This is a genomic window from Alteromonas sp. 5E99-2 (assembly GCF_017368475.1).
Classification (GTDB): Bacteria; Pseudomonadota; Gammaproteobacteria; order Enterobacterales; family Alteromonadaceae; genus Alteromonas_F.
Genome location: NZ_JAFNJE010000002.1, coordinates 230,687 through 288,357, shown reverse-complemented (window position 1 = coordinate 288,357; position 57,671 = coordinate 230,687). Strand labels below are relative to the sequence as shown.

57 protein-coding genes (2 of these 57 running past the window's edge) are annotated in these 57,671 nt (G+C 39.8%); 32 read left to right on the top strand and 25 right to left on the bottom strand.

Going from position 1 to position 57,671, the window contains the following annotated elements:
* Positions 1–2,100, top strand: the 3' portion of a protein-coding gene (locus J3L16_RS03410) for an alginate lyase family protein (RefSeq protein ID WP_242698646.1). Its footprint begins 87 nt before the window's first position; the window shows 2,100 of its 2,187 coding nt (coding positions 88–2,187); its start codon lies beyond the left edge, outside the window; the stop codon is at positions 2,098–2,100.
* Between the two features lie 75 nt (positions 2,101–2,175).
* Here the strand turns inward: J3L16_RS03410 and J3L16_RS03405 are convergent, their stop codons facing one another.
* A complete protein-coding gene (locus J3L16_RS03405) occupies positions 2,176–4,143 on the bottom strand; it encodes a prolyl oligopeptidase family serine peptidase (protein WP_207611478.1) in 1,968 nt (655 codons plus the stop codon).
* 132 nt (positions 4,144–4,275) lie between these two features.
* Entirely contained in the window at positions 4,276–4,827 is a 552-nt protein-coding gene (locus J3L16_RS03400; RefSeq protein WP_207611477.1) for a peptide deformylase, read from the bottom strand.
* 213 nt (positions 4,828–5,040) lie between these two features.
* Here J3L16_RS03400 and J3L16_RS03395 point away from each other — a divergent pair, with 213 nt between their 5' ends.
* Positions 5,041–5,418, top strand: a complete 378-nt coding sequence (locus J3L16_RS03395; RefSeq protein ID WP_207611476.1) for a BlaI/MecI/CopY family transcriptional regulator — start codon at positions 5,041–5,043, stop codon at positions 5,416–5,418.
* A 1-nt stretch (position 5,419) separates the two neighbouring features.
* Positions 5,420–6,634: a TonB family protein gene (locus tag J3L16_RS03390; RefSeq protein WP_207611475.1), complete on the top strand. Its 1,215-nt coding sequence runs from the start codon at positions 5,420–5,422 to the stop codon at positions 6,632–6,634.
* Positions 6,635–6,706: 72 nt separating this feature from the next.
* Here J3L16_RS03390 and J3L16_RS03385 read toward each other — a convergent pair whose 3' ends face one another.
* Both J3L16_RS03385 and J3L16_RS03380 read right to left on the bottom strand, forming a co-directional pair.
* Positions 6,707–6,994 (bottom strand): hypothetical protein, encoded by a 288-nt coding sequence (locus J3L16_RS03385; protein WP_207611474.1) that lies wholly within the window; start codon positions 6,992–6,994, stop codon positions 6,707–6,709.
* 2 nt (positions 6,995–6,996) lie between these two features.
* Complete coding sequence (locus J3L16_RS03380) at positions 6,997–7,995, bottom strand: YHYH protein (RefSeq protein ID WP_207611473.1); 999 nt, start codon at positions 7,993–7,995, stop codon at positions 6,997–6,999.
* A 413-nt stretch (positions 7,996–8,408) separates the two neighbouring features.
* Here J3L16_RS03380 and J3L16_RS03375 point away from each other — a divergent pair, with 413 nt between their 5' ends.
* The 3 genes from J3L16_RS03375 (at position 8,409) to J3L16_RS03365 (ending at position 11,074) form a co-directional block, all read left to right on the top strand.
* Positions 8,409–9,161 (top strand): SDR family oxidoreductase, encoded by a 753-nt coding sequence (locus tag J3L16_RS03375; RefSeq protein ID WP_207611472.1) that lies wholly within the window; start codon positions 8,409–8,411, stop codon positions 9,159–9,161.
* Positions 9,162–9,391: 230 nt separating this feature from the next.
* Positions 9,392–10,144, top strand: coding sequence for a hypothetical protein (locus J3L16_RS03370; protein WP_207611471.1), 753 nt, complete (start codon positions 9,392–9,394; stop codon positions 10,142–10,144).
* Positions 10,145–10,366: 222 nt separating this feature from the next.
* Positions 10,367–11,074, top strand: coding sequence for a transporter substrate-binding domain-containing protein (locus tag J3L16_RS03365; protein ID WP_207611470.1), 708 nt, complete (start codon positions 10,367–10,369; stop codon positions 11,072–11,074).
* 21 nt (positions 11,075–11,095) lie between these two features.
* Here the strand turns inward: J3L16_RS03365 and J3L16_RS03360 are convergent, their stop codons facing one another.
* Positions 11,096–12,457 (bottom strand): DUF3179 domain-containing protein, encoded by a 1,362-nt coding sequence (locus J3L16_RS03360; RefSeq protein WP_207611469.1) that lies wholly within the window; start codon positions 12,455–12,457, stop codon positions 11,096–11,098.
* 228 nt (positions 12,458–12,685) lie between these two features.
* On the opposite strand from J3L16_RS03360, the gene J3L16_RS03355 reads away from it, so the two are divergent.
* Positions 12,686–13,054 carry a hypothetical protein gene (locus J3L16_RS03355; RefSeq protein ID WP_207611468.1) on the top strand — a complete coding sequence of 123 codons (369 nt, stop codon included), beginning with the start codon at positions 12,686–12,688 and terminating at the stop codon, positions 13,052–13,054.
* Between the two features lie 12 nt (positions 13,055–13,066).
* On the opposite strand, the gene J3L16_RS03350 is transcribed toward J3L16_RS03355, so the two are convergent.
* Positions 13,067–13,540 carry an NYN domain-containing protein gene (locus J3L16_RS03350; RefSeq protein ID WP_207611467.1) on the bottom strand — a complete coding sequence of 158 codons (474 nt, stop codon included), beginning with the start codon at positions 13,538–13,540 and terminating at the stop codon, positions 13,067–13,069.
* 185 nt (positions 13,541–13,725) lie between these two features.
* On the opposite strand from J3L16_RS03350, the gene J3L16_RS03345 reads away from it, so the two are divergent.
* The gene (locus J3L16_RS03345; protein ID WP_207611466.1) at positions 13,726–14,529 is read left to right on the top strand and encodes a hypothetical protein; all 804 of its coding nucleotides are present in this window, start codon (positions 13,726–13,728) and stop codon (positions 14,527–14,529) included.
* Positions 14,530–14,601: 72 nt separating this feature from the next.
* Here J3L16_RS03345 and J3L16_RS03340 read toward each other — a convergent pair whose 3' ends face one another.
* The 8 genes from J3L16_RS03340 to J3L16_RS03305 form a co-directional block, all read right to left on the bottom strand.
* Positions 14,602–15,591: a glycosyltransferase family A protein gene (locus tag J3L16_RS03340; protein WP_207611465.1), complete on the bottom strand. Its 990-nt coding sequence runs from the start codon at positions 15,589–15,591 to the stop codon at positions 14,602–14,604.
* Positions 15,592–15,710: 119 nt separating this feature from the next.
* Positions 15,711–15,902: a hypothetical protein gene (locus tag J3L16_RS03335; protein WP_207611580.1), complete on the bottom strand. Its 192-nt coding sequence runs from the start codon at positions 15,900–15,902 to the stop codon at positions 15,711–15,713.
* A gap of 28 nt (positions 15,903–15,930) precedes the next feature.
* Positions 15,931–16,785: an SPFH domain-containing protein gene (locus J3L16_RS03330; RefSeq protein ID WP_207611464.1), complete on the bottom strand. Its 855-nt coding sequence runs from the start codon at positions 16,783–16,785 to the stop codon at positions 15,931–15,933.
* A gap of 129 nt (positions 16,786–16,914) precedes the next feature.
* A complete protein-coding gene (locus J3L16_RS03325; protein WP_207611463.1) occupies positions 16,915–17,073 on the bottom strand; it encodes a hypothetical protein in 159 nt (52 codons plus the stop codon).
* Between the two features lie 157 nt (positions 17,074–17,230).
* Positions 17,231–18,481, bottom strand: coding sequence for an alginate lyase family protein (locus J3L16_RS03320; RefSeq protein ID WP_207611462.1), 1,251 nt, complete (start codon positions 18,479–18,481; stop codon positions 17,231–17,233).
* An 86-nt stretch (positions 18,482–18,567) separates the two neighbouring features.
* Positions 18,568–20,709, bottom strand: coding sequence for a phosphate acetyltransferase (pta, locus tag J3L16_RS03315; protein WP_207611461.1), 2,142 nt, complete (start codon positions 20,707–20,709; stop codon positions 18,568–18,570).
* 3 nt (positions 20,710–20,712) lie between these two features.
* Positions 20,713–21,903 (bottom strand): acetate kinase, encoded by a 1,191-nt coding sequence (locus J3L16_RS03310; protein WP_207611460.1) that lies wholly within the window; start codon positions 21,901–21,903, stop codon positions 20,713–20,715.
* A 146-nt stretch (positions 21,904–22,049) separates the two neighbouring features.
* A complete protein-coding gene (locus tag J3L16_RS03305) occupies positions 22,050–23,357 on the bottom strand; it encodes a hypothetical protein (protein ID WP_207611459.1) in 1,308 nt (435 codons plus the stop codon).
* A gap of 143 nt (positions 23,358–23,500) precedes the next feature.
* On the opposite strand from J3L16_RS03305, the gene azu reads away from it, so the two are divergent.
* Positions 23,501–23,950, top strand: a complete 450-nt coding sequence (gene azu, locus J3L16_RS03300; protein ID WP_207611458.1) for an azurin — start codon at positions 23,501–23,503, stop codon at positions 23,948–23,950.
* A 113-nt stretch (positions 23,951–24,063) separates the two neighbouring features.
* Positions 24,064–25,488: a M20/M25/M40 family metallo-hydrolase gene (locus tag J3L16_RS03295; RefSeq protein WP_207611457.1), complete on the top strand. Its 1,425-nt coding sequence runs from the start codon at positions 24,064–24,066 to the stop codon at positions 25,486–25,488.
* On the opposite strand, the gene J3L16_RS03290 is transcribed toward J3L16_RS03295, so the two are convergent.
* Positions 25,472–25,915, bottom strand: a complete 444-nt coding sequence (locus J3L16_RS03290; protein WP_207611456.1) for a hypothetical protein — start codon at positions 25,913–25,915, stop codon at positions 25,472–25,474. The two genes, J3L16_RS03295 and J3L16_RS03290, sit on opposite strands and share 17 nt — an antisense overlap.
* A 138-nt stretch (positions 25,916–26,053) precedes the next feature.
* Here J3L16_RS03290 and uxuA point away from each other — a divergent pair, with 138 nt between their 5' ends.
* The 6 genes from uxuA to J3L16_RS03260 all read left to right on the top strand — a co-directional run bounded on the left by uxuA (position 26,054) and on the right by J3L16_RS03260 (position 32,485).
* Complete coding sequence (gene uxuA / locus J3L16_RS03285) at positions 26,054–27,229, top strand: mannonate dehydratase (RefSeq protein WP_207611455.1); 1,176 nt, start codon at positions 26,054–26,056, stop codon at positions 27,227–27,229.
* A 62-nt stretch (positions 27,230–27,291) separates the two neighbouring features.
* Complete coding sequence (locus J3L16_RS03280; protein ID WP_207611454.1) at positions 27,292–27,747, top strand: DUF302 domain-containing protein; 456 nt, start codon at positions 27,292–27,294, stop codon at positions 27,745–27,747.
* Positions 27,748–27,903: 156 nt separating this feature from the next.
* Positions 27,904–28,371, top strand: coding sequence for a DUF3718 domain-containing protein (locus J3L16_RS03275; protein ID WP_207611453.1), 468 nt, complete (start codon positions 27,904–27,906; stop codon positions 28,369–28,371).
* A 134-nt stretch (positions 28,372–28,505) separates the two neighbouring features.
* On the top strand, positions 28,506–30,389 hold the full coding sequence (locus tag J3L16_RS03270; RefSeq protein ID WP_207611452.1) for a DUF885 domain-containing protein: 1,884 nt from the start codon (positions 28,506–28,508) through the stop codon (positions 30,387–30,389).
* A gap of 154 nt (positions 30,390–30,543) precedes the next feature.
* Positions 30,544–30,969, top strand: coding sequence for a hypothetical protein (locus J3L16_RS03265; RefSeq protein WP_207611451.1), 426 nt, complete (start codon positions 30,544–30,546; stop codon positions 30,967–30,969).
* Positions 30,970–31,243: 274 nt separating this feature from the next.
* Positions 31,244–32,485 carry a 3-deoxy-D-manno-octulosonic acid transferase gene (locus tag J3L16_RS03260; protein WP_207611450.1) on the top strand — a complete coding sequence of 414 codons (1,242 nt, stop codon included), beginning with the start codon at positions 31,244–31,246 and terminating at the stop codon, positions 32,483–32,485.
* 251 nt (positions 32,486–32,736) lie between these two features.
* Here J3L16_RS03260 and J3L16_RS03255 read toward each other — a convergent pair whose 3' ends face one another.
* On the bottom strand, positions 32,737–34,539 hold the full coding sequence (locus J3L16_RS03255; RefSeq protein ID WP_207611449.1) for a sodium:proton antiporter: 1,803 nt from the start codon (positions 34,537–34,539) through the stop codon (positions 32,737–32,739).
* A gap of 103 nt (positions 34,540–34,642) precedes the next feature.
* Here J3L16_RS03255 and J3L16_RS03250 point away from each other — a divergent pair, with 103 nt between their 5' ends.
* Positions 34,643–35,482 (top strand): hypothetical protein, encoded by an 840-nt coding sequence (locus J3L16_RS03250; RefSeq protein ID WP_207611448.1) that lies wholly within the window; start codon positions 34,643–34,645, stop codon positions 35,480–35,482.
* Positions 35,483–35,489: 7 nt separating this feature from the next.
* Here J3L16_RS03250 and J3L16_RS03245 read toward each other — a convergent pair whose 3' ends face one another.
* Positions 35,490–35,738, bottom strand: a complete 249-nt coding sequence (locus J3L16_RS03245) for a hypothetical protein (protein WP_207611447.1) — start codon at positions 35,736–35,738, stop codon at positions 35,490–35,492.
* 159 nt (positions 35,739–35,897) lie between these two features.
* On the opposite strand from J3L16_RS03245, the gene J3L16_RS03240 reads away from it, so the two are divergent.
* Genes J3L16_RS03240 through J3L16_RS03230 form a run of 3 tightly spaced genes read left to right on the top strand, consistent with a single transcriptional unit; the run spans position 35,898 to position 38,317 of the window.
* On the top strand, positions 35,898–36,311 hold the full coding sequence (locus J3L16_RS03240) for a helix-turn-helix domain-containing protein (protein ID WP_207611446.1): 414 nt from the start codon (positions 35,898–35,900) through the stop codon (positions 36,309–36,311).
* A gap of 30 nt (positions 36,312–36,341) precedes the next feature.
* The gene (locus tag J3L16_RS03235) at positions 36,342–37,304 is read left to right on the top strand and encodes an alpha/beta hydrolase (protein ID WP_207611445.1); all 963 of its coding nucleotides are present in this window, start codon (positions 36,342–36,344) and stop codon (positions 37,302–37,304) included.
* Between the two features lie 26 nt (positions 37,305–37,330).
* Complete coding sequence (locus J3L16_RS03230) at positions 37,331–38,317, top strand: zinc-binding dehydrogenase (RefSeq protein ID WP_207611444.1); 987 nt, start codon at positions 37,331–37,333, stop codon at positions 38,315–38,317.
* 47 nt (positions 38,318–38,364) lie between these two features.
* Here J3L16_RS03230 and J3L16_RS03225 read toward each other — a convergent pair whose 3' ends face one another.
* On the bottom strand, positions 38,365–39,948 hold the full coding sequence (locus tag J3L16_RS03225) for an FMN-binding glutamate synthase family protein (RefSeq protein ID WP_207611443.1): 1,584 nt from the start codon (positions 39,946–39,948) through the stop codon (positions 38,365–38,367).
* Between the two features lie 243 nt (positions 39,949–40,191).
* Between J3L16_RS03225 and J3L16_RS03220 the strand changes: the two genes are divergently transcribed.
* From J3L16_RS03220 to J3L16_RS03200, 5 genes are all read left to right on the top strand, one after another.
* Positions 40,192–40,647, top strand: a complete 456-nt coding sequence (locus tag J3L16_RS03220; RefSeq protein WP_207611442.1) for a hypothetical protein — start codon at positions 40,192–40,194, stop codon at positions 40,645–40,647.
* Positions 40,648–40,809: 162 nt separating this feature from the next.
* The gene (locus J3L16_RS03215; RefSeq protein ID WP_207611441.1) at positions 40,810–41,160 is read left to right on the top strand and encodes a DUF2282 domain-containing protein; all 351 of its coding nucleotides are present in this window, start codon (positions 40,810–40,812) and stop codon (positions 41,158–41,160) included.
* Between the two features lie 14 nt (positions 41,161–41,174).
* Entirely contained in the window at positions 41,175–42,020 is an 846-nt protein-coding gene (locus tag J3L16_RS03210) for a DUF692 domain-containing protein (RefSeq protein ID WP_207611440.1), read from the top strand.
* Positions 42,013–42,759: a DNA-binding domain-containing protein gene (locus tag J3L16_RS03205; protein WP_207611439.1), complete on the top strand. Its 747-nt coding sequence runs from the start codon at positions 42,013–42,015 to the stop codon at positions 42,757–42,759. Before J3L16_RS03210 ends, J3L16_RS03205 begins: the two co-directional genes overlap by 8 nt.
* Positions 42,760–42,766: 7 nt before the next feature.
* A complete protein-coding gene (locus tag J3L16_RS03200; RefSeq protein WP_347564635.1) occupies positions 42,767–43,279 on the top strand; it encodes a DoxX family membrane protein in 513 nt (170 codons plus the stop codon).
* A gap of 120 nt (positions 43,280–43,399) precedes the next feature.
* On the opposite strand, the gene J3L16_RS03195 is transcribed toward J3L16_RS03200, so the two are convergent.
* The 4 genes from J3L16_RS03195 to J3L16_RS03180 form a co-directional block, all read right to left on the bottom strand.
* Complete coding sequence (locus J3L16_RS03195) at positions 43,400–44,086, bottom strand: class I SAM-dependent methyltransferase (protein ID WP_207611438.1); 687 nt, start codon at positions 44,084–44,086, stop codon at positions 43,400–43,402.
* A 130-nt stretch (positions 44,087–44,216) separates the two neighbouring features.
* The gene (locus tag J3L16_RS03190) at positions 44,217–45,443 is read right to left on the bottom strand and encodes a cation:proton antiporter (RefSeq protein WP_242698630.1); all 1,227 of its coding nucleotides are present in this window, start codon (positions 45,441–45,443) and stop codon (positions 44,217–44,219) included.
* Between the two features lie 341 nt (positions 45,444–45,784).
* Positions 45,785–46,117, bottom strand: coding sequence for a DUF3718 domain-containing protein (locus J3L16_RS03185; RefSeq protein ID WP_207611437.1), 333 nt, complete (start codon positions 46,115–46,117; stop codon positions 45,785–45,787).
* Positions 46,118–46,502: 385 nt separating this feature from the next.
* Entirely contained in the window at positions 46,503–48,005 is a 1,503-nt protein-coding gene (locus tag J3L16_RS03180) for a peptide MFS transporter (RefSeq protein ID WP_207611436.1), read from the bottom strand.
* A gap of 318 nt (positions 48,006–48,323) precedes the next feature.
* On the opposite strand from J3L16_RS03180, the gene J3L16_RS03175 reads away from it, so the two are divergent.
* Together J3L16_RS03175 and J3L16_RS03170 are read left to right on the top strand one after the other, a co-directional pair.
* Positions 48,324–49,295, top strand: a complete 972-nt coding sequence (locus J3L16_RS03175; protein ID WP_207611435.1) for a stomatin-like protein — start codon at positions 48,324–48,326, stop codon at positions 49,293–49,295.
* Between the two features lie 25 nt (positions 49,296–49,320).
* Positions 49,321–49,773, top strand: a complete 453-nt coding sequence (locus tag J3L16_RS03170) for an NfeD family protein (protein ID WP_207611434.1) — start codon at positions 49,321–49,323, stop codon at positions 49,771–49,773.
* 7 nt (positions 49,774–49,780) lie between these two features.
* On the opposite strand, the gene J3L16_RS03165 is transcribed toward J3L16_RS03170, so the two are convergent.
* Positions 49,781–50,398 carry a LysE family transporter gene (locus tag J3L16_RS03165; RefSeq protein WP_242698629.1) on the bottom strand — a complete coding sequence of 206 codons (618 nt, stop codon included), beginning with the start codon at positions 50,396–50,398 and terminating at the stop codon, positions 49,781–49,783.
* An 81-nt stretch (positions 50,399–50,479) separates the two neighbouring features.
* Here J3L16_RS03165 and J3L16_RS03160 point away from each other — a divergent pair, with 81 nt between their 5' ends.
* From J3L16_RS03160 to yjjG, 5 genes are all read left to right on the top strand, one after another.
* Positions 50,480–51,349: a LysR family transcriptional regulator ArgP gene (locus J3L16_RS03160; protein ID WP_207611433.1), complete on the top strand. Its 870-nt coding sequence runs from the start codon at positions 50,480–50,482 to the stop codon at positions 51,347–51,349.
* Between the two features lie 184 nt (positions 51,350–51,533).
* Positions 51,534–52,640 carry an aspartate-semialdehyde dehydrogenase gene (gene asd, locus J3L16_RS03155; RefSeq protein WP_207611432.1) on the top strand — a complete coding sequence of 369 codons (1,107 nt, stop codon included), beginning with the start codon at positions 51,534–51,536 and terminating at the stop codon, positions 52,638–52,640.
* Between the two features lie 67 nt (positions 52,641–52,707).
* Positions 52,708–53,244, top strand: a complete 537-nt coding sequence (locus J3L16_RS03150) for a nuclear transport factor 2 family protein (protein ID WP_207611431.1) — start codon at positions 52,708–52,710, stop codon at positions 53,242–53,244.
* A gap of 627 nt (positions 53,245–53,871) precedes the next feature.
* A complete protein-coding gene (locus J3L16_RS03145; protein ID WP_242698628.1) occupies positions 53,872–55,752 on the top strand; it encodes a glycosyltransferase family 2 protein in 1,881 nt (626 codons plus the stop codon).
* A 166-nt stretch (positions 55,753–55,918) separates the two neighbouring features.
* Positions 55,919–56,599, top strand: coding sequence for a pyrimidine 5'-nucleotidase (gene yjjG, locus J3L16_RS03140; RefSeq protein WP_207611430.1), 681 nt, complete (start codon positions 55,919–55,921; stop codon positions 56,597–56,599).
* Between the two features lie 29 nt (positions 56,600–56,628).
* Here yjjG and J3L16_RS03135 read toward each other — a convergent pair whose 3' ends face one another.
* Together J3L16_RS03135 and purU are read right to left on the bottom strand one after the other, a co-directional pair.
* A complete protein-coding gene (locus J3L16_RS03135; RefSeq protein ID WP_207611429.1) occupies positions 56,629–57,153 on the bottom strand; it encodes a hypothetical protein in 525 nt (174 codons plus the stop codon).
* A gap of 194 nt (positions 57,154–57,347) precedes the next feature.
* Positions 57,348–57,671: the 3' portion of a formyltetrahydrofolate deformylase gene (gene purU / locus J3L16_RS03130; RefSeq protein ID WP_207611428.1), read on the bottom strand. 531 nt of this gene lie beyond the right edge of the window; 324 of the gene's 855 nt are visible here — the last part of the coding sequence; the start codon falls outside the window, past its right edge; the stop codon is at positions 57,348–57,350.

Sequence of the window (57,671 nt, the reverse complement as noted above, 5' to 3'; positions counted from 1 at the left end):
GTACCTGTATTTGATAAGGCATTAGCTGCTATTCAGCAAGAAGTAGACGCTGAGATAGCCTTGGGTATCGATACGCCTATTCCTGTTGATTACTCCGGGGGCTATACCCACTCTCGCCATAAGAAAAACTTCTTTATGGCCCAAAAAGCAGGGATGTTGTACCAAATCTTACAAGATGATAAATACGCTACTTACGTGAAAGACATGTTCTTTCAATATGAAGCCATGTATTTAGACTTGCCCGTTCACCCTAAGCCTCGCTCTTATGCTCGTGGAAAATTGTTTTGGCAGTGTTTAAACGACAGCAACTGGTTGGTTTATATGGCGCAAGCCTACGATACCATTTACGATTTTTTATCAGCGGAAGAACGCAAAACTCTAGAAGATAATTTGTTTCGCCCCTTTGCAGATTTTATTTCTACCACTAACCCCCAGTTTTACAATCGCATTCATAACCACAGTACATGGGGTAATGCCGCTGTAGGTATGATTGGTGTGGCGATGAATGATGAAGAGCTGATCCAAAGAGCCTTATATGGGTTAGATGATGATGGCATTGAATTCGGAACCAAAGATGATGATGGTGGCTTCCTTAAAGTAGAAGGGCAGTCAGCTGGGTTTTTAGCGAACTTGGAAGAACCGTTTTCTCCTGAAGGTTACTTTACCGAAGGACCGTATTACCAACGTTACGCTATGTACCCGTTTTTAGTGTTTGCTGTGGCAATGGAAAACAACCGCCCAGATATGAAGGTGCTACAACACAAAGACGACGTGCTAATGAAAGCCGTAACGGCGTTGTTGAATTTGTCTGACCAAGACGGAGAATTCTTCCCGTTGAATGACGGCCAAAAAGGCATGTCTTACTTGGCAAAAGAATTGGTTACTGCGGTAGACATGGCCTATTTTTACGGCGGCAAAGACCCAAGTTTGCTAAGTATTGCCGGTAAGCAAAATACGGTATTGCTTGACCAAACAGGTTTAGCTGTTGCCCTTGGTATCCAAGACGGCAAAGCCACTGAATTTAAAAAAACGTCGGCTAACTACGGCGATGGCCCTAATGGCGATCAAGGCGGTGTAGCAGTGGTTCGTGCAGATAATTTAGAACTTGTGTTTAAGTACTCGGCCCAAGGTTTAAGTCACGGACACTATGATAAGTTGTCTTTTTCATTATTCGAAAATGGCGACGAAGTATTGCAAGATTACGGCCTTTCTCGTTTTGTAAATATCGAGAAAAAAGGCGGTGGAAATTACCTTAAGGAAAACAAGACGTGGGCGAAGCAAACTATTGCTCATAATACCTTAACGTTAGATGAGACTTCTCACTTTAAGGGAAAATATGAAATTGGTAGTCAGCACCACTCTGACTTGCATTTTTACGAGTCTAGTTCTGATGATATTCAAATAGTCAGTGCAAAAGAAGTGAATGCTTACTCTGATAGTGTTTTGCATAGAACCATGGCTGTGATTAAAGATGAAGATTTTGAAAAACCGTTTTTATTAGATTTATTTAAGGTAACCTCTAAAGCAAAACACCAATACGATTTGCCTTACTATTTTATGGGGCAAGTACTCGACACTAGCTTTGCATTTAATACGCCGAAATCACTGGATGTATTAGGTAAGGAAAATGGTTATCAACATTTATATGTTGAAGGGAAAAGTAATGATCTTACTGAAGAAAGTGCGCAGTTTAACTGGTTGAATGCAGGTAAGTACTATACGTTAACAACCGCTACTAATAAGTCTGATGAAATCATGTTCACGCGACTAGGTGCGAACGATCCACAGTTCAACCTTAGAAGAGACGCAGGTATTATGCTTCGCCGTAACGATAAGAGTACCTTGTTTGCCTCTGTTATTGAGCCACATGGTTCGTATAGCCCTGTTACTGAAGCGTCGCTAAATGCAAATAGTCACATCGAGAGCCTAGAGGTATTACAAAATAGTGACGACTATACTGCAGTGAAAATCACGACAGTAAAAGATAAAACGTTAATCTTTATATTAGCAAATAAAGATGCTGAGAAATCTTCTAGTCATAAGTTGAAAATAGAAGGCAAAACGTATAAGTGGAAAGGTCCATACAACTTAATACGTTAATAGGCTTAGCAGTTTTAAAAAAGGCTTGGTAGTTTCTACCAAGCCTTTTTTATTACATTGAAAAATGTGTTGAAACTATTGAAGATTTTCGTTTAAAAACTCAATCAGTGCAGTATAAAGTTCTTTTCTTTCTTCTTCTCCATAAACACCGTGACCAGAATTGCTAAAATTTAAATATTTGGGAGGGTTATTCGCTTCGGTTAATTTTTTAACCATTGCTGTTGCATTGATAACCGGTACACGTGCGTCTTTTTTACCATGAATAATCATGGCCTTAGCTTTAATTTCTGAAGCATGATTAACAGGCGAAAATTCATCAATAACCGCTTGATCTTCGCCTAGTACTCGTTTTAAGTAAGCTAAACCACCATAGGCTTCGGCTGTGTCACTTTCCGAAAAGGTATAGTTCAAATCATATATGCCGACATAGCCAATAACACACTTGAACAACTCAGGTGCCCTAACCACCGACATCATTGCCGCGTAGCCACCATAACTAGCGCCATAAACACAGGACTTTTCGATATTGAGTGGAAACTGCTTAGCTGCGGCTTGGGTTCCCTCTAGAATGTCTTGGATCATTTTTCCACCCCATTCTTTATAGCCTGACTGTTGGAAATTACTGCCATAACCACCACTGCCTCTATAATTTATCTGCACAACACCGTAACCGCGATTGGCTAACAACTGGACTTCACTATCAAAAAATGGAAAATCTCGATAGCCGTGAGGACCGCCATGGATCATAGTTACAAAGGGTGTTGTTTCATTTGGCTTTAAATCAGCCGGAAGAGTGACATAGCCATAAACTGTTAGGTTATCACTTGTGACAAAACTAAATGGCTTAGTCGCAGATAATGTTCTGGGATCTAACCATGAACGGTTCGCCCATAAAAATTGAGCTCCTTTCGCTTTAGTATCAAAAAGGTAATATTCACCTGGATTTATTTCACTACTAACATGTATGAGTAATAAATCGCCGTTCTTACTTTGGCTTTCAATTGTAACGCGCTGACCATCAAAACTGTTTTTTAGTGCCTTGTGCCATTTTATCGTATCGCTTTTATCCGATGTGTAGATATATTCATGATTATTCGTAAAGGTTGTGCCAATTACTGGCGTTTCTAACTTGGGATCCCAAGTATAGAATTCTATATCTGACTGTAGATCTGTGAAAAGAGGGGAAAGTACTTGAGTGTCCAAATCAAATTCATACATAGTCAGAAGCTGGTTTTCACTTATTCTCCCAGTAAGAAAAACTCGCTTTCCATCACTGCTAAGATCAATAGGAAAATAATCACCATTTAATTTGTCGGAAAGGTCCATCCACTCGTCGTCCTCAGATGGACGGTAGGCAGCCTGGCTAATATAATTTTCGTCTATGTAGGTGACGAAATTTACCTCTCCGTTATTATTTGCTAAAGGTGTGGCTGATTTAAATGGAATATTATCGATTTTCTTTCTCTTTCCGCTGTACACATTTAAACGAACGATATTTGGACGTTTTTCTTTATTATTGTAATAAGAGTCTCCTTCTATATTGAAAGGGTACTCAGCAATTAGTATATTTTTTTTGTCACCTGGCAGATAACTAATAATTTCTGCAGAAGCAAGCGTTGCTTTTCGTTTTTGAATTTTTGTGCCGGTAGTAAATTCACCCGCTCTGTACCCAAATATTATTTTATTTGATGAACCATCAAAATTTATTGCAAACAATTCACCGGTAGGAATTGGTGTGTCGTGGCTCCACCTTTTCTCCGCAAATTGATATACAAGTCTTTCGTCGTTAATCCACTCTACGGAATGAATTTCGTCCCCGGATTGTGCTTTTACACCACCGACTACTTTCATTGATGGGACTTCAAGAACAACAAAGCTAACTCTATCAGCTACACGCAGTCTGGCAGCTATATGTTTACCACTAGGGGACAAGGACATGTCTAAGTAGTCGCCGTGACGGGTAAATGCTTCTATAGGAATTGGTTTAGCTAGGGTGGTAAAGCTTAAAATAAAAAATAGTATGACTACAATTGAATGTCTCATAAAAATCCTTGTAAATAAAACAAATTAAAGAGAATAGTATTTCATTACTATTCTCTTTAATTTACAAACTCTTAGTTATATTTACAACTGATTTTGGTGTGCTTTACAAATTAAATAGAATTTTCATAGGGCCTATTCACTCTTCATATACGCGATCATTTCATTAATTTTAGAAAGCTGTTGGGGAGATTGTTTGAATACTTGTTCAATGTGTTTGGGGGATTTTTCTTTTAATTTATCAATGAAGAGTATGCCATCGAGATGATCTATTTCATGCTGCACTAAACCTGACATTTCACCTCTAAGTGTTGTGCTTTTTTCGATACCATATTCGTCTAGGTAAGAGACCGCTATTTCCACGTAACGAGACACTGTGCCCCGTATGTCATACATGCTAAAACACTCTTCTTGAAATTCGAATTTTTCTTCTGAATGATTTTGTATCACTGGATTGATCATTGGCACAAATTCACCATCAATTCGCAGTAAAATCATACGCACTAAACTTCCAGATTGAGGAGCAGAAAGTGCATTGCCGTTTTCGCTGGAAATAGCTTGAATGCCGTTTAGCGTTTCTTTCATTTTAGACAGTAAATTTTGTATAGCTTCTGATTGTATTTCGTCCAAGCTAAGCTCTTGCGAACGTTGAGTGAGTAAAGGGTTACCTATTTGCAAAACTCTCATTGATGTTCTCTCTACTGTATAAAGCCGCCTATTTTAGCTTTGTGCTTTTTAAACGGCAGTAAGTTAACGGTTAATCCAAGCGGTTAGTCGAAAAAGGCGCAACATATAAAAAAATACCCTACTGAACGGTCATAAACAAATAGTAAAAAAGATTTGCAATTTTAAATTACAGGTGTAATCTTAAATTATCGATTACATTTGTAAGCAATGATGATGATTGAATTATCTAAAGCAGAATTTGAAGTACTAGATGCGGTTTGGGTGAGCTACCCAGTGAATGCGACACATATCATTGAGCGTTTAAGCAGTGATAAACAATGGCATGAAAAAACAATCAAAACCTTGTTAGGGAGGTTAGTGAAAAAAGGAGCTCTTTCTTTTGAAAAAGAGGGGCGGCAATACTTGTATAGCCCTTGTATTGAAAGAGCTGATTACACATTGAAAGAAAGTCAGAATTTTATTGAGCGCTTTTTTAGTGGTCGCATCGCACCATTGGTGAGTGGGTTTGCTAAGTCAGAACAGCTGTCTCAGCAAGACATCAATGAGTTGAAAAAAATTATTGCTGATTGGGAAAAAAACCAAGGGGAATAACATGCTGTATCAGTCTTTTTTCAGTTGGTTGGTTAGCCAGCAATTATTAATTAGCTTAATGCTAATCATATTTGTTTTGTCAGCGCGCTTCGGTTTATCTCTATTCGGCGCGCGTTTTGTGTATCGGCTAGTATGGTTGGCACCGTTAGCAGTTTTAGTTGTTAATTTGCCAAGTACCTTTAAACCCCTATCAGATAAGGCTATTAGCCATTACATTGTTACGTCTGACACGTCTATTACGACGAGTTTTAGCGTCGATTGGGCAAGTGTTTACTTTACTATAACTGGCTTGATGCTTGTTGCTATCGCCAGCATACACTTTCGCTATGTTAAGGGACTCAAGCTTGCTAAGCATCCAAAAACTACCATGAATACGCCAGCTAAGGTGTACCTCAGTAACGTTATTTCTACGCCTATGGTAGTGGGGATATTTAACAGTAAGTTGGTATTGCCTAGGGATTATAAATCACAGTTTAACGAAAACATGCTCAGTCTTATTGTTGAGCACGAAAATATTCATATAAAACGCAAAGATAATTTCATTAATACACTGTTGCTGGGAGGTGCAATTTTACTTTGGTTCAACCCTTTAGTTTGGATGACTTATGCCTATGCTCGACGGTTACAGGAACTGACGTGTGACGATCAAGTACTGGCAAATAAATCCATACAAGAACACATTTTATACAGTAAAGCCTTGGTGCATTGTGCAGAACATAAATTTGCCCGCCTGATAGCTTTTTCACACTACGGAGATAAAAAAATGATGATACAACGATTGAGCAACATTCAACATAAAGGTAACCCCTCAGTGTTAGCAAAGACAAGTCTACTTTTTATTGCTGCGTGCATGTTGAGTGGGTTAGCTTTTGCTAAGCAGCCAATGAAAGGAGGAAGTGATAAAGATCATATTTCACCTATTAAACGTGTTGAACCACTTTACCCAAGTGAAGCAGCCCAGCAAGGCATTGGTGGTTCCGTTGTATTGAAATATGACATTGATGCCAGAGGTAACACGTCAAATATTTCAGTGGTGAGTGCTACACCGAATAGCATGTTTAATACGTCTGCCAAAAATGCACTCGCAAAATGGCAATATGAGCCCTCTAAAAACGGTTTTAAAGACTTACTTGTGCAATTGGATTTTAAAATTGATACTGAATCAGCAAAGTTAGATTTAGTTGAGCGAATAGAGGTGTTGAACGAGGCGCATTAATTTATTGGCTATGGTAATAAACGATAAAGCAAGCGGCCTTTAAGGTCGCTTGCTTTGTGGTTTTCGAGAACCCTATTTTGTACCTTGGTTGCTGTTATCTAGTTTTATTGGTGTAAGCATTTTTGACATGTTTGCACGAACTATTGGTTTGTTTCGTACGCACATTAATGCCTCGCCAAAGAGTTTACAATTTCCTTGATAGATATCACCATGGCTGTTGGTATATTCACAAGGTGTATTTTTTTCTGAGGTGCTGCACGCTTGCCAAGGCAGTTCGTCTCCGTGGCCATTGTGTGCTTGTGCTATTGCGTTAATTAAGCCTGAAAATACAATAACTACAATTTTACTAAAGGTATTCATAGTTAGATGTCCGTGGAATTTGCAGTTTCTCCAGAGAAACAACCTATAAACGCATTTTCACCTGGACCAGCTGAATGATAGTGATACCCGCGGACTTCGTCAGTTTGACCTCTACACTCGTCAAGATCGGTTGCTTCTTCGCCATTTTCATCAAGCATCCCGTAAATGGCAAATCCGTCGAGGGCATAACCAAATATACCTGCATGACCGTCGGCTTCAAATTCAACTGCTGGGCACTCACCGTCGCCATGGTTGGCTCCGTGGTAGTGATAGCCATCAATGGGATTTACATGGCCAACACAATCATCAAAAGCGGCGATTGTAAACGCACTTAAAATTGCTTGTGTCGGCGCCGCGGCTGCCAGATTCACACCATTTAATGAGACGCCAATATTAGACATTCCTATATCTCCCGAAGTTTCGCGAAATACTGGGTTAATAGGTAAAAGGAATGTACTCTCCACACCTTGGCCTTCATCAGCATAGTATGTAAGTTCGCATTGTACGCAGTGGTTCTGATATTCTTCTGCTACGTCAGGACGAGCCGCTGCTTCGCAAGAAACTTGTGTATCAGTAATAAATATTTCACCAGTGTCTGCATCAAAAAGTTGCCACTCACTATTGCCATAGAACAAGTCTAAATTCGATACAAATTCGCCAGTCAAATCGTACAAGACTCCGTCGTCGAACCATTTTCCAGCGCTTTCAGCTTCAGTATTAATGTCTGTTGGACAAAAATGTCCTAATTCAGTTCTATCTGAAGGAAATCCTGTAACAGTAATAGCATAACAACTACTATCATCGCCGTTTGATAAAGTGCAGTCTATTGTTTCAACCGATACTACCGCAGCAGAATCAAATAATGTTGTATCTACAGCTAAAATGTCTGTACTAGGAGTTTCGCTGGTTTCATCATCTGTTATTGTTTCGCTACTTCCACCACAGCCAGAAAAGGCAAGGGATCCCGTGATAATCAAAGAAGAAATTGATGCTTTTGTCATGCTGTGTTTGCCCACTATTGAATATAAATATGTTAATACTGAGTATACTCACAGGTTTTAAAAACAATGTGAAAATACAAGGTTAAAAGTTGTGCAAAAAATAAGGAGAAAGTAGTGTTTTTATAGAGGCATTGAATAAAACCATTAGATTGTATTATTTAGCTGATTATTGTGCGTAAACGATACAAATTAAGAATGAAACTTTCCTTGTGTTGCCCAAAAAACACAAATGGTATTAACTTGATGTTTACCAATTGAACATAATTTGGTAAAAAAGTTGGGTTACCACTTGAATTAATCGAGTAAACCAAACTGGAATTGTATATAATGGAGTGATACGCGTATTTTACGTTTATTGTACTTATTATGTACATGTATATCGCCTGAACTAGTAATATAAAGGAACAGACAAAATGAAATTAGCAAATAAAGTTGCAATCGTATCTGGTGGCGCCCGTGATATCGGCCGTGCTATCTCTGTAAAAATGGCATCAGAAGGCGCCAAAGTTGTAGTTAACTATTTCGACAACGAACAAGACGGTCTTGATACGCTTGAAGCAATTAAAGCAGTTGGCGGTGAAGGTATCATCGTTCAAGGCGATATGACTAAGAGCGAAGACGTAGAAAAACTTGTTAAAGCAGGTACAGATGCATTTGGTGGTGAAATCCACGCTCTTATCAACGTTGTTGGTGGTTTGGTTGCACGTAAATCTCTTGACGAAATGGACGAAGATTTCATCAACTTGGTTATGCGCATAAACTTCAACTCTTGCTTCTTAGCAACTAAAGCAACTGTTCCTCACATGCCAGCGGGAAGTGCGATTGTTAACTTCTCTTCACAAGCTGCTCGTGACGGTGGTGGCCCTGGTTCTTGGGCATATGCTGCGTCTAAAGGTGCGGTTATGACTTTCACTCGCTCTATGGCGAAAGAACTAGGTTCTAAAGGTATTCGTGTTAATTCACTAACTCCTGGTCTAATCAACACAACTTTCCATGATACTTTCTCTAAAGATGAAGTTCGTACTAAGCTAGCTGGTATGACTGCTCTAGGTCGTGAAGGTCAAGCTAAAGAAGTTGCTGATTTAGTGTCTTACCTTGCATCTGACGAAGCGTCATTTGTTAACGGTAACAACATTGATATCAATGGTGGCTTAGCGTTCTCTTAAGACCTATCTGGTTTTGAATTACGAAAGACCGTGTTTTTACACGGTCTTTTTTTGCCTTTTTATAATGTCAGCTATATTTACAATGCTCTAGTTGGTTTAAATATTCTTCATACGTTACAAGCACATCGTTTTTGGCATTAATTCTGCTTTATACCTATATTACTATTATTGCGTCTTTTATATTCTATAATTGATGCTGGCTTAAAGTTACTTGATTAAGGTGAAATGTGATGAATACGAAGCTAATACTTGCACGACTATTTTTATTGTGTGGAATTGTTTCAGGGCCCACATTAGCGGTTCCTGTTACTATAGATTTTAGTAATTTAGGCGGTCAGAATGGCGCTAGTGCAATTTCCCTTGATGATTTAGCACCTGATGCTGGAGCGCTTTCATTAGGCATTGATGCCGATACTTTTAACCTTGTTTCTTTCGCTCCGTTTGGCCCCTTTTCTACCTTTAGCTTAAACAATGACAGAACGTCAGTAATTGATACGAATCAATTTTTTGGTGACGAAGGACTGGGAGCTAGAGACTTCAACGACGGCGATGATGACATTGATGGTTTTGGTGACAATGATATTTTACTTTTTAGTTTTTCTAGAGAAGTTACTTTATTATCCGTTGGCTTTGATAATATCCTTGGGAACGCTGATGACTTTATAGGCTTTGCTGCCAACGAGGTATTTGGGAGTGGGGTTAACTTTTTAGCTGCGTTAATTGATGTTCCTAATATTGAGGGGGATGACGGTCTGTTTGTACTGGGTAATGGCGGTATCGATGCCAGCTTCTTTGGGTTTGGTGCATTAGAAAACAATGATAGCTTTCGCATTACGTCTCTGACTATTGATGTAGCCACTTTGGGAGGGGGGAATCCTGATGATGTTAACCCGCCTTCTGTTGCAGTTTCCGCACCATCGAGCACTTTGTTGATTGGTTTAGGTTTAATTTTGACTGGTTTTGTTGTTCGCCGTAAAAGCTAGTTAGAGAACAGCTCTTAATTATGAGTTTGCGTCATTTCATGATTGCAAACTCGGTAACTTTTCAGATTTGATTTTTTTTACTATACTGGGTAATTAAGAGATCACACATGTAGTATAGTCGTGTCTAAGAAGCTTTATCATACCTTTATATCTGTCTTTTTTTTTACCTTTATCTTAATAATAAGTAGTGAGTTAAAAGCCAAAGAACATCAACCATTTTTAATGGCAATACCTTCATTTCCTCCATTTTATTTTCCACCTCATTCAATTGAAGCGAGAGAATTTAACCGAAAGGGAATCTCGGTTTTATATGTGGAGAATCTCGCTAAGCAAGTTAACTTTCCTATTCAAATCGTACTTATCCCCTATGCAAGGATTTCGAGTAGCTTAGAAAAAGGAGAAATTGACGGCGCAATTATGTTTAAGAATGAAGACGCGAAGAACAAAGTTCAATATATTGGTCCAGTCTCTAGCTCTAAGGTAGTGATATTCCCAGAAAAAAACAGGCCGATAAGAACGTATCAAGATTTACATACGCTGAATTCTATTGCCGTTGTTAGAGGCGCCAATTTCGATAACCGTTTCGATAATGATGAGCAATTAGATAAATACTTTGTGAGGGATTACACCCAAGGTGTGAAAATGTTTAAGAGAAAACGAGCAGAGGGGATTATTGGCGCATTAGAAGGGTTGGATTATAGTTTTAGAAAAGCGGGCGTTTTTGAAACAGATCATGGCGAGCCCGTATATTTGTCTGATAAAGAAACGTGGTTACATGTTTCAAATAACTCTTCTTACGCAAAACAAACGGAAGAGCTATCTAATGCTGTGGAGCATTTGTACGCGCCTTACCTTTTTTATTCTTTGTATGCGTCTGAGCTAGAAAACAATGCGCTTTCTCGTATTGGTGACATTACACTCATTAAGTAACATCACCACGATATTTTGAGATTATTTTATCAGTTTTGTTTCTGGAAAGGCCGCATGCCATCCAAACCAAAAAGCACGATGATAAGGTAATCTGTCGAGTGTTTCTTTTGTATCTTGGTTAATCAGCTGTTGCTCATCTAACTGCCATTTAATTCCTTTGTTATCTGTCAGGGTAGAATCATTATCATAACTAACAAAATCGATGTTTTTTGGGTCGTATACTCTGTTTGCACCTGACTTATCGGTTAGGACGATGAACTTTTGTCGTCCTATTTTGTTTTTATACAGAGTCTTTTTGCGTAAAAATTCGGTATCGATGGCGAGTTGTTGATTTGGTGCTCCTGGGAATCTAAGCGCTAGGATTTCTTGTTTGTTTTTTAATCTTTTGTCAGCAAATGGTGTATTAAACATGAGCCTATCGCTGGAAAAATAATCTTGATACGCAACGCCTTCGTCATAATCTCGTCTGTGTCCGGTTTCCAGAGACAGTACACGGGTGTCTGGATGACGGCGCTTCCATTCACCCCATGTAGTGGTCACCACACTTAAGTGTTCAAGTTCAATGCCTTTATCGACTAGCGGACCGACTACTGGCTTGCCTGTTAGTGTATTCCATAAAGATTGGGTGTCTAAATCGTACATTAATTTATTAGAGCGATACAAGAAGCCGCTGGTTCCCAATGTATACTTTGTGCCAGAAAGTTCTGTTTTGTAAGGGATAACGGTTCCACATAAAGTACAATAAACACCGGCAATATCGACACCGCCTACTGTGTCTACAAACATTTCATGCCAAGCTAATATCCGTTTTGGATAGGCCCTTGCGTCACCGTTAATTTCAATACCAAATACAACATTATCATCGTTGAGATAGGTGGCCGATTTTGCATTAAGCATTTTAGGGTTACGCAGCGGAGGAATACCATCTTGGACAACACCGCCCCACCTAATTTCATCTAAGCGTATTTTCGCTTGAGATTGGCGTTGGTCAAAGTAACGGTGAAATCTAGGGTCAATATTAACGTATAGAGAAGCTTTAAATTGTGCGTAGTTTGAAGAAATATTCTGTGGTTGATTCCACAACCAAAAAAACCAGTCATTTAAATGAAACCCAAAAGATTGTTTGGTATGACGCTCTAGTACATCAAGTAAGCTTTGAGAGGTGTAGTAATCTCGAGTTAAGCTCAGCATTTCAAGGGATTGAGGTATGAATTCAGAGCTCCAATTTGCATCAATTTCAGCTAATGCGACGTCTATTTCTTTTTTACTTTCTGCCGCTATGAGTTGCTCAAAGACTGACGTTTTATCTTGAGATAAAACTGAAAACGAACAAACAAGTAAAAAAGCAGCTGTAGTGAATTGTTTTAAAAAAGAATGGTGCATAAACATTAGCCTTTATTATATGTAGCTAATAGAGAACGATGAAATAGATGGTTAGTTACAAGTGGGATGAAATTGTAATAATTGAAACTTTGGGTGAAGACAAAAGGAAATAACGAGAAAGGTGAAAAATCATGGGTTTTAGCCTAAACTCAACAACAGTGCGCCTAAAGTAAGCTTATACGGCGATTGGCATATTTATGTCAGTAATTTTCCAACAATGTGTAGAGCATGACGAATATTAGTGAAGATCGACGCAAGCAGCCTCGTAGTGAAGATTTATTTTTTAAAATGGTAGTAGGGATAAACCTACTAGTTTGGGGATTGATGATCGTTGCTTTGTGGCTTTATCACTATGGGCGACCGGAATTGTCGGCAGGTTTCTATAAATACTTAGGCGTTTCCGTACGAGAAACGTGGAAGCAGGAATATTTCGATGCGCTAATCGTTCTGCTGCAAGCATCTCTTGGGCTAACGCTAGTCTCAATTGTAGCAAGAGCAAGACGTTCGCGTCGAAAAAACGACGATTTTGGATTTAATTTGTTTTTACTTGCAGTAATCATTTTAGTGAGCCTTGTCACACTCCTTGCGGGTAAGTAAATTTATTTGTTTTTACAACAGCCACTTAGGATCTATTTCTACAAATTCAGAAGCGCTATTAATGAGTGTGTTTGAGGTTAAATTCAGTACCCCGTATACAGACGTTCTGCAGCCATATTTTTTATTTACTGTGTCTAATAGAATTGAAAAATCACCATCTCCAGATAACAACAATACTTCGTCAACGTCAGGGGCCTTATCTAGCATATCTATTGTAATACCAACGTCCCAATCTCCCTTAGCGGTTCCATCTTGCCGTTGAATAAAGGGTTTCAGTTTCACTTCAAATCCAATATGACGCAATGCATTTTGAAATTTAATTTGCTGGCTATCGCCTTTGTCTATTGCATAAGCGTAGGCATATTCAATGGTGTAGGTTTCTTTTAAACGTTCAATAAAAGCGCGGTAATTGAATGAGCGCTGGTAGGTGTCTCTTGTTGTATAATAGATATTTTGCACATCTGCAAATATTGCTATTTTCTTCATAGGATTGGCCTAAGTGGAGTGTCCGCTCACATTCTATCACTGATTTCTATCATAGGTGCTGGCTGATTGTTTCGCAGTCATACCATGGAATTGTTAACTTAACCGAATGGTCTTTAGCGTCTCTATGTTTATTGATAGTATGAATGACTTGAAAGTCATTAAATCCTAGCGCGGAGCTGTTTAATTTGAAGACGTTTTTATCTGTTTTTTTGTTTGTTTTTGGTTTCAGTTTATTAACTGTAAATTTGTATGGGTTAACGCAAGACATTCGACCTGCAAAAATAACGGATGAAGACTTGCGTTTCGTTAACGACCACGCACTACCCTTTGAAAGGGTTATGTCACAGCTAAACATGAAATCTGATGAAACCGATATTGAATTTGCTTATCGCGCCACGACCTTGATTTCAAAAGGACTAGCCCATATTCATTGGGAACGATTTCAACCAGAAAAATTCAACCAATTAGTACCCATTTGGGAAAATTATTTTTTGTATTTGATGGGAAAATTCACCACTATTCCTGAGTTTAATCGATATCACTTTGCGGATTATCAACGCAGTTTACAAAGAGGGATTGGTATATGCGGTGATGCATCGATGATTTTATCGCAAGTACTAAATAACAATGGTATCGATAATACTATTTTGACCTACCCAGGACATGTATTAGTTGAAGCATCATTTTCAAGTAAACAACGTGTTTTACTTGATGCAGATTTTGGTGTTGCTATTCCTTTTGAAAAAGAAGTTACGGGAAATCATTATCAATCAATTGCACAGCTATACACTGATAAGGGTTACACCGAGGGCGACAGGCTCTTTTTTGAAAAAATGTTTCAGTCGGAGTACCAAGTATGGGAAGGAGTAAAGCATTTTATCACCAAAAAGTATTACTTCGAAAAAGTAAGCTACGCCTTGAAATGGCCTTTGCCTTTGGTCTTGTTATTTTTATCAATCGTTTTGTATAGAAATAAAAAACAGGCCTAGTTTGTTGACCTTTGGGGGTTGCTTTTCTGTGTAGAAGGCAACACTACTACTGTGTTGCCGTTTATCTCTAGATTATTTTTTCAGTATCGACACTAAATACGTTTTCCAAAATTTCCAATGGAAAGGTCGATAACTTATGCCTTTTTTGAAAGATTGAATTGCATCGTCTTTATAACCATTTTGCCACTGTAACGCATAGCCCATTATCCAAAAATATTCCGATGCTAGCTTATGTTTAATCGCGGTTAATTCTGCGCGGTTTAAATTTTTGATGTAGTCTGGGGTTTTCTCATAACAGTCGATGAGCTGCTGAGTTACGTTTATACGCTTTTGAATATTTTCTTCTTTGCTATTGGTGTCACTAATATTGCCGCCATGTACCATGTAAAGAACATGAATGTCGTCGTGAAATGCCAAGGTAAAACCACTTTTTAAGGCCATAGCAATAAAGAGGCGGTCTTCCCCAATACGAAATTCAGGAATGGAAATAACATCGAATATTTCTCTTTTTAAAACTGAATTTTGTAAACCACTGTCTATGCCGTCAGTAATTTGCAACAGCGCAGCATGTGTATCGTCAATGATATGCAGCTTGCCCGTTGTCTTTGTCTTTAGGTTAAACAGAAGATTAGGTTTTCCGTCGGAATAAAACGTGCTTTCTTGAATGACTTCGCTGGTTTCTTTTATTTGCCTTTGGCAAGCGCCATAAACCCAGCTGACATCTTTGTGTTCTTCTAAAATATGTACAGATTGTTGTAAATGATGAGGCAGCCAAATATCGTCACTGTCATAAAACGCAATAAACTCACCGGTAGCAACGGCAATTCCAGTGTTCCTAGCGACTGCGGGCCCTTGGTTTTCCTGCTTTATATAGGTCACTTTGTTAGCTGTTCGTTGCTCAAAGGCAGCAACAATGTCAGACGTGTTGTCTGTACTGCCATCATCTACAATGATCAATTCCCAGTGCGCATACTGTTGCGTCGAAATAGAATTAAACGCGTCTTCTAGGAAGGCTGCTCGATTGTAGGTAGGTAAGACAATACTGACTAATTTGTTCGTCATACTTTGCTCATTACGTTAGGTCTGTTTGCGTGCTTGATATATGAATACGCAAAAATGCTAAATTTAAGGACTACAAATATAGTAACGTATTTCATTGTTATAAAACATGAAGTGCAGAATTATTCTTCTATATCCTGCACTTCTGTAGTTACCTTTTGGACTATTTTTACTCGGCCACTTTTTACCAATGCGTCTCTAAGCACATATTCAATTTGCGCGTTTAAACTGCGTAACTCATCGTCGGACCAACGCTGCATCGCCGCCAGAACATCTGGACTTATTCTTAATGGATAGGCTTTTTTTGCCACAATTAATTCACTATTAATAAGTTGGAAGTCATCAATAAATCGTTCCGGTATTGACTACAGGTTGCGTTGCTTTGTCACCGCAGAGAACCACTAGCAAATTACTGACCATCGCCGCTTTGCGTTCTTCATCTAATTCAACCACGTTTTGCTCTTTTAGTCGCTCTAAGGCCATTTCAACCATGCCTACAGCACCTTCTACTATTTTACTACGAGCAGCAATAATTGCAGTAGCTTGTTGGCGCTGTAACATGGCACTAGCGATTTCTTGGGCGTAAGCTAAATGGCTAATTCTTGCTTCTTGAACGGTTACACCTGCTTGTCCGAGTCGTTCCTGTATTTCTATTTTCAGTTGACTTGCTATTTCGCTCGGGTGGCTAAGTAATGAAATTTCATTGGTATCTTGAGGATCGTAAGCGTAACTACTGGCTAAGTTTCTAAGGGCAGACTCACTTTGAATGGTAACGTAATTTTCGTAATCTTCTACTTCAAATACAGCCTCAGCAGTATCCGTCACTGACCAAACAACAATAGCCGCTATTTCAATGGGATTACCCAATTTATCGTTCACTTTAATTTGCGAGCTTTCAAAGTTTCTTACGCGCATTGAAAGTGTTTTGCGTATAAAAAATGGAATAGTCCAACGTAATCCATTTGTTTTTACCGTACCCACGTAGCTGCCAAATAGCGTCATTACTTTGCCTTGGTTTGGCTGCACCATAAAAAAGCCAAGCCAAGAAAGCGCAGTAAGCAGGGTGCCAATGACTGCAATAACTTGGAGAAGCACAATCTGACTGGCAAAAAGTAAAAATAAACCGAAGTGCATTAACGGGAGTAATAAAGCGGCGATATAACCGTTAATTGAAAAACCTTTCTTTTCTGTGATCATCAAATGCTCCAAAGTGATATCATTTTGACATCACTTTAGTTGTTGCACAGAGAATTGGCAAGAGTATTTTTCTTTTTAAAAGAAAAAAGCAGCTCATAAGAGCTGCTTTTTGGTAAACGCGTGGTAATTTTATTTACTTTCAGTGCGTCGATCTGATTTTCTTCGATCGGGCTGACCTAACTCTTCTTCATCAATGATGATTTGTCTGCGATCGGGGTTTTGTCTTTCTTCTAAAGCTTCATCTAGTTGCTCTATTACGAAATTCTCTTTAGGTGCTTCTTGATTCATATCCATTTTACCCATTACATCTACTTCAATTACTTTTCAAACGGCCAAGTTAGAAAAAAATACAACTCGGATTAAAAGAGTATGTATTATTTATTGTCTTCTTCAAGTTTGAAACAAAAAAACGATTAAAAAATTGTAAAAATACATTATATCGCAATTACTGAATGAATATTTCTCCAGACAATAATTGATATTGAATCTGGCTAGGCCCTTTCTTTTTTTGCTGTGTTGATACCTTTTCAACACCTTGATTTATTATTTTTTGATATTCAATTCGTTTATCGGCAGCTAGCTCTACGTTTTTTAAATATCGAGATAGCACGAGTAGGAGATCATTCTTGTCTATTGGCTTCGATGAATATGTCCACGGTTGCCCTAATGCGGGTGGAATTAAAAACTCTACGCCTTTGCTCAACGTGCTGCTTTGTATTGAAGGGTAAGACCAAAGGGGAAGATCTGCTTTTGCATCAACAATGGCGATACTTGTGAGTGCCTGCAAATTGAAATTACTGTAAAAGTAGGGGCGGGTGCGGTCGAGCTCATGATGTTGAGCTCCGTTTTCATCAAACTGTTTTTGAATCAGCTTCTGGGTTTTTTCATGTGCACTTTTTAGCGTACTCGTATCATCTAAATACCAAGCGATTGCCGAAACCTGAAAGAAATACCATGCGCCATGATTGTTGGTTTGCTTTGCACCAGATGTACCAAGTTTGCTTTTGTTTAGCCACTTTAGATAATCTTTCAACCAACGATTCATTGCCTTGTTGTTTTTCTTGCTCCAGTGGCTTGATGTAGAAATCATTTCAATACTGTCTAATATATGCAGTGAAATGAGTCGGCCATCTAAAATGCCTGAACGACGTAACTTGTCATTGCCAGGTACGCTTTGCGCATAACTCAAGTGGGGATTCATTTTGGTTTTTTTATCCAAAAACCAGGTGCGAATTAAGGTTTCAGCCTTTTCTGCATAGTGTTCATTTCCCGATAAATAATACGCCAGAGATAACGTCCTAACTGCGTGGGTCATTGCCCCTAATCGCTTTCTGTCTACGTGGTCTGTTTGCGTATCAGGGTTTGTTATGCCGTCTTTGCGAACCCAAGGTAAACCATCAGGTTTTGATTCATCTGGCCACCAATAGCGGCTAATACTTAAATAATCATGAGGGTCGTTTGATGGCGGCGATATTTTTTTATTGATAACGGAATAATTGGGACCTGTTAACAATGTGTCTGCATGCTCGATAAGTAAAGAGTAGGCTTCCATTAACGGTTCTGGAGCCGTATTGGTTTGTAAACGTGTTTTCACCTCTGCAAGCCTAGTTTCGTTTACGACAACGAATTTGGCAAATGCATTGGGTACGATCAAAAGAAAGAGAAAAATGGCAATAGAGCTGTTACGAATCAACATTAAATAGGTTCCAGTAAATATGAAATAAAACTCATGCCCGGTACAAGACCGGAGCATAAGCTTTATATATTCAACCAAACCTAAATTTAAGCGCCGTTAGCAGCTTGAATGGCGGTTAAGGCGATTGTGAACACGATATCGTCAACTAAAGCGCCGCGGCTTAAGTCGTTAATGGGTTTGTTCATGCCTTGCAACATAGGACCAATACAAATGAGATTAAAGCTACGTTGCACCGCTTTATAAGTTGTATTTCCAGTATTTAAGTCTGGGAAAATAAATACATTGGCTTGTCCTGCAACTGGGCTATTGGGGGCTTTTTTCTTGGCCACACTTTCAATAACCGCAGCGTCGTATTGCATTGGGCCATCAAGCAGTAAATCAGGACGTCGCTGTTGTGCGATAGCTGTGGCTTCTCGCACTTTTTCAACATCTGAGCCTGCGCCAGAATCACCTGTACTATAACTTATCATGGCAACTTTGGGCTCAATTCCAAACATTGCCGCCGAGTCAGCTGACTGAATCGCGATATCTGCCAGTTGCTCAGCATTGGGGTCTGGGTTAATTGCACAGTCACCATAAACCAGCACTTGATCAGGCAACAACATAAAGAAGATAGATGAAACCAGTTTTGCATCAGGGGCGGTTTTAACTAGCTGTAATGCTGGCCTAATAGTATTGGCTGTCGTATTTACAGCACCTGACACTAAGCCATCGACATCACCTTGTTGAAGCATCATAGTAGCGAGTGTAGTGTCGTCATGAAGCACTTCTTCGGCCATAGGTTCGGTCATACCTTTGTGCTTGCGAAGCTCTACTAGTGGCTTGATATAATTTGCACGTACGGCGTCAGGAGAAACAATTTCAATACCTTCAGGCAATTCGAAGCCCTGTTGCTCGGCAATACGTTGTATTTCTTGTTCATCACCCAGTAAAACCGTTTTGGCTAGGCCTCTTCGGGCACAGATAGCAGCTGCTTTAATGGTACGGGGTTCATTGCCTTCAGGAAGAACAATGCGTTTATTGGCTTCCCGTGCTTTTTTGATTAAGAAGTGGCGGAATGCCGGTGGTGATAACTTGTTCACTCTACTGGCGTTATTAGCAAGGGATCTTACCCACTCAACGTCAATACAATCGGCCGTATGAGACATGACTTTTTCGATGCGTTGTTGATCGTCAACAGGGACTTCGGGGTTAAACGAAGACAAGAGTTGAGACGTTTGCCAAGTACTTTCTTTCACCAACATAACAGGTAAACCACTGTCCATTGCTTGGTGACAAAGTGTCATCACATTTTCTGACGGCTTATAACCACCGGTTAGCAGTATTGCACCAATTTTTGTCCCGTTTAATGCGGCTAAGCACGCTGCAATAAATACGTCGTTACGGTCGCCAGACATCACCAATAACGCGCCGGGTTGAAGCACGTGAGTCATATTATTTATTTCTCGGGCACATAATGACACACTGCGTAATCGTCTGTATTCAGCGTCGCCCTTGTTAATGAACTCTGCGCCCATGTGGTTGGTAATATCAATGACTCTTGGAGCAACCAATTCAATATCCCAATGCACGGCACCAAGAAAGGCAAAAGATTTCTTAAAAATAGGTAATGTAGGAAGTTGTTCTTTAATGTTTTGAACATCTTGTTGAGACACGCTGCCATCTATTTCGGTGTGAATTCGGCCATCTCTGCCTAACGGCGCACCAACTTTGTTAAATATACAACCTAGTAAGCGCTTACTTTTATGACCGCCATAACTGTCTACGGCAATTTCTAATTTGTGATTCAGCTCATCTAGGCTATCGGTGCGAGGCATGCTAACAAATACAATTTGCGCATCCAACGCTCTGGCTACTGCATAGTTTAAGCGCACTGCATAAGGATAACGACGAGTGGACACTAGCCCTTCAATAACAGAGACCGCATCAGAAGAATAATGCTGCTCATACCGAGCAACTATCTCTTCCAATAAAGTATCCATATTGTCTTCGCCAATCATTTTTTCAGCATGGTTGCTAGAAAAAGGTTCAGCAGGATCGACGTTCGTATATTGGCGAATAATCACAGATGATTTTTCTGGCCCCGTGTCTCCAAGTCTAGGTTGAGCGACGGGCTTAAAAAATTGCACGTTAACCGCGCGTTGTTCCATTGCCCTTACTAAACCTAAACTTACAGATGTCAGACCAACACCACTGCCAACTGGAATTAGCATAATTCGATTAGACATAAATTAGGCTCCAGTAGAACTAGTTAGGCGTTGAGTATCTTTGGCAATCATCCACTCTTCATTGGTGGGTATCACTAAAATTGGTGTACCTTCAGCTGAAATATTACCTGAATTACCAAAGCGCGCATCAAGGTTTTTATTTTCATCTAAGGTAAAACCTAAATGAGCAAGCATAGCTAGGGTTGTGGTGCGAATATAAGAGGAGTTTTCACCTATACCACCAGTAAAGACTAAGCCATCAATAGGACCTGCGACAACCAGGTACGAACCAATGTATTTCGCTAAGCGGTAACAAAACATCTGTAGTGCTAATTGAGCATTGGCGTCACCTTCAAGGGCGGCTTCTTCTAATGTTCGACAGTCGTTACTGTCTTCGGATATACCTAATAATCCAGACGCCTTATTCAGCATGGAATCAATTTCATCCATGCTTTTGTTAAGTTGCTTGCTCAGGATACTTGGCAAGCTAGGATCGATGTCACCACAACGGGTCCCCATGACTAAGCCTTCTAAAGGCGTGAAGCCTAGGCTTGTATCAATTGCTTGGCCTTGTTTAATGGCTGCAACACTGCAACCATTACCCAAATGAGCAGTGATCAAATTGATATTCTCATATGGGATATTTAGTGTATCACTGGCTACTTCAGACACGTATTGGTGGCTCGTACCATGAAAACCATAACGGCGAATACCGTGATCGCGATACAGTGATTTCGGTAAGGCATAAAGATACGCATGTTCAGGCATGGTCTGGAAAAAAGCAGTATCAAATACCGCAACGTGAGTGAGTCCAGGAAAGGCTTGTTCTGCTGATTCTATTCCCATTAAATTCGCTGGGTTGTGCAGTGGCGCCATAATCGCATGATGAGCGATAGCTTGTTTGACTTCCTGAGTAATCACGACGGCTTCTTTGAATTTTTCACCACCATGAACCACACGATGACCAACACCTATAGGCTCACCAGGCTGCGCTTTGATAATACGCTGAATTTCGGCCAGTGCGACTTGATGAGATGCACCAGAAGGAAGAGAAAGGGCATGTTTTTCGCCAGCAACTTTATAACTTAATCGGGCATCATGACTGCCCATGTTTTCAGCAAGGCCTGTTAAATTAGCGTGCCCAGATTGCGCGTCAACAATCGCAAACTTAACTGATGAGCTGCCGCAGTTAAGAACGATTACATTTTGATTCATTGCTATTTTCCGTCAGTAAGGGATTGAAAAATGTGTGTAATAATAAGCTTAGTTCACCTCAACAATAATACACATAAACTGGTCCAATCCCACGCAAAAAAAACTTGTGAGAAAAGACTTTTCAAGTAAATTAAATGTTAATACAGCTAGTTGTGCGGTGATATTAGCACTCCTTGTCTAACTCGCTGAGGATGATCACCAACGTCAATTCTTACAACTTCAGAAGCTGTTGCGTAATTGATAACTGAAACTTGGTCGGTTTCACTCCAGGATACAAAGCAATGCTCTCCCGTTTTGTCAGTAACAACCCAATAGGGCTTTTTGCCTAAATCATCAAGTATGGTGTAGTTTTCCGATGCAATATCTACAATAGCGACGTAATTGTCCATTGTACCGGCAACACATAAAGTTTGGTCGTCAGCACTAATAGCGATACCGTGATGAGCTGAATCGTTTACGTATTGTGTTCTAGGAAGTGTGGTGATTTTGGGCAAATCGACTTTCCGGGTAATTTTGCCACTCGGCATGTGATACTCAACAAACCCGTGTAGGAATGAAAGTTGAAAATAAAAATAATCTTCACCACTGGTGTGAGTCATAGGTCTAACAGATGGGCTGACTTCTGGTAAACCAAAGTCGTCTAACTTGTCACGCATATCAAACTGTTCGGTAATGGTGTAGGTATCAGTTTCAACAACTTGTACTACGCGTTTGCCTTTTAACAAACCACCACTATCAAAATCAAAAGGTGAAAATACATTGCCAATACTGGCGTGAAAAATGTGCTTTCCGTCTTTAGAATAAATATTTTCGTGGGGGGAGTCACCACTTGGAAATTGGCCGTGTTCTTTACCCGTTTCTACATCAATGATGTGTACAAGATCTCCTGTTGATGCTGACACTGCTACATGCTTGCCGTCAGGAGACATAGCCATATGATCTGAGCGAAAGCCAGCTACTTCAAAACGCCAAATTATTTCGCCAGAGAGTGTATCTATAGCAACTACATCGGCAAAACTTGGACGAGAAACAATGAGTTTTGTTCCGTCTATGGAGCTATACATGTCATCCACAAATTGGTCGTGACCTTCACCAACTAACTTGCGAATACCGTAGTATAAAATTCTACCTAAAAACTGGTTGCGAACCTGCTTTAACCGTTCAAGTTTATCGGGAATACCATTTATAACGCCTAGTTTTTTGTAACCGTCGAGGGCAATAACAGTAATAGTACCTTGCCAATTGTTGCCAACAAATACCACTTCTATCGGGTTTGGCTGTGTGAATTCAGAGAGATTATCTAACTTGGAAAACCAAGATGATGTATTTGAGTCTTGTTGTTGTTCTTCTTCAATTAACGTATCAAGTGCATTTATTGCTACAAGTTGTGCAGCGGTAAACACAACCGCGAGCATAATGATTATACCAAATAAAAAATTACGCACGAAAGACATAAAATACACCTATAGTTGTTATTAATACGTTAAGTTTAGCAGATCCGACCACTAACTTTGCAACTAGTTATGCACTAAACCGTTCTGTATTATCGGCTAATAGAATTTTATGGTTAAAAAAAGTATTTTTAGAGGAAATTTCGATGAGAAAGATAACAGCACTGTTTTTGGTATTGGTGGGGCTAAGTACTGCTTATGCTGATGAATGCGCTATTGATGTTACTGTAGGCGATGTTATGGCGTTTACCCCTTCGTCTATTAATGTTTCAAAATCTGCCTGTTCAACACTAACAATTAAACTGACTCATTCGGGGAAAATTCCCAAGGCTGCAATGGGTCACAACTGGGTGTTATCGAAAACAGCAGATGCACAGAACGTGGCACAAACGGGTTGGTCTGAAGGTCTGGAAAATAACTACCTGCAAAAAGGTGATCAGCGCATTATCGCTAATACTTCAGTTGTTGGTGGTGGAGAGTCGGCATCTGTAGAATTCAATACAGCAGAATTAGAAGCCGGTGGCGATTATACGTTTTTCTGTTCCTTCGTTGGGCACTACTTTTCTATGAATGGGAAATTTAACGTAAGCGCCTAGCTATTCTGTGAATGTATAGACCTCAATTTTTATTCAAAACTTGGTTTTGCAGGGCGAATCGATTATGTTTACGCAACATCAAAACGTTTCTTAAATTGAGGTTACTTTTCATCATGTTATTCAGTTTGCCTTCTATTCGCACTATCGGTGTGCCTTTATTTTCGCTGTGTTGTCTGTATTCCACTGTTAGTTATGCATGGCACAATGACCATCAGCACCCCTCTACATTCGATACTGATGTGGTGAAGTTGAAAGAAGCGAATCAAAACAGTCAACTTGCATACGATATTGTCAAATCGCTAACGGTGGAAGTTGGGCCTCGTATCGCTGGTTCTAGTGGCGACAAAAAAGCTGTGGCTTGGGCTGAAGCTATGTTGAGTGAGATGGGATTTGATAAAGTTTACAAGCAACCGGTTAAAGTGCGTAATTGGGAGCGTGGTTTCGCTGATGCCCGTGTTGTTTTACCTTTTGAGCAAAAGCTAGTAATTACTGCTCTAGGTGGGTCTATAGCTACGCCTGAAGGCGGAATTCAAGAAGCTGTGGTGATGTTTCCTTCATTAGAGGCACTGTCTGCCAGTACTAAAGCTGAGGTTGAAGGTAAAATTGTATTTTTAAATACCCGAATGCAGCGCAACCGTGAAGGAAAGTTTTACGGAAAAGTAGTACCAAACCGTGTAAACGGGGCTATAGAAGCCGCTAAGTTAGGTGCGAAAGCCGTGATTATTCGCTCTGTAGGTACCGACAACTCTCGTTTTGCTCATACCGGGCTTATGCGCTATGACGATAGCGTACGTAAAATTCCAGCTGGGGCTATTTCAACCGCTGATGCCGATACTTTAGAAGCCATGTTTGCTGAAAATAAAAAGGTGATCATTGATGTAGATATGCAGGCAAAAGATGCCGGATGGCAAACGTCTTACAATGTTATTGGCGAAATTACTGGATCTGAGCACCCTGATGAAGTTGTGCTTATTTCTGCGCATTTGGATTCCTGGGACGAAGGTACAGGTGCAATTGACGACGGTGCTGGAGTGGGCATAGTGACCGCTGCGGCTAAAACAATTAAAGACACTTTAGGTCAACCTAAACGCACTATTCGGGTTGTACTTTATGCCGCAGAAGAAATTGGCCTTGTCGGCGCTAGACAATATGTAAGCGCGAACAAAAGCAGTTTAGAGAATATTATTGCGGCCGCTGAATCTGATTTTGGTGCTGGCAAAATATATCAATTTGATACGCGATTTAATCCAGTAGTGCAAAAAAGTGCAGGGGTGTTGTATCAAGCGCTAGCCGAATTAGGTGTTGAATACGGTAACAATCAAAGCGGTGGTGGGCCTGATGTGTCAGTATTACCCGCTTTAGGAGTGCCGGTGTTTGCGTTGAAACAAGACGGTACCTACTATTTCGACTATCACCATACGCCCAATGATACGTTGGATAAAATACACCCTGAAGATATTCGTCAAAACCAATTAGTCTGGTCTATTGTAACGGCATATTTGGCCAATACGTCATTTGATCCTAGGCCTGCACCGTAAGGAAGGCGCTATTTTCTTCGAGCCAGCTTTGAGGGTTATTCGATAATTTAATGTGTACAGCTTGCAAGGAAGTCTTTCCGACGACTCTTGCGCTGTGCCCATGGCTAGTGCCAAAATTTACCCCGTCGGGTAAAAAGTCTGCCGCAATAAATTGCTCCCCCGCATTGAACAACTTGCTTTCACCACTACGTAACGTAATTTCAAGACAGCCTTGTTGAATCAGTAATAATGTCGGGTCGCCAGCAACGTGCCAGTCACTTTGATAGCCCGGCTTACTTTTTCTGTGTCTAAAGTTGAGTGCGTTTTGGCGATTTGAGATAAACATACCATTCATGTCATCTAATGGTAGCTCGAATGTCTTGAATACTGAGTGAAAATTAGAGTTGATGGTAATAATGGGGAGTGAAGCTGTTTGAGTGTCTTTCATTATTATGATTCTTTCAATCGATTATCAGTAGAATTATACCTATAAATACCGTAAAGCATATTGTTACAGATGTGTTATGAGAATAGCGACATAGTTTGTTACTATTAAGTAAATGAAATATTAGGCGAGGATTAAAAAATGCAAGAAACATGGCGCTGGTTCGGCCCTACCGATTCAATTTCTTTACGACAAATACGTCAAGCAGGTGCGACGGGTGTTGTTTCTTCTTTGTATGAAATCCCTACAGGGGACGTATGGCCTCTAGATAAAATTTTAGAGCATAAAGCGCTGATTGAAGATGCAGGAATGAATTGGGCCGTGGTTGAAAGCGTTCCTCTGCACAATGATATTAAAACCCGCACGGGTGAGTATGAAAAGTACATTGAAAACTACAAAGAAACACTGGTTAACTTAGGTAAAGCCGGTGTTGATACCGTTTGCTACAACTTTATGCCGGTGGTTGATTGGACTCGAACTAATTTAAGTTATGCCATGCCAAATGCGTCTCAAGCGTTGCGATTTGAAATGACAGACTTCATTGCTTATGACGTATATATGCTAGCGCGAGATAATGCTGAGCAAGATTATAGCCCTGAGCAATTAGCGACAGCCAAACAACGTTTCGATGAATTATCAAATGAAGAGCGTGTGTTACTTGAAAAGAATATCATTGCAGGTTTACCGGGCGGTGAAGGTTCATATGATCGAGCAGGGATCAAAGCGGCGATTGCACAGTTTATTGCAATAGGCACAGAAAACTACCGTCAACATTTGTTTAAATTTCTTGAAGGTGTTATTCCTTCTGCTGAATCCGCGGGAGTGAAAATGTGTATTCATCCCGACGATCCTCCTTTTTCTCTTTTCGGATTACCTAGAGTTGTATCTACTGCAGATGATGCTAGAGCTATTATTAATGCTGTTGAAAGTGCGTCAAATGGTATTACATTGTGCGCTGGATCTTTCGGGGCGCGAGCAGACAATGACCTTGTTGATATGGTAAAAGCGTTTGGACCTAATATTTTCTTTGTTCACCTTCGCAACGTAAAGCGGGAAGCTGATGGTTCATTTTATGAGTCGGATCACTTAGATGGCGACAACGATATGCTGGGGCTAATCAATGCGTTACTTGACGAGGAAGGGGCTCGAGATAAAGCTCATAGTATTCCTATGCGACCAGATCACGGGCATTTAATGGATGAAGAAATGGATCGGCCAGATGTGCGCCCAGGTTACTCATACGCAGGTAGGATGAAATCGTTGGCAGAACTTCGCGGTGTTATCCATACCTTAGAAAGTATCCGCAGTACACAATAGAATAGAAGCACAAAACCAATGGCCTTGCGCTTCTAACGTATTTATTAATTGGAAAATTTATTATGTTTATTCTTTTTCGTAAGGCTTTTTTGCTTTGTTTTCTATTCACAGGCTTCACTTATGCCGAACCAGAAGGAATGGTATCGGTACCGAGTATCCATTCCGTCAGCGGAACAGCAGATAAATTAGAATCGGCTTTAATCAATAAAGGCATGACGGTTTTCGCCCGTATTAATCATGCTGAAGGTGCAAAAAACGTAGGCGTTGCATTACGACCAACGGAATTAGTGTTATTTGGTAATCCTAAAGTAGGGTCGCCTGTTATGGCATGCGCTCAATCTGCGGCTATTGACCTTCCACAAAAAATGCTAATTTGGGAGGATGAGTCAGGAGGCGTGTGGTTGAGTTATAACGATATCACTTACGTGCAATCGCGACATGATATAAAAGGCTGTGAAGCGGTATTGAAAAAAATAGCCGGCGCGCTGAATAATTTTGCAGTAGCAGCTAGCAAATAAAGTGTAATTAACTTTCACAAAATAAAGTTCGATATCGTAAATAAAGTATTTTTTGTAATTTAATTACGAAAAATACTTTCATTTTTGGTTTTTTAGTGCATAATGTATTCATCGGTTAGCAATAATCTTATTAAATTACATTTTTGAGGAATCATTATGAAACTATCTACCTTCGCTATAGCAATTACTTTTTCTGTTGCATCGTTGCAGGCAGTGGCACAAAACGTGGTTCTTAAACCTGTAAGTGATAATTTTGAAACTCAAATTTGCTATACCGCTGCGACAGAAGGCTATAGCGCTGCTAAACGTTTGGCTCGCCGTGAGCATGTAAATTTCACAGACATTAGAACTAGCGTTAGCTGCAATGGTGTTAGCATTAAAGAATTTGCTGAGTTATATGAAATTAACGACAAAGGTAGTGAGACTACTACCGTTGCTTTGGTTGCTAAAAGTAGCAATGTTGAATCACAAGCGTGTTTGGCTGCTATTGAATTAGGTGAAACAGCTGCAAAAGCTAAATATGGCTTAGAGGGTGAAACGGTGTTTTGTAACTACGAAGAAATGGCGACATTTGCGAAAAGATACCGCAACGAGAGCACTGTCATTCAATCTTTAGCTGATTAACTTATGAATATGAAAGCCGCTTTTAAAGCGGCTTTTTTGTACCTATTAGTCTTTTGTAACAAATTTTATTGCCATCTGTTTTTAGTTTGCGGTATGTTCTTCGGCAAACAACTATAAACAAAAAAGGAAATAAAATGCGTTACAGTATTTTAGCCACTTTAGTAGCCGTAGCTTTGACAGGCTGCAAACCGACAGAAACAACAAGTACATCTCATACATCCGCCTCTTCTGAGCAAAGTGTTACTGCGCCTATCTCAGCTGAAGTCATAGAAAAAGAAACCGCACGATTAAATGAGTGGTTTGAAACTAAATACGAAGAAAATATTCTTCGAAGCCCTATCGCTTTAACGTTTCAAGGAAGGCCAGAGCGCAAAGGTGAAATCGATCAAATGTCGGAAGCGGCAATAGATGAAAGTCTTGCTATTACAAAAGCCAATCTTGCTGAGTTAACGTCGTCTTTTGATTATGACAAATTGAGCGATGACGCTAAGATTTCATATGATATTTGGGTTTATCAGGCAAAAGCCGAACTCGAATCAGATAAATACCGTTATAACAGTTATGTTTTTGAGCAAATGCAAGCGGTACACAGTTTCTTTCCTCAGTTGCTAATAGCATTTCATAGTGTAACTACCGAACAAGATATGATTGATTTTAACTCTCGTATCAAGGAAACGGGGCGGGCATTGAACCAGCTTATTGAGTTTTCGCAATTAGTCGCGGAAAAAGGGGTTCGCCCACCGTATTTTGCTTTTGATGCGGTTATTTCCGAATCAAAGTCCATCATTACCGGAGCGCCTTTTACCGAGGGTGAAGACAGCGCTGTTTGGGCTAGTGCGAAAGATAAAATTGCTGCATTGGTTAAGGCAGGTACTATTGATGCTGAAAAAGCGGAGTCATTGCGCGAGGTCGCAAAAGCTAACTTACTGAATGACTTTTTGCCTGCTTACCAGAAACTTATTGCATGGCAAGAAAAAGACAGAGTGAATGCAGGAGATAAAGCCTCTGGTGTAGGCGCGTTGCCTAATGGTATCGATTATTACAATGAACGCCTTGCTAACCAAACCACTACATCGTTAACCGCAGATGAAATTCACAATATTGGGTTAAGCGAAGTTAAGCGTATTCGCGCACAAATGGAACTAATTAAAACTAAGTTTGGTTTTGAGGGTGACTTAGCCGATTTCTTTGTTTTCTTGCGTGATACTAAAGATGACACCCGTTTGTATTACCCAAACACCGATGAAGGGCGTCAAGGTTATTTAGATGATGCTACTGCTGCGATTGATAATATTAAAACGTTATTACCGGACTACTTTGGTATTTTGCCAAAAGCGGACATGGTGGTGAAACGGGTTGAGTCCTTTCGAGAGCAAGATGGCGCAGCTCAGCATTATTTCCCTCCTACGTTAGATGGCTCTCGCCCAGGTATTTACTATGCTCATCTTTCAGACATGACAGCCATGCCTAAAAGAGAGTTAGAAGTTATCGCGTATCACGAAGGTTTACCGGGTCATCATATGCAAATTGCGATAGCGCAAGAGCTTGAAAGTGTGCCTACATTTAGAACTCAAGCTGGCTTTACTGCTTATATAGAAGGCTGGGCGTTATATTCAGAATGGTTAGCAACTGAAATGCCGGGTACCTTTAGCGATCCATTGTCAGATTTTGGGCGTTTGGGTTCTGAAATTTGGCGTGCTATTCGTCTTGTAGTCGATACGGGATTACATGCGAAAGGGTGGAGCGAGCAACAAGCGATTGATTACTTCAAGGCAAATTCAGCTGTCACTGAAACTCAAGCCATTTCAGAAGTAAGGCGTTATTTAGCGATACCAGGACAAGCCACCAGTTATAAGATTGGTATGCTGAAAATTCAAAAATTGCGCGCTAGTGCTGAAAAAGAACTAGGTGATAAATTCGATATTAAAGGGTTTCACGATGTGGTGCTTGGCGGCGGTGCAGTGCCACTAGATGTACTAGAGCTACAAGTCAATAATTGGGTGAATTCACTTAAGTAATCAAAAGAAATTATGACCGAAGCACAGTCAGAGGACTGTGCTTTTTTTTCGATGAAATTTAGTTTCTCAGAGATGAACATCGCTTAGTCGATGAAATTTTTAGATATCTTTTTCTGTCTTATTTGTTCTATCTTAAACTTAAGAAGTTGAAAATATGACACACGACGAAATACAAAACCCCCAAATTACACAACGACTAGAATGGTCACTGCTTGCACTTAGAGTTTCGATCTTTGTCGTCATTTTTGTTTGGTCTTTAGATAAGTTCTTCAATCCTGGCCATGCATCTAAGATATTTGAAATCTTTTATGGCGTGCAGGGCGTTGCTCATACATTGGTTTATGTACTGGGAGCTATACAGGTATTGCTTGCCCTTGCTTTTTTGGCGGGCTTTCAAAAGCGCATAACTTATGGAGCAATATTTCTGTTACACGGCGCATCTACTTTGTCTTCATTCCCGCAATATTTTGACCCGTTCAATAACCTGTTGTTTTTTGCTGCTTGGCCTATGTGGGGAGCATGTTTTGCGCTATTTATGCTTAGAGCATTAGATACTAAATTTACCGTGTCAGCAAAATAGGAATATAATGCCTGTGGTGCTCAACCTCGGTTAATTCAAAAAGCCATTACTATTGAGTAATGGCTTTTTGAAGAAATATTAATGTTTTTGAGTGTTAACGGTGAACTGAATTTTACTTATGTTCAGCTCAAGGTAGCTAAGATTTAAAACAATCATTAATTCTAACTTTTAAGAATTCTGTCATAATTAACCAACTAAAATTGGTTTTGAGTTTCGTTTGACATATACACCCTCTTTTCTAGAACACACCTGTCGCCTTTTATATTCCTTCGTGATGTTTTTTGTTGCGCCTATATACGTGCTTGTTGTTTCGCTAAAAAAGAAAAACGCAGAAGGAAGCTATAGCGGTCCTTGGTGGGAGCGATATGGTGCAGTCAAGAAGGTTAATAAACCTCAAACAGTACTGTTTCATTGTGTGTCGGTTGGCGAGGTGAATGTTGCATCTCGTGTTATTTATGACTTACTGGCAGCTAACCCCAATGAACATATTGTTATCACAACAACAACAACAACAGGGTCAGCCCGAGTACGTGCACTGTTAGGCGACTCTGTTACCCATTTTTATTTACCGTTTGATTTACCGTTTTCTATGGCGTTAATGCTCAAACGGGTTTCGCCACGACTCATTGTGATAACTGAAGTCGAGCTTTGGCCTAATTTAATCGATCAAGGCTGGAAAAAAAACATCCCAATCGTGTTACTCAATGCACGAATGACCGACAGAAGTGCAAACAGCTATTCAAAAATCTCGTTGTTGTTTACCCCTATGCTGAGAAAAATCACTCATATTTGTGCTCAAGGAACGCGGGATTATCAAAACTACCTTTCTTTGGGAGCCCTCTCTGACCAACTAACTATGACAAATAACGTGAAGTTTGATTTAGCGCAATTCAATGATGAAGAAAAGCTTGCTGAGACAAAAAACGATGTTAAAGATTTTATTTCTATTATTGGCGCAAGCACTCATGAGGGGGAAGAAGCCGCGTTATTGAAATGTGTATTAAAATTAAAAGAGAAAAATCACAATATTCAGCTCGTTTTAGTTCCTAGGCATCCTGAACGGTTCGACACTGTGTCTAAGTGGTTGACTGCCAATAATATTGAGCATTCCCGAAGTTCGAAAAATGAAGAGCGTAGCCACTCAAATTTTGTAACTTTAGTTGATGAAATGGGGAAACTGAATGAAAAGTATAGCGATGCTGATATCGCTTTTGTTGGGGGGAGCTTAGCGGATAGAGGTGGGCACAATGCGCTTGAAGCAGCTGTTCATTCTTTACCGATAATCATGGGATCTCATTTATACAACAATCCCGACATAAGTTTAGCACTTGAACAGGCCGGTGCACTCACAGTTATTGAACACCCTGACGACATGTATGCTGTTGTCGAACCATTAGTGCTAGATAAAATGTTGCGAAAACGCAGAGGACAAGCTGGGAAAGCAGTCATTACAGAAAATGCAGGCGCTGTTGGTAAGACATTAAAAGTGCTTCAAGATTACCTTATCAATACCTAACAGAAGTCCCATTCTTTTTGCACTATGATGTCGCACAGTTGCACAATAAAAAAGAGACATCAAAAAACACGACTTTAGAACTGTTTTATTTTTATACTGAAAATTGGTTAACCAATTGAAATGTATTGTTAATTTATTTTTGGCAGCATTTTTGCTTATACTATTAGGCAATTGTGCAAAAGAATAAAATGATAACAAACACGCGTAAGCGTTCTTGCACAAACTCCAGGGAGACATGCCCCTAACATAGGTTAGGGGTGTGTTTTTACTTTGTCAGGTAGTATTAAACTTACGACCTTGCTTTCATTATTAACCTCATTGTGGCTATCCGATAAACACACTTTTGCTTTGTTATTCTTATCTATAATCAACAATGGTAGTGCTTGCTCTCCATATTGCGCTTTGTAATCTTCATATGTAAAACTGTCTGATAGTGGCGTTGTCTTTATTGTTGCCCCTTTAATTACCATTGAAGACAAATAACCATAGGTCGTTCCCTCAGAAAACAAAGAATAAGACCCTTGATAGTCTTCTGACAATTGATGGCTAGGCCGTGATGATTGTTTTTTATCGAATAATCCCCACACTTTTTCTGCCCCTAAGCTATCTGAGAAGTGGAGGTAGACCAAAGGGTTCATTTGTCGGTAAGGAGATAATATAAGTACTTGTCCTATAGTACTCATATCTAAATGGCGAGAAGCGTGTTCAGATATTGGATTGCCAAAGTAAACAGGGATATTGTTCATTCGAGCGTCTTTTATCGTATCCCAATTCGTATCAGCTATTAGGGTATCAATACCCAAGTTGTTCATTTCTAACGCTAATAATTGACTAAATTTACCACCACCAAACAGTAGGTAGCCAGTTGCTGGGGGCGCGTTGACATCTAGCAGTTTGGCAACGGTACCCGATGTAAGGCTTTGTACTACTACGGTTATGATAATAACCATAAAAACCATAGGTACGAGTACAGCGGCTTCAGGATAACCAGATGCCTCTAGTTTTAATGAAAACAAGGCCGAAACGGCTGCAGCTACTATTCCTCTTGGGGCAATCCAGCTTATGAGCCCGAGTTCTTGGATTGTGAGACTAGTACCGATAGATGATAGCGCCACAGATAAGGGGCGCGCTACAAACATAATTGCAAGTACAACATAAATCACACCCCAACCTAACTCCAATATAGGATTTAAATCTAATCGTGTTGCTAATAATATAAACAGTCCAGAGATAAGAAGTACGCTAAGTGTTTCTTTGAACTCTAGTATGTCGTCAACCTTTACGTCTTTCATATTTGCTAGAGCTAAGCCGATAAGAGTGACAGTGAGTAACCCTGATTCATGAGCTATGGCATTGGAAATCGCAAAGGCAGCGAGCACTATAGTAAGCACTGCGGTGTTTTCTAAATAAAGGGGGATCCAGTTCTTTTTGAGGGCAGATCCCAAGGCTATACCAGTGCCTATGCCAAAGGCTACACCGACACTTAGTGTTAGACCAAAAGCGTAAAGCGTATGGCTGACAGCATCCTGTGACGAGATTACAAATTCATAAACTAATACGGCTAGTAATGCGCCTATAGGGTCGATAATGATGCCTTCCCAGCGCAGTATGTTGCTTATCTTCTGGTTCGGGCGGACCGTTCTTAGCATTGGAGCAATTACAGTGGGTCCCGTGACAGTAACAATTGCTCCAAATAAAAATGAAACAGGAAAAGAAAGATCGGTAAAATAGTGAGCGGCTAGAGTGGCAACTGTCCAAGTAGTCATACAGCCAACACTGCATAGATTTCGAACCATTTTCCCATGGCCTGCTATATCGCTAAATTTCAGGGTCAAAGACCCTTCAAATAAAATGATCGCCACCGACAATGACACAACAGGGAAGAGTAGGTCACCAAATAAGGTATCAGCATCGAGTATGTTAAAAACTGGGCCAACTAAAATACCTACAACGAGTAAAGGTAAAATAGCGGGTAGTCTTATTTTGTAGGCTAAAAACTGGCACGCAATCGAGAATAAACCGACGAGAACTAAAGATATCATGGGATCAAACATGAAAAACTTCCTGTAAAATAGTTTGATTAATATAGCAGGAAGTAATTAAACATGTATGATCACTGCTATTTTCTTTTTAAGATAGAAGTTGAGTTTATCAATAATGGATATCAAGTTAGCTAAATTTATTTTTGTTGTTATTAGTCTCTTTAGCGTTACATCTTGCACCGCGAATGGGCAAACGAACTCTGTATTAGTTGCTAATATTGATATACTTTTAGGTGAAGAGTTGCATGAAACATCGGGCTTGGTGTGTGATGCCTCAGGCACTTTCAGCATAAATGATTCTGGAAATAAACCTAAACTATACGAATTAAATGAAAGAGGCGAAACAAAGGCTCACTCTCTTGCACTTAAGAATACAGATTGGGAGGCTTTGGCAGCTTCAAACTCTCATTTTTATGTAGCCGATATTGGTAACAATGCAGGAAAGCGCAAATACTTAACTATTTATGCCGTCGAAAGAAGTAAGTTAAAACTAGAGGGCAAAATAGAGCTTCAGTATGAAAATAATGAACCGTCAAAAAATGTTAGTTTATCCCATGATTTTGACGGTGAAGCGCTTACCTATGTGGATAATAAGCTAGTTTTGTTTTCAAAAAGTTGGAAAAGTAGGATTGCCAAAGTCTATTTTGTTGACCTTGATAAGAAGCAGCAAAAATTAGAAGTCCAAGTTAGCATGGAAGGACTTCCTGGTGTGATCACGGGAGCTGATTTTGACGATACTACAAATACGTATACTGTAGTGGGATATGAAATGGGAGGATTTGGCTTTGTACTTCCATTTATCGCTAAGTTATCTAAAGATTTTCAGGTGATAAAAGTGGACCAGCTTTATAATTATGGCCAGGTAGAAGCTGTGTGCGTACACAATGGAAAAACTTGGTTTACACAAGAAAAGAGCCCATTCAAACCAGCAAAATTAGTTCAAGTTAGCTTTTAATCTAAGGTTATACAGCAAAGCCTAATTTGGATAAAAGTGATAAAAACACAGAGTGCTGATGTGTATTTTTTTGTCCCCGAGTACCCGGCTTTTTCCGCTTATACTCAGCGTTCAAAGCAATGCGAGCTTCTCTTCTTTCTTGTGCCTGATTTGCCTTTTCTACAAATTTAGCGCGAGTTGATGGGTCCATAGAGGCAAAGATACTAGACGTTGTTGCTCGTTTTTTAAGGCCGCTAGACTTAGGTGAACTGCACATATTTCTTACACTCTTAATTCATCATTGTTGGTTAAAAGACCAGCGGTGCGGGGTAAAAATTTCACTCCTTTACTCTGAGCGCTTACATAATCAGTTGAAATATTTTTTAAGTATTCCATGTCTATTGTATTTGTATGTACATGCAAAGATGGAGGTTATATGTACCAACAATGTGTTTATTTCAATTTATCTACGTTAAACCGCAAGATAACTAAGATTTGGCAAGACGAATTTAATCGTCTTGGATTATCGCCGTCACATGGGTACTTATTGTCTGCCATGGCGGAAAAGCCAATGTCTACGCAAAAAGAGTTAAGTGAACTTATGGAGCTTGATGCGTCTACCATCACACGTTTCATTGATGTGTTGAATGCAAAAAAGTTAGTGGAAAAAGTCACTGTAGGTAAAGGGGCAACCTTTTCTTTGACTGCGGAAGGGCTAGCTGTATCAGCAAAATCGAAAGAGCTAATGACTGCACTTTTTACAAGAATGCAAGAGTCAATGGGTGCAAATGAATTAACGAATTTTGTTGATAGCTTGCAACAAACAAAACAGGTTTTTGCTGATAAATAATTTTAATTTAAGTTTCAACTGAGAATGTAAATGAAAAACTTTTTAAGCGTGCTATCTATCATTTGGTTATTTATTTTTGTGTATGTGGAACAGGTTCAAGCACAAGAAGCGGTTTGGCCAGCGCAGACGTTTTACAAAAATGTAGAGGTCAAAGGCCACAGCATTTTTTACCGCGAAGCTGGAGACCCGAAAAAACCCACTATCTTATTCTTGCATGGGTATCCTTCTTCATCTCATATGTATCGCCATCTCATTCCATTGCTTTCCGGATCATTTCACGTTGTGGTACCTGATAACTTAGGTTCTGGTTACAGCGATAAACCCAATCCAAGTGACTATACCTATACCTTTGATGGCTTGGCTGACGTGATGGAAGGGTTTGTTAAAGCATTGAACTTGGAGTCTTACACTCTTTACATGCAAGATTTTGGCGCACCCGTAGGCTTTCGACTAATGATGCGTCAACCTCAGCGAGTCAAGGGGATCATTTCACAAAATGGTAATGCTTATTTAGAAGGGTTAACACCACCCAGACAGGCATTTTTTAAACGAGCTCACGAAGACAGGTCAAAAGAAATGGAACAGGTTCTTTATGAGTTTACGGGGCTACAAGGTATTCGTGATAAGCAGTATTTGAGGGATGTGAAAGGCAAAGAAAGCATTATGAGCCCAGACAGTTGGACACATGATTTGCACTTTCTGCAAACAAAAGAGCAGCGCCTAATTCAAGTGCAATTGCTTCAGGATTACTACAATAATTTGTTGGACTACCCCAAATGGCAAGCCTTTTTACGTGAAAATCAGCCTCCTACTTTATTGGTGTGGGGGAAAAATGATCCGGCATTTATAGCTGAGGGTGCAAAAGCGTTTTTAAAAGATGTGCCAAATGCCGAATTGCATTTACTTGATGCTGGTCATTTTGCAATGGAAGAAGTACCTGTGGATATTGCAAAGCACATTATTAATTTTATTTATTCACTGCCTACTCAGTAAGCAGATAGCAAAGAGGTAAGAAATGTATGAAAGCGATAATTGCAAAATCCCAAGGCGGCCCTGAAAATCTACAATTTTACACTGTGGATGAACCCACATTAAATGAGGGTGAAATTAAAATAAAAGTATGTGCATTTGGTTTAAATAAAGCTGAAATGTACAATTTAAAAGGCGGCCACGGCCCTTTCTCCGGTGAACTTGCTCTAGGTATTGAAGCGGCAGGCGAAGTTATTCATGATCCGCTAGGAGAATTTAAACCAGGTCAAAAAGTGATTACAGCCATGGGGGGAATGATGTTTGGTCGCCATGGTAGTTATGCCCCAATCATCTGCGTAAAGCGCACAAATATACAAGCCATTGACACTAATATTAGCTATGAGTTGTTAGCTAGCTTACCCCAAGCGTATTTAACTGCGTGGGGAGCCATTGACCATAGTTTGAAATTACAAGCAGGTGAAACCTTACTTGTACGTGGTGCAACGTCGAGTATTGGCTTAGCCGCTGTGGTTTATGCAAAATTGCAGGGCGCAAATGTTATCGCAATGACTCGCAAAAAAGAGAACCAAGCTAAATTATTAGAAATGGGTGCAGATTTAGTGGTGATCGACGATGGAAATGTTCAGCAAATCATTAGTGAATCTAAATTTAAACATGCCGATAAGGCTATTGAGCTCGTTGGCGCAGGTACACTTAAAGATACAATGGCATCTTTGCGCCGGTGGGGAGAAACTGTGTTTGTCGGCTTTTTAGGTGGGCCACCCGTTATCGAGCAATTTCATTTGATGAATGATTTGCCTAATACGATCAAGTTATCTTTTTTCGGCAGCGGTTTGTTAGGGAACAATGAATTAGAATTGAAACATTCACCTATACCCAAAATTGCAGATTTAGTGGCGAAAGGAGAAATTCCCAATATCCATGCAAAAACCTTTGAATCCAGTGATATTCAAGAAGCCCATAAGCTATTAGCAAGCAATACTGCGTTGGGCAAAATTGTGGTGACTCACGGATAACGTAAAATCAGTAGCTTAGCTTTGAAGCTAAGCTACTGTTTAGTGTCTTACCAAGACGCAGCGTTTGCGTGTTCCATATCGTAACTAAATGATTCTGGAATTGTACTTGGATCAAGTAAGCAGCCTTTTGTTACAACAGGGTATAACTGAGCATAGTTTTGCACATCTGTACCTTGTACACGACGGTTTATATGTCTAGGCTCTAATTGATCTAAGTTATCTAAGCCTGCTGCACCAACAAGTTCTACTAAATTAGTGATGGTTTCTTTGTGGAAGTTCGCAACACGTTGCGATTTATCGGTCACAATAATCGCTTTGTTTCTTGATGGATTCTGCGTCGCAATGCCAGTAGGGCAGTGATCAGAGTTACATGTTCTGGCTTGAATACAACCCAAAGACAACATCATTCCTCGCGCTGAATTTACTGCATCAGCACCTAACGCAATCGCTCTAAGAATATGGAAAGCAGATAGCATTTTGCCTGAGGCAATAATACGAATTTTGTCTTTTAAACCAAATCCAATAAGCGCGTTGTTTACGAAAATTAATGCATCTTTAATGGGAGTCCCCACCGAGTTTGTCATTTCTACAGGTGCCGCACCTGTGCCGCCTTCGCCGCCATCAACAGTAATGAAGTCTGGCGTAATGCCTGTTTCAATCATGGCTTTACAAATTGCGAGGAATTCATCCCTACGACCGATACAGAGTTTAAAACCAACAGGTTTACCTTCGGAAAGTTCTCGCAATTTCTTAACAAAGTTCAGTAACCCAATTGGAGTACTAAAAGCAGAGTGAGCTGGTGGAGATACCACGTCTTTTCCCATAGGAACATGGCGAATTGCCGCTATTTCTTCGGTTAACTTAGCCGCTGGTAAAATACCACCGTGACCAGGTTTGGCACCTTGAGAAAGTTTTATCTCAATCATTTTAACTACATCGCGTGCAGAATTGGTTTTAAATGTCTCTGGGTTAAAGTTACCTTCATCGTCACGGCAACCAAAATAACCTGTACCTATTTGCCACACAATGTCACCACCGTGTTCTAAATGGTAAGGGCTGAGACTACCCTCGCCAGTATTATGAGAAAAACCACCCAGTTTTGCTCCGCGGTTTAGCGACATAATTGCGTTCTTACTTAACGCGCCATAACTCATTGCTGAAATGTTCAGTGGTGAAGCCATATAAGGCTGCTTACAATCTGGGCCACCAAACTTCACTCTAGGATTAAAATCAGTAAGGTGTTTCGGCTGCATAGAGTGGTTTACCCACTCATATCCCGCACGGTTTACATCGAATATAGTACCAAAAGGACGGGTATCCCTAGCGCCTTTTGCCCGTTGATATACTAAAGAGCGAAATTCTCTTGGAATAGGGGCGCCACTGGTGTCTGATTCAACAAAATACTGTTGGATTTCGTCTCTAAATGATTCCAATAGATACCTAAATCTTCCGAGTACTGGATATAAACGTCGAATAGAATGTTTTGCTTGAAACATATCGTATAGACCCATTGCGATAATAGGCCCCACTATCGCAAACGCCCATAAGGCGTATATAGACAGTATTGAAAATGCGGCTATCAATAAACTAGAACTAAATATAAATAGCACGAACTTTTGACGTACGGTCATTCATGTCTCCTTTTTATAATTATTAGGAATTAACTTTATTCACTACATGCATGAGAAAGGGGGAAGAGACTTAAAATTTCACCGGATGTTTTTCTCCAAATCTTAGTTTAGCATCGTGTTTACATTTTTTGTAAATGGTGCATTACATGGCTATATTTAGAGTATCGCAATAAACTAACTGCTTATGCGGTCTTTAGCTATGAGTACATCTACTTACATGTAATTAAAATAAGGTTGAGTAAAATGAAGTTAATTTACAGTTTTATTTTGTTATTTTCGATAGTGCCATTGGTGGAAGCAGAAAACCATTTTGAACATAGCCCCCATCATCTTTCTTTATTTTTAGGTGGAACAAATATTAAAGGGGAAGAATTTGGTTTTAGTACCGGTGTTGATTATGAGTATCGAGTTAATCAACTACTTGGTTTAGGGACTGTAATAGAATATGCTGCTGGTGATATTGATGCCTGGTCTGTTTTAGCCGTGGCAGATATTCATTTCTTTGAAGGTTTTATGGCACAAATTGGCCCCGGAATTGAAATTACTTCTGATGAAGAGATTTTTATTACCAGAGTTGGTTTGTTATATGAGTTTGAGTTTGAAAACGGTTTTACCCTGTCTCCCCAATTACATTATGATATACATGCTGGAGCAGACAATGCCGTCGTATTCGGATTGGCTTTTGGCCGTAGTTTTTAATAAAACGAAATCGGCTTGAAAAGAAAAATGTAAAAAAAATTGAAATTTTGTCCAATGTGACGAGGTCTTATTTTTCGAACGCCAACGTTGACAACGAAATTTAGTAGACTAAATTGATATGTCATCTAGGCAACTAAATTTTAACTATAAGGTTACACTATTATGAATAAGCAACAGACAAAATTAGCATTAGTTTTAGGTTGTGCAATTGCGGCTTCTCAAGGCGCGATGGCTGCTCCAAATGATCAACTTACTGTAGCTGAAGGCGCGCCAGAAGCGGTACAAACAGCTATCCAAGAGTGGAAAGGTGGCGAGCGTTTACGTGGTCGTAAAGATAAGTGCTACGGTATCGCACTAGCTGGTGAAAATGATTGTAAAGCCGGTGCAGGTACAAGCTGTGAAGGTACTTCTACTGTTGATTTCCAAAAAGATGCTTGGACATATGCGCCTAAAGGTTCATGTGAGTTCATCGTAACTCCAAATGGTCCAGCTTCAAAATCTCCGATTGCATAATCGTTGACTGAGTTATGATCACTTCATTGCCGGCTGATGCCGGCATTGGTTTAAAGCCAGAGTTTTTTTCAGAGTTACATAACTTCAATCAACCTGGATTATGGTTTGAAATCCACGCCGAAAATTATTTAATTGATGGCGGTCCAAGACTCCAAACTCTCCAAGAGTTAGCCAACAAAATCCCTTTAAGTATTCACGGTGTAGGCGCTTCTTTAGGTAGTCCAGAACCTGTATGTAAAGACCATCTCGCTCGAATTAAAAAATTGTGTGATTCGGTTAAGGTCGCTTCTTTTTCCGAGCATATTGCTTGGTCAGGTCTAGAAGGTCATTATTTCAATAATTTAATGCCTGTTCCTAGAACAAAAGCGAGTCTAGCTTTTACGGCTGATAACATTCATCGAGTTCAAGATACGATTCAACGCCCAATATTGGTAGAAAATCCTTCTAACTATATTGAAATGGCCTCTGATTACGGTGAAGCTGAATTTTTGATGGAATTAGTTCACAAAACGGGTTGTGGTGTCCTTTTAGATGTAAACAACCTATTTATTAGTAGTAAAAATATTGCCATTGATTTGAATGAATATATTCAAATACTTGACGCCAACGCCATAGGTGAAATTCATGTGGCAGGTCATTCATATGATCCAAATGATAAGAATTTACTGATTGATTCTCACGATGCTCCTGTGTCTCATAATGTGTGGGAGCTGCTAAGAGATGTTATCTCTCAAACAGGTAAAAAACCTGTCTTGATCGAGCGAGATGCAAATTTGCCTCCTCTTGCTGAATTAATGAAAGAGAGAGATTTTGCATCACAGATAATTCAGTCAAGTCATAAAGAGTTGGCTCATGGCTGATTACTTTTCTGCATTGGCATCTTATGTCAAAGATGGAAATAGCGAAGTCATGCGTCCGTTTTTGTCCAGCGATGAAGACGAGCATAAATTAGCTATTTTTAGAAATACCTTTCTGTCTTCTTGTGTTGATACATTAAAACGTCGTTTTCAATCTTGTGTATCTGCATTGGGTGAAGAGTATTTTCACTATGTTGCAAGGCAGTATGTTGATCACAATACACCGAGTTCTAAAGTGTTAGCGGATTATGGCAATGACATGCCGACATTTTTGTTGAACATGTTAAAAGAGCAAAATCTTGATTACGTGAGTGATTTAGCTAAATTAGACAATACGTGGAATCAGGTTTATTTTGCCAAATCCAGTACAGCGCCTAGCGAAAGTGATTTGGCTCGCTGGATGGAAAATATTGATGAAGTGTCTTTGGGGTTAGCGTCGAGTGCCTCTTTGGTGGTAACTGAATGGTCAGTTTCGTCAGTATGGTCTGAGTTAAAAGAGGGGGAATTGACACAACAACATGCAATTAACCCTGAGAAAGAGTTTATTTTAATGTGGCGAGACGCGAATGGCATTATACTGCATCGGTCGTTATTAGCTGGAGAGTATGAATTTATTTATTCTATACATTCAGGTAAGCCACTTACTGAAGCTGCAGAAGCGGCTTCACAACATGAGGAAATAGACATAAGCGCTATTTTTTCTCAACTGATAACTAATAATTTATTAACAGAAAAGGTGTAGTAATACTGTGATTTCTTTATATCAAAGTTTTACAAATTTAGTGAGCCGTTTTTCTCAAGATATCGCTTTGTTGCTGGTTCGTTTAATGGCTGCGAAAGTGTTCTTGAATTCTGGCTTGACGAAATGGAATGGTTTTTTACAATTCAATGAAGAAAAGTACGACCTGTTTCTTTACGAATTTTTCTGTCCAGATCCAATTAGAGAAGGCGCGTTGCTGTTATGTGATCCAAATACATTAGATTATGTTGAAGGCTCAATGACTGTTTCAATTATCGAGAAGTTAGCAATAGCTGCAGGGGTAATGGAAGTTGTACTTCCTATTTTATTGATTCTCGGTCTTCTATCTAGACTTGGTGCTGCCGGCCTTATCGGTATGACATTGTTTATTCAACTGGCTGTATTCCCTGAATGGGATCATTGGTGGAACCCTGCGGTATGGTGGTTCTTAAGCTTGTTAACAATATTGTCATTTGGCCCAGGTCGATTGTCACTAGATAAACTTTTCAAATTAGAAAAGTAAAAAAGAACATTGAACAAAAAAGGCAAAGTATTTACTTTGCCTTTTTTATGTAATCTGAAGCCGGTACACGAAGATGGGTATTTTTAAAGTTAATAGAGATACAGGACGCTAAAGCTCAGGTTATTTAGTCAATATAGCGATACAGTATTCTCTATTAACCCACTCTCCTGTTTTGCTTTTCACTTGCTCTATTGTTGTTTCTACTGCGGTAACTTGAAAGTTAGTGTCACTTACCAAACTCAAGAATTTTTGCTGATCATATAATGTAAATACATTGGTTTGTGCAACAAAGGGTAATAGCTCCATAGAAGCCTTATTTACAAAGGTCACAACAAGTACGCCTTGGGTTTTCAATACCCGGTATATTTCATTTAAAAAGGCTCTTGGTTGCTCCCAAAAATACAGTGTATTAACAGAAAAAGCCGCATCGAAAAAACTGTCTGTATTCGGTATGTTCATGCCATCGAAAACTTTGAATAAAGCCTGATTTTTGTTTATGAAGGGTTCATTGATACGCTCTGCTTCTTGCTGCATGACGTCTGATATTTCCATCCCTACGTATTTTAAATCGGTCGCTTTTTTCATTAGATACGATAAGTGAGAACAATTGCCATGACCGAGCTCTAATACATTGTGGTGATCCTTCAATTGAAGTGCCAAAATGCTTTCATGGATCATATCTATATTGGTTGAATGAAGCAGCTCACCTATTTCTTTTCCTTTACTACCTGATGGGCAACTCAGTTGACTGGCTATCTCTTGTATGTCTTCTGTACTCACAAGGGATGTTTTACCTTTCTTATCCATAAGCAATGATATCCAATTCCATTTTTGAGCGTAGCGCTGTTCTTTAATAAGAAACAATGTGGTTGTAAAGAAGGGCAGTTAACCTATATTGCTGAAAATATACAATAAAGGCTAACTGGCTTTGAATACGTTAATTATGTTTCTTTTGTTTAAACTTAAGCATGTAGTTGCCATACCAACGCCCTAAAGGTGCGGCGCTCATACCGTGCAGTAAAGCACTAATCCATACTGCATTGATAGATACGACTAACAAGCTATGACTGTATTCGCTCATTAAATCTTTTGACACAACAAGAGCAAATAGGGCGGTAGCTAACCCTCTTGGGCCAAACCATCCTAAAAACAGCTTAGACACTAAAGGCATTTTGGTGCCTAGTAAAGAAAGGTAAATAGCGAGTGGCCTTACAAAGAACAAACTGACCAGAATGTACAGAGCTATATCCCACGTAATGTGGTGAAGTGCTTCAGGTAATAGCCCTAGACCGATAGCCGTAAACGCTGACCATACCAAAAGCTGACCTTCAGTTTCGGTAAACTGGTATATAAATCGACAATGGCCTTTAACTTGATTACCAAATACCAAGCCTGCAATAAACGCGGAGATAAAGCCATTTCCACCCATTATGGTGGCGCTCAAATAAGACGTGCCTGTTAAGGCGAGCACACCAATGCCTTCATATACATTTGAGGTCAAATTTTTCGACTCAGCAAATAAGAATAACTTACCACTGGTCCATCCCATAGCCACCCCAACAGCAATGCCTATGAGTACTTGGCTACCACCAAAAATTAACCAATGTACTGTACTTGTATCCTCTGCTGATGACGCAACAAATAAAGCAGCAAAGAACAAAATAAAGGGAAGTGCGAGTCCATCATTTAAGCCACTCTCTACAGTCAGTGTTTGGCGTGTGTTCACTGGAACGGCTTTGTTTTGAATAACGGCTTCGCCTAGAGCTGCATCTGTAGGGGCTAAAACTGCGGCCACCAATGCTACAAATACCCAAGGCCATTCTGGGAAGAACAACAAACCCACACCTGTGCCAATAGCAACACAAAGTGGAAGCCCTATAAGCAACATTCTTAGCGGCCAGCTATTTCGGTATTTTAATCGTTTTAAATTAATTTGGGATGCGTCTAGAAATAGCAGAATAATTAGTGCAATTTCTGCTACTAAATGTATGGTTTCTTCCGTTTCTATATCAGTAAAAAAGCCCACATAGGAAAATATTAAGCCTATGGTAATAAAGACGATAGGGGCGGTAATGACGGTTGTTGATAAGCGTTTCGCAAGCATGGTGTAACCACTTACGCAAAACAAAAGCATCAGTATGCCAAGCTCGCTGCTAATTTCCAAAATAGTGTCAGCCTTATTCAGTAAATAGTAAAGTACCTTAGACCCATTATGGTCTAATTAACTTTCAGTGCCAGTGTTACGTTTTATGATTTCCACTGAGCTAGGTAAAAATCATAATCGTAGGTAAAACCGAGGCATTCTTGGGGACTACATAAATTTATAGATTATGAGTTGAATATATATCGTAAATATGGAGTTAAATAAAAGGAAGAGATGGAAAAGCAAAAGAAGAAACGTCAAATGAATTGTATGAGGTTTCTTCTCAATAGTGTTGATTCCTACCTACATTTGCAAAGACTAAATGTAGGTAGGATGTGTGCGGATTCAACATAATCGGTAAACTACAAAGATGCGATGTCTGTTGTACTGCTATTTTTACTGTAATCTTTACCGGCTAAAAATGTATTGATGTTATGTGGATTACTTCCGTATTGCTCAACAAAAGACACTAAGTCCATGCCATTGCATTTTAAATTCTCAACTAAGTACTGCTTACTTACACGAGATTCACGGATTTCTTTATTTAGAGAAAGCTTGTTTCCTTTGGCTGCAACTACACATAATTTAGTTCCAGCGAAGCTGTCTGTTGGGACAAGCTGTTCAGAAGCACTAGCAAAACCGATAGTGCTAAGAGTTAAAACAGTAGTTGCGATTACTTTAGTCAATGTTTTCATAGTGTTCTTCCTTTATTTCCAGTTTAAATGTTTAGTCATTGTGACTTGTATTAACTAGAGCAAATGAAATGCCAATTATTTTTATTGTTTTAAAACAAATAGTTATGTTTTCAGTGATATCTTTTTAAATTCTTTTTGTGAAAATGACCAATTGAATTTATTATTTTGACTATATTTTGGTTTTTTTATTGAGAAACGTGACAAATGTCACTGCATATTGATGACACTTGAATCTAAAGAGTTCACTTGTTTGTTGGTATCTCATAAACGGAATGCCAGTAATCGAGTGGAAGCGGCTAGAATTGCTCATCAAAATGGGTGGCTTTAGGCATAAAAAAAGAGCAAGGGTAACTTGCTCTTTTTTATTAACTTAATAGGTTTAGGGCTAGGCTGATTGCTCTTCTTTGCTTTCAGTGACTTCCCACTTTTTGGTCGCAAAACTGAGTAAACCAATCACAATACCAATGCCAATACCAAATAAGCTGATTTGCATATAAAGGCCAGGCATGTCTTGAACGTTATTCGGGTCAAACTGTCCTGCAAGTAAACCAGAAACTAGATTACCCATAGCATAGGTTAATACAAATACACCCATCATTTGCCCTGCGTAGCGTTTAGGCGATAGCTTACTTACCGCACTTAATGCTGTTGGACTTAAGCAAATTTCGCCCACTGTATGCAAGAAGTAGGTGGCAACAAGCCAATAAGGGGCAACCTTTAAACCGCTTGCTGCTAGCTGAGATGCGAAAAACATAACAATAAACCCTGTTGCCATAATCACTAGACCAATGCCTGCTTTTACGCCATAGGTTGGTGTGATCATCTTCTTAGCTAGGTTTATCCAAAGTGCAGCAATAAATGGGGATAATAAAATGATAAAACCAGAATTAGATAACTGGAACCATATAGTCGGAATGGTAAACGAGCCCAGTAAACGATTTGTGTAATCTTGTGCAAATAAATTTAAGGATGAACCTGCTAATTCAAAGCCAGCAAAGAAACAGGTTGATGCAATACACACCCAAAAAAGCGCCCCTAAGTTGCGTTTTTCGCTAGGGCTTAATCCACCAAAAAAGAAAATATAACCGTAAGAACCAAAAAATAATATTGCGATAATTTTGGTTACTAGTTTGGCAAGCTCTACAGGGTCAAAGGAAATTGCTCCGGTAACGGCAAGTCCGGTGACTACCGATAAAACCACTAAAAATGCTGCAATAACGGCCCAGCTTAGTTTGATTGCTTTTGGAGACATTTTTATTGTCGGCTTGGCACCTGCGCCGCCTAACTTGTGAAGGGTAAGGCGATATTGAATCAAACCTACAAACATACCTACAGCCGCTAAACCAAACGCCCAATGCCAGTGGCCAGCTTCTTTAATTGGACCTATGGATAAATAAGCGAGGAAAGAACCAATATTGATACCCATATAATAAAGGGTATAGCCCGCGTCACGGCGTTTGTCGTTGAGTTCATAAAGCTGACCCACCATGGCGCCAATGTTAGGCTTTAATAAACCAGTACCCAGTACAACAAAGACTAAACCGACGAAAAATGTGTTGTCAGTTGGTAATGCTAATATTAAGTGACCAATAAAAATGATAATGCCACCGTACCAGACGGTTTTTTGGCTGCCTAATAAACGGTCGGCAATCCATCCTCCGGGTAAACCCATGAAGTAAACAGCACCAGTGTATAAGCCGTAAATCGCACCTGCAGATGCCACTGTAATGAATAAGCCGCCTTCTTGAATGCTGGCTGTCATAAAAAGCACTAACAGCGCACGCATACCGTAATAGCTAAATCGTTCCCACATTTCAGTAAAGAAAAGTGTCTGTAATCCTGCAGGATGACCCAAAAAATCTTTGGGTTTTTGTTCTGTCGTAGACATTAATAATACCTTGTTTTTATTGTAGTAATGAAAGGGGATGTTCCGCCTTGCATTTATTCGATTCTGACCGAAGTTTAGAAGCGAAACGCCGCTACCCTTTAAGTATTTCAACTTTATATTACGCTAACATTTATACCACTCTAAAAAAACCATAAACAGGCCTTTTAACGCTTTGTTATGAATAGGCACCGAAAATGTTACGCTGTGGTTGTATTTTAATATGTATGAAAAACAGAAATACTCAGGTGCTTTGCATTACAATGTACTTTTATATAAAACAGTGCTGAAAACACAGCTCATTAATTTTTAGGATATCAAATGGACGTAATATTACCTTATATAACCAACCCAACCTTATGGATTACAATAGTTGCACTATACACATTGCGGAAAAGTGTTGTTTTTGTGCCACAAAATCGAGGCTTTGTTATATACACACTAGGGAAGTATACAAAAACGCTAAGTGCAGGTATGAATTTTTTAGTACCTTTTGTTCAGTCTATTGCCGCAGATAGAAATCTAAAAGAACAAGCGTTGGAAGTAAATTCACAGTCAGCCATCACAAAAGATAATATTTCTTTGCATATCGACGGTATATTATTTTTGAAAGTCACTGACGCTGCCGCGGCAACTAACCAAATTACTGATTATAAAATGTCGGTTATTCAATTGGCTATGACATCAATGCGCAACGCTATTGGCTCAATGGAGTTGGATGATTGTTTTCAAAATCGAGATATCATTAATGCCAAAATTTTATCGTCAATGACTGAGGCAACAACGCCTTGGGGCGTTATGGTTACACGCTATGAAATAAAAGATATCTCTCCCCCTCAGTCAATTAAAGAAGATATGGAAAAGCAAATGACTGCCGAGCGTGAAAAACGCTCTGTTGAACTTACCGCAGAAGGGGTGAAAACCGCGGCAATCACCAGAGCCGAGGGTGAAAAAAGAGCTCGAGTATTAGATGCCGAGGCAGCAAAAGCGGAACAAGTACTCGCGGCAGAAGCGTCAAAAGAATCACAAATTTTGAACGCGGCAGGTAAAGCTGAAGCGATTCGATTAGTGGCAATCGCTGAAGCTGAAGCATTGAAAATGGTCGGAGATGAAGCAAAAACTGAAAGTGGCCAGTCTGCAGTAAGATTAACCCTTGCGCAAGAAGCAATTAAAGCCCATCAAGCTATCGCAAGTGACAGTACTGTGGTGCTTTCAGATGGAAGAACTGGCGACAACATTGCGAACACAGTGGCGCAATCAGTTGCCATTGCAACGTCATTAAAAGACAGCTAGTAATAAGGTTACATCAGGAAATACTATGGAATATATACTCGATAATCACGACAACGTACTCTATTTAATCGGCGGTTTGGCTTTAGTTATAGAACTCACCATAATGGGGTTATCGGGTACCTTGTTGTTTTTTGCACTGGGCTGTATTTGTACAGGTGTATTAGTCTCTTTAGGTGTTGTGTCGACTTGGCAGTATGAAGTACTCCTTGTCGGCTTAATTTCAACCGTTTGGGCTGGGGTTTTGTGGGCTCCATTAAAAAAACTCCAAGGAACCGATAAAGCTGTAGACACAAGCAGTGACATGATTGGTATGAAAGTGGTTGTGAGCGCGGTTGTTACAAACACCAGTGGTGCAATTCGCTATTCGGGTATTGATTGGCAAGCAAAGTGTTTTAACCAAGACGAATCAACCAATATTGATGTTGGTACATCAGTGACTATTAAAGCTGTTGAAGGTACGGTCATGCTGGTCGAATAGCTTGCTTCTATATAAACCAAAGCTGCGTTGCTGAAAATAGCAGTATAAACCCAATACTGGTATCAAATATCCGCCAACGTAACGGTGAGCTCAGTAATACTCGAAGTTTTGGAGCGAAGGTCGTTAAGCTACCAAACCAAAAACATGAGGCGACACATGCCCCTGCAGCAAAGTAGCTCGGATGAGCTTGCAAAGCACCTAAGCTGCCCAATAACACAAGAGTATCAAGATAAACATGAGGATTAAGTAAACTAATGGCCAAAGCCGACAATGCGGTTACACGCCAATGTTGCCTCGAACTATGAGTTATATTTAACCCTGAGCTTCCTTTTATTGCTCTAGTTAATGCGCCAAATGCTAAATATAAAAGCATTGCGATTCCAGCATAGGTTAGCCAAGGAACTAACGAAGGTAGCAGCAGTTTAACTTCGTTCGCGATAAATACCCCAGCAATGATTAGGCTGGCATCACATGCAATGCAGACTGTAGCGATAACTAAGCGGTTGGCACCTGCCATACTTTGGCTAAGCACCCAAATATTTTGCGCGCCAATCGCAACTATTAAACTTAAACCCAGAAAAATACCAGAGAAAAAAGAAACCATATTCCATCCAAATATCGACATTGATGTCGTGTTGTCGTAAATACTACTGGGAATATTTAAAGTAGTATAATGAATATTATTATGGGGCTATGAGTAATATTCATGATTAATTATCAATTATTAGAAGCGCTTGCTGCGATCGTTTCGGAAAAGGGGTTTGAAAAAGCTGCAAGAAAACTCTTTATTACTCAGTCTGCTGCAAGCAGAAGGATCCGCCAGCTTGAATCCATTGTAGGAGAGCCCGTGTTAATTCGCTCTCATCCACCTATATTGACAGCGACTGGCAAACGTTTACTGAATCACCTACAACAAGTAAGGCAGTTAGAAGTCGCTTTAGGTATGAATACGCTCGTTGAAAGCGAAGGTTATGATCAGCCCTTAACCATAAGGTTAGCAACTAATGCAGATTCATTGGCAACTTGGTTGCCAGAAGCGTTGGCCGTTGGCGATAAGTTAAAATTTGAACTAGTTGTAGAAGACCAATCTGTCACTCTCAAGCGTATGAAAGCGGGGGAGGTGATGGTGTGTATATCTTCAGATGGCGAGCCTGTGAACGGCGCGGCTGTTATTCCATTAGGTTCCCTTAAGTATAAAGTTGTTGCCAGCGCGAAATGGGTGGATCGTTACGGACTGGATACTGATTTAGGCGAATTACCGTGCCTAGTTTTTGACGAAAATGATAAGTTACAACACCAATTTTTGGCAGACTTTAATTACTCTGCACCTCAATATATTCATTATTTCCCATGCTCTGAGGGGTTTAAACAAGGGGTTTTGTCAGGCTTAGGTTACGGCTTATTACCCGAGCTACAAATTGGTGATTTGATAGATAGAGGTGAACTAATTGATTTAAAACCTGACTACGTGATTAATACACCTTTGTTTTGGCATTATTGGCACACTGAAAGCCCTCAGTTAAAGGCCCTACGCGAGCATGCTATGTCTGTGGCTAAGATAAAACTTGAGCAATGACAATAACTGCTGCCACAAGGGTTAGTCGATAGCGTTAATTTCGCTTATAATCCCCAGATGTTGAAGAAACACACATGTATGTTGATATCCCTGAGATGCAATTAGCGGGTAGGGGTTGAACGATTAATTACCTGTATAGATAGTGTTTTAATAGATTCATTTACAAAGATATTGAGAGTTAAAAATGAAAGTAGGTTTTGTAGGCTGGCGTGGAATGGTTGGCTCAGTATTAATGGAACGGATGTTGGAAGAAGGTGACTTTTCAGCAATCGAACCTGTATTCTTTTCTACCTCCAATGTTGGAGGTTCTGCCCCTGATGTTGGTGTTCAGGCTCCGGCCTTACAAGATGCGTATAGTATTGAAGCACTAGTCGAACTTGATGTGATTATTTCCTGCCAAGGGAGTGGTTACACCGAGAAAGTGTTTGCTCCTTTGCGAAAAGCAGGCTGGGATGGTTATTGGATTGATGCTGCATCCTCGTTGCGTATGAACGATGATGCGATCATTGTTTTAGACCCAGTGAATAGTAAGCTGATTCAGCAGGGCTTAGATCGCGGTGTTAAAAATTACATCGGTGGTAATTGTACTGTTAGCTTAATGTTGATGGGACTAGGAGGATTATTTTCTGAAGGTTTAGTCGAATGGGTAAGCGCTATGACCTATCAGGCAGCCAGTGGAGCTGGTGCGCAAAATATGCGCGAACTTGTGACGCAAATGGGGCAAATCCACGCAAGCGTTGCTCCCGAATTGGCTAACCCATCCTCTGCAATATTGGATATCGATCGCAAAATCACTGCTGCTATGCGTGAAGATTTATCTATCGAACGTTTTGGCGCGCCACTTGCCGGTAGCTTGTTACCCTTTATTGATACACAGCTCGACAATGGCCAAAGCCGAGAAGAGTGGAAGGCGCAAGCGGAGAGTAACAAAATTTTAGGGTCTGATGGGGCGCCAATTCCTATGGATGGTACCTGCGTGCGCATTGGTGCTATGCGTTGCCACAGCCAAGCATTGACGTTGAAACTTAAAAAAGACGTACCGCTAACAGAAATAGAGCAAATCATCGCTCAAGCTAACGATTGGGTGAGCGTTGTGCCCAATGATCGTGAGCAAAGTATGCAGTCGCTGACTCCCACAAAAGTCACAGGTACTTTGTCAGTACCTGTTGGTCGATTGCGTAAAATGTCCATGGGACCTGAGTTTTTGTCAGCGTTTACTGTTGGCGATCAATTGCTTTGGGGAGCTGCGGAGCCTCTACGCCGTATGCTAAGCATATTGTTAAATAAGTAGTTGCGACACTTAATGGCCGTGAAATAGCGGCCTAAATTTTTTTACCTCCATAAACGGAATCAAAAGAATGAAACTAGGAAAAACCTTAGCGAAAATTGTTTTTATATGTTCTTTTGTATCAGCTATGAGCTTTGCGGTGCCTGCGCTAGCTGAAGTCGATACAGATTTTTCTGATGGTGTACGTGGTGACCCTGCTGTGCTGGAAGAAATCCGTGATCGCCTCGACTTATGGTTGACAGCATTCAATGCGAAGGACGCAGATGCGCTCTTCGATCTCTATCATGATGACCACATTTATGCGCCTGCGGAGTCTTCTATCATGTACGGTGTGCCAACTGTCCGAGCATGGTACACAGAGGCATTTCCCTTCTTCAAAGGTAATCTTCTATTTAAAGAAAAGGGGATGTTTCACGATGGGCGTATGGTTCTGCAACTAGGTGAATATTATTTGCAACCAAACGCAGAATCGCCTGCCGATATGCCAGTGATCACTGGTGGAGTAGCATTGGTGTGGTACAAAAATGCAGAAGGCGAATGGAAGTTAATCTACGACACAGACAATAACCCTCCTGGAATTGAACCATCTACATTCGATGGGAAATGACGCTGGTTATTCAAAGGTTTTAATTCGAATATAAACGAGAGAAGCGAGTGATTATCTTCTCTTCTTTTTTAAAGATGATTCTAAAATACATAGGCTAGTCGATAGCGTTAATATGCCTTATAATCCACGTTACTAGTGTGATTTCTCAGTTTTAAATAAACGGTAACGAAATTAACTCAGTAAAAAACAGTCCAGCATTACCTATAAATAAGGTGTTTACGCATTTTCTTATTAAAAATACTCAAACCAGCTAACTTAAAACGCCTAGCATACCGGCTGGCGAAAAAGCTAATCATTGTTCCCCATAACCAATTAGAAAAAGTCACTCTAAAAAACATTGACTCTAGCTGGTTATCCACGGGCGAAGACCCACAGTTTATTATTCATCCTGCAAGGCGTTTTCCTAAACGGCGCTTTAACAAAGGCTGGTATCTTTTACGAATAAAGATAAACGAAGTTAATCACCAGACGCATGTAGCTAAGCTTTACTCCAATTTACAAAAAGGAGAGTTAACTTGCGTTGATGTACCTTGGCACAGTACCAAGTTTGTAAACAGGCTTTTCTATCTAGATAAACCAAACGCTATGCTTAGGTTTGATCCCTGTGAGACTGAAACAGAGTTCACCATGAATAGCTTTATGGTTTCGAAAGTACCTTCATTTATTGCAATGAGGTATATGAAGCAGCAATTAGCGGTACACCTCAATCACGTAGACAATCTAGAAAAATACCTGTCAGCGCACTTCAAACTAAATGGAGGGGCCCGTATTGATACTGTTTACGAGGAATACAATAAAATATTTAGTAGTGGCGTGATAGAGAAAAGCTATCCATTTTGGGTGAAACATGATGAACCGTTAGCAATACAAGAAATGCAGCAGTCGTTTAACTCCGAGCAATCTGATGTCGCATATTCTATTGTTTTGCCAACATATAATACCGACCCTATTTACTTAAAAGAGTGTATTGATTCAGTCATAAATCAAACCCATAGCAAGTGGGAACTATGTATCGTAGATGATGCTTCAACCAATAGCCAAACCATTGATGTATTGAAGTCATATCAAGAAAAGTACTCGAATATCAAAGTCAAATTTCTTAAACAAAACGGACATATTTCCAAATCAAGCAATGAAGCTTTAGGTATGGTCAGTAATGACTATGTTTTATTGCTAGACCATGACGATACTCTACCACAGCATACCTTGTCATTTTTTACACAGGCAATATCTGACAATCCAAAAGCAGAGATGTTTTATGGTGATGAAGACAAAATAGATGAACATGGCAATAGACGTCAGCCACACTTTAAACCTGACTGGAACCTAGATTTACTATTGAGCCAAAATTACATTTGTCATCCAGTTGTATACAAAACCAGTTTGTTGAAGGAGATTGGAGGATTTAGGCTTGGAGTGGAGGGCGCTCAGGATCATGATTTATTATTAAGGGCGACGGCTTCACTTAGTCGTGAACAAATTGTTCATCTTCCTTATATTCTTTATCATTGGCGAGTTATTGAAAATTCCACTGCGTCTGACGCTTCTGCGAAACCCTACACCACTGATGCGGGAATTGAAGCCATTAACAACTTCATTTCCGAGTATCATAAAGATGCTAGAGTAGAGATGGGTACGTACCCGAACACATACAAAGTGAATTGGCGTTTACCTAAAGCGCTTCCTCTGGTTAGCTTAATTATTCCCACTAGAGATGGTTATGACATCCTCAAGCAATGCTTAGAATCTATATACCTTAGAACGTCGTACAGCAATATAGAGATTATTGTTGTGGATAACCAAACTACCTGCCCAAAAACCTTATCGTTGTTTTCTGAATACTCGAATGAAAAAGATAATTTCAGATTACTAAAATGGAATAAACCTTTTAATTATTCTGCTATTAACAACTTTGCTGTTTCACAGGCTCGAGGCGAGGTTGTGGGGCTGATTAACAATGACATTGAAGTTATCAACCGCGAATGGCTTAGCGAGATGGTGTCTCATGCACTAAGAACGGAAATAGGTTGTGTTGGAGCTAAGCTTTACTATCCGAATAATACGATACAGCACGCAGGTGTTATTCTTGGTATTGGTGGTGTGGCTGGGCATTCTCACAAATATTTTCACAGAAGTGAACCCGGTTACTTTACCCGTTTACAGTTAGTTCAAAACATGTCTGCAGTGACTGGAGCTTGTTTAGTGGTGCGGAAATCTATTTTTGAAGAGGTGGGCGGTTTAAATGAGCGAGATCTAACCGTAGCATTTAATGATGTAGACTTTTGTTTAAAAGTACATGCTGCGGGTTATAGAAATTTATTTACGCCTTGGGCAGAGCTTTATCATCATGAATCTATCAGTCGTGGAGAAGAAGATACCCCGGAAAAGATAAGTCGCTTTAATAAAGAATGTGACTATATGAAAGAAACGTGGGGTGATCTTTTAAATGCCGATCCAGCTTACAATCAGAATTTATCATCTACACATGAAAACTTTGGTCTTGATTGATTGGGTGTAAGACGGTTTATATCAGACTAAGCTTTTAAAGGTTAGCAACGACAATTTTAAGCTTCTTAATTTAAAAAAGTCGGACGCAATATTTAGTTACTTAAAAAGAGTATTTCTTGGAGTAAGAACTAAAGTCAAGATTAGTAATTTTGGAACAAAAAACACAATGAAATACCAATGGGTTTTATTTGATGCGGATGAAACGCTTTTTCATTTTGACAATTTATCTGGGTTAAAACACATGTTTGCCCAGTACGGTATTGGCTTTAACGAACAGGATTTTGAACAATACCAAAACTTAAATAAGCCGTTATGGATTGAATATCAAAACCATCAAATTAACGCTGAAGAATTACAAACGCGCCGCTTTGAATATTGGAGCAAGAAACTTAATATAAGCACCAAGCAATTGAATGCGGATTTTTTAGACTCTATGTTGAACATATCAACGCCGTTGCCGGGAGCGCGAGAGCTGATTGCTTTTCTTCATCAGAATAACGTTAACATGGGGATTATTACGAATGGGTTTGCCCGGTTGCAACAGCTCAGGTTGGCCCGTACCGAATTAGATACCTACTTCCCTTTGTTGGTTATTTCTGAGCTAGTAGGCGTAGCGAAACCCCATAACACTATTTTTCAATATGCGTATGAAGAAATGGGATCGCCGGATAAAAACAAAACGCTTATGGTTGGTGATACTCTAGCTTCGGACATTCTGGGTGGTAACAACTTTGGGTTTGATACTTGTTGGTTAAATCACAATGATGTTACATGTTCAGAGGAAATAACGCCTACGATAGAAGTCCGTACGTTGAAGCAATTATTGGAACATTTGATGAAAGGTTAATGGGTTTAAATGCAATGAATGACTATCGGCTATTCTATTAACGTTATCAGTTTTTGCTGTGAATCGCTCCAACGAGCATTGAAATAACTTAACGCAACTTTGCGTTCTTCTGCACATTTCACAAAGGTTTTTTCATTGGTCGTATTGTGGATACATTCAGGCGATTCTTGGAAAAAACTCTCCCACGCAATCCGCTTATTGCCTTTGAAATTGTGATAGCTACTTACCTTGATATCTTGAGTGATAGTGTAGCGTTTTTGTTTCTTCTTCTTTTTCGACTCAGAATTAACAGTGGATTTGGCCACTACAAGGTTGTTTTTTTTAGGCGATGATGATTTTTTGGCTGAATTTAAACAGTGTAGGTAGGTTTGTTTGGCTTCTCTATGTCGTTCCCTGCGCCGTTCAGTTACTTTATCTTGACGCATAAGGTTATTCCAATAATCAGCTTTTTCTTTCTCTTTTTGGCATGACGCTGCAAATGAATTTGGAATGCAACACAGGCAAACTAAAAAGATGATGATAAGCTGATAAAAGGTAACGTACTTCATTTCCATATGGCCTCTCTCCTTGATAGATAATTAGAATAAATGAGCCTCTAAACCTATTCAATAATTACCTTAAGTGTTGCAAGAACTCACTTATATTTATAATTCCGACTTTTCCGGTTTTGTAGCTGCCTCAATCTAGAAAACAACGAACGCCAATTGCTTTGCCCTATTTGTTAAAGAGAACAAAGCGATAGGTGATTTTACGCAAATACAACGGTTTTATTTTTATGAATAATAACGCGGTCTTCTAAGTGATAACGAACACCATGAGCAAGGGCGTTAACTTCACAGTCTTTTCCTTTGCGTACCATGTCTGCCGCATTGTCATTGTGGCTAATGCGTTTAACGCTTTGCTCAATAATAGGGCCTTCGTCTAGATCGGCAGTCACATAATGGCAGGTTGCACCAATCAATTTAACACCTCTATCATAGGCCTGTTGATAGGGTTTTGCTCCAGCAAATGAGGGCAAAAAACTATGATGAATGTTTATAATTTTACCCGCAAATTTACTGCACAGAGAATC

Coding starts and splice junctions, on each gene's coding strand:
- J3L16_RS03225 (WP_207611443.1), bottom strand. CDS start 39,948: ATGACCGTACGTCAAAAGTTCGTGCTATTTATATTTAGTTCTAGTTTA.
- J3L16_RS03310 (WP_207611460.1), bottom strand. CDS start 21,903: ATGAATCAAAATGTAATCGTTCTTAACTGCGGCAGCTCATCAGTTAAG.
- J3L16_RS03220 (WP_207611442.1), top strand. CDS start 40,192: ATGAAGTTAATTTACAGTTTTATTTTGTTATTTTCGATAGTGCCATTG.
- J3L16_RS03390 (WP_207611475.1), top strand. CDS start 5,420: ATGCTGTATCAGTCTTTTTTCAGTTGGTTGGTTAGCCAGCAATTATTA.
- J3L16_RS03250 (WP_207611448.1), top strand. CDS start 34,643: ATGGATATCAAGTTAGCTAAATTTATTTTTGTTGTTATTAGTCTCTTT.
- J3L16_RS03405 (WP_207611478.1), bottom strand. CDS start 4,143: ATGAGACATTCAATTGTAGTCATACTATTTTTTATTTTAAGCTTTACC.
- J3L16_RS03230 (WP_207611444.1), top strand. CDS start 37,331: ATGAAAGCGATAATTGCAAAATCCCAAGGCGGCCCTGAAAATCTACAA.
- J3L16_RS03325 (WP_207611463.1), bottom strand. CDS start 17,073: ATGAATCAAGAAGCACCTAAAGAGAATTTCGTAATAGAGCAACTAGAT.
- J3L16_RS03275 (WP_207611453.1), top strand. CDS start 27,904: ATGAAACTATCTACCTTCGCTATAGCAATTACTTTTTCTGTTGCATCG.
- J3L16_RS03150 (WP_207611431.1), top strand. CDS start 52,708: ATGAAACTAGGAAAAACCTTAGCGAAAATTGTTTTTATATGTTCTTTT.
- J3L16_RS03330 (WP_207611464.1), bottom strand. CDS start 16,785: ATGATCACAGAAAAGAAAGGTTTTTCAATTAACGGTTATATCGCCGCT.
- J3L16_RS03180 (WP_207611436.1), bottom strand. CDS start 48,005: ATGTCTACGACAGAACAAAAACCCAAAGATTTTTTGGGTCATCCTGCA.
- J3L16_RS03185 (WP_207611437.1), bottom strand. CDS start 46,117: ATGAAAACATTGACTAAAGTAATCGCAACTACTGTTTTAACTCTTAGC.
- J3L16_RS03260 (WP_207611450.1), top strand. CDS start 31,244: ATGTTTTTTGTTGCGCCTATATACGTGCTTGTTGTTTCGCTAAAAAAG.
- J3L16_RS03205 (WP_207611439.1), top strand. CDS start 42,013: ATGGCTGATTACTTTTCTGCATTGGCATCTTATGTCAAAGATGGAAAT.
- J3L16_RS03385 (WP_207611474.1), bottom strand. CDS start 6,994: ATGAATACCTTTAGTAAAATTGTAGTTATTGTATTTTCAGGCTTAATT.
- J3L16_RS03375 (WP_207611472.1), top strand. CDS start 8,409: ATGAAATTAGCAAATAAAGTTGCAATCGTATCTGGTGGCGCCCGTGAT.
- J3L16_RS03320 (WP_207611462.1), bottom strand. CDS start 18,481: ATGTTGATTCGTAACAGCTCTATTGCCATTTTTCTCTTTCTTTTGATC.
- J3L16_RS03350 (WP_207611467.1), bottom strand. CDS start 13,540: ATGAAGAAAATAGCAATATTTGCAGATGTGCAAAATATCTATTATACA.
- yjjG (WP_207611430.1), top strand. CDS start 55,919: ATGAAATACCAATGGGTTTTATTTGATGCGGATGAAACGCTTTTTCAT.
- J3L16_RS03380 (WP_207611473.1), bottom strand. CDS start 7,995: ATGACAAAAGCATCAATTTCTTCTTTGATTATCACGGGATCCCTTGCC.
- J3L16_RS03370 (WP_207611471.1), top strand. CDS start 9,392: ATGAATACGAAGCTAATACTTGCACGACTATTTTTATTGTGTGGAATT.
- J3L16_RS03160 (WP_207611433.1), top strand. CDS start 50,480: ATGATTAATTATCAATTATTAGAAGCGCTTGCTGCGATCGTTTCGGAA.
- J3L16_RS03255 (WP_207611449.1), bottom strand. CDS start 34,539: ATGTTTGATCCCATGATATCTTTAGTTCTCGTCGGTTTATTCTCGATT.
- J3L16_RS03215 (WP_207611441.1), top strand. CDS start 40,810: ATGAATAAGCAACAGACAAAATTAGCATTAGTTTTAGGTTGTGCAATT.
- pta (WP_207611461.1), bottom strand. CDS start 20,709: ATGTCTAATCGAATTATGCTAATTCCAGTTGGCAGTGGTGTTGGTCTG.
- J3L16_RS03245 (WP_207611447.1), bottom strand. CDS start 35,738: ATGTGCAGTTCACCTAAGTCTAGCGGCCTTAAAAAACGAGCAACAACG.
- J3L16_RS03295 (WP_207611457.1), top strand. CDS start 24,064: ATGTTATTCAGTTTGCCTTCTATTCGCACTATCGGTGTGCCTTTATTT.
- azu (WP_207611458.1), top strand. CDS start 23,501: ATGAGAAAGATAACAGCACTGTTTTTGGTATTGGTGGGGCTAAGTACT.
- J3L16_RS03165 (WP_242698629.1), bottom strand. CDS start 50,398: ATGTCGATATTTGGATGGAATATGGTTTCTTTTTTCTCTGGTATTTTT.
- J3L16_RS03400 (WP_207611477.1), bottom strand. CDS start 4,827: ATGAGAGTTTTGCAAATAGGTAACCCTTTACTCACTCAACGTTCGCAA.
- J3L16_RS03395 (WP_207611476.1), top strand. CDS start 5,041: ATGATTGAATTATCTAAAGCAGAATTTGAAGTACTAGATGCGGTTTGG.
- J3L16_RS03280 (WP_207611454.1), top strand. CDS start 27,292: ATGTTTATTCTTTTTCGTAAGGCTTTTTTGCTTTGTTTTCTATTCACA.
- J3L16_RS03265 (WP_207611451.1), top strand. CDS start 30,544: ATGACACACGACGAAATACAAAACCCCCAAATTACACAACGACTAGAA.
- J3L16_RS03290 (WP_207611456.1), bottom strand. CDS start 25,915: ATGAAAGACACTCAAACAGCTTCACTCCCCATTATTACCATCAACTCT.
- J3L16_RS03270 (WP_207611452.1), top strand. CDS start 28,506: ATGCGTTACAGTATTTTAGCCACTTTAGTAGCCGTAGCTTTGACAGGC.
- J3L16_RS03235 (WP_207611445.1), top strand. CDS start 36,342: ATGAAAAACTTTTTAAGCGTGCTATCTATCATTTGGTTATTTATTTTT.
- uxuA (WP_207611455.1), top strand. CDS start 26,054: ATGCAAGAAACATGGCGCTGGTTCGGCCCTACCGATTCAATTTCTTTA.
- J3L16_RS03135 (WP_207611429.1), bottom strand. CDS start 57,153: ATGGAAATGAAGTACGTTACCTTTTATCAGCTTATCATCATCTTTTTA.
- asd (WP_207611432.1), top strand. CDS start 51,534: ATGAAAGTAGGTTTTGTAGGCTGGCGTGGAATGGTTGGCTCAGTATTA.
- J3L16_RS03145 (WP_242698628.1), top strand. CDS start 53,872: ATGAATAGCTTTATGGTTTCGAAAGTACCTTCATTTATTGCAATGAGG.
- J3L16_RS03170 (WP_207611434.1), top strand. CDS start 49,321: ATGGAATATATACTCGATAATCACGACAACGTACTCTATTTAATCGGC.
- J3L16_RS03365 (WP_207611470.1), top strand. CDS start 10,367: ATGGCAATACCTTCATTTCCTCCATTTTATTTTCCACCTCATTCAATT.
- J3L16_RS03340 (WP_207611465.1), bottom strand. CDS start 15,591: ATGACGAACAAATTAGTCAGTATTGTCTTACCTACCTACAATCGAGCA.
- J3L16_RS03195 (WP_207611438.1), bottom strand. CDS start 44,086: ATGGATAAGAAAGGTAAAACATCCCTTGTGAGTACAGAAGACATACAA.
- J3L16_RS03355 (WP_207611468.1), top strand. CDS start 12,686: ATGACGAATATTAGTGAAGATCGACGCAAGCAGCCTCGTAGTGAAGAT.
- J3L16_RS03305 (WP_207611459.1), bottom strand. CDS start 23,357: ATGTCTTTCGTGCGTAATTTTTTATTTGGTATAATCATTATGCTCGCG.
- J3L16_RS03175 (WP_207611435.1), top strand. CDS start 48,324: ATGGACGTAATATTACCTTATATAACCAACCCAACCTTATGGATTACA.
- J3L16_RS03210 (WP_207611440.1), top strand. CDS start 41,175: ATGATCACTTCATTGCCGGCTGATGCCGGCATTGGTTTAAAGCCAGAG.
- J3L16_RS03360 (WP_207611469.1), bottom strand. CDS start 12,457: ATGCACCATTCTTTTTTAAAACAATTCACTACAGCTGCTTTTTTACTT.
- J3L16_RS03240 (WP_207611446.1), top strand. CDS start 35,898: ATGTACCAACAATGTGTTTATTTCAATTTATCTACGTTAAACCGCAAG.